This is a genomic window from Spirillospora sp. NPDC052269 (assembly GCF_040679435.1).
Lineage (GTDB): Bacteria > Actinomycetota > Actinomycetes > Streptosporangiales > Streptosporangiaceae > Spirillospora.
This window is the reverse complement of the sequence record NZ_JBFAUU010000008.1, coordinates 57,672-115,342: the sequence shown is the minus strand read 5'-3', so window position 1 is coordinate 115,342 and position 57,671 is coordinate 57,672. Positions and strand designations below refer to the sequence as shown.

The 57,671-nt window shown below is 72.4% G+C and carries 44 protein-coding genes and 1 pseudogene (2 of these 45 cut by a window edge); 17 read left to right on the top strand and 28 right to left on the bottom strand.

What is annotated here, in order from left to right:
* Positions 1-233, top strand: the end of a protein-coding gene (gene hemC / locus AB0L06_RS18770; RefSeq protein WP_500232285.1) for a hydroxymethylbilane synthase. Its footprint begins 676 nt before the window's first position; only the last 233 of its 909 coding nucleotides appear in the window; its start codon lies off the left edge, out of view; it ends in the stop codon at positions 231-233.
* Between the two features lie 128 nt (positions 234-361).
* Here the strand turns inward: hemC and AB0L06_RS18765 are convergent, their stop codons facing one another.
* The 3 genes from AB0L06_RS18765 to AB0L06_RS18755 all read right to left on the bottom strand — a co-directional run bounded on the left by AB0L06_RS18765 (position 362) and on the right by AB0L06_RS18755 (position 2,341).
* The gene (locus AB0L06_RS18765) at positions 362-964 is read right to left on the bottom strand and encodes a hypothetical protein (RefSeq protein WP_500232284.1); all 603 of its coding nucleotides are present in this window, start codon (positions 962-964) and stop codon (positions 362-364) included.
* Between the two features lie 111 nt (positions 965-1,075).
* Complete coding sequence (locus AB0L06_RS18760) at positions 1,076-1,750, bottom strand: hypothetical protein (protein ID WP_500232283.1); 675 nt, start codon at positions 1,748-1,750, stop codon at positions 1,076-1,078.
* Between the two features lie 69 nt (positions 1,751-1,819).
* The gene (locus AB0L06_RS18755) at positions 1,820-2,341 is read right to left on the bottom strand and encodes an RICIN domain-containing protein (protein ID WP_500232282.1); all 522 of its coding nucleotides are present in this window, start codon (positions 2,339-2,341) and stop codon (positions 1,820-1,822) included.
* A 210-nt stretch (positions 2,342-2,551) separates the two neighbouring features.
* Between AB0L06_RS18755 and AB0L06_RS18750 the strand changes: the two genes are divergently transcribed.
* Both AB0L06_RS18750 and AB0L06_RS18745 read left to right on the top strand, forming a co-directional pair.
* Positions 2,552-3,034 carry an SAM-dependent methyltransferase gene (locus AB0L06_RS18750; RefSeq protein ID WP_500232281.1) on the top strand — a complete coding sequence of 161 codons (483 nt, stop codon included), beginning with the start codon at positions 2,552-2,554 and terminating at the stop codon, positions 3,032-3,034.
* 39 nt (positions 3,035-3,073) lie between these two features.
* Positions 3,074-4,084: an aldo/keto reductase family protein gene (locus tag AB0L06_RS18745; RefSeq protein WP_500232280.1), complete on the top strand. Its 1,011-nt coding sequence runs from the start codon at positions 3,074-3,076 to the stop codon at positions 4,082-4,084.
* Positions 4,085-4,115: 31 nt separating this feature from the next.
* Here AB0L06_RS18745 and AB0L06_RS18740 read toward each other — a convergent pair whose 3' ends face one another.
* Positions 4,116-6,992: an AAA family ATPase gene (locus tag AB0L06_RS18740; RefSeq protein WP_500232279.1), complete on the bottom strand. Its 2,877-nt coding sequence runs from the start codon at positions 6,990-6,992 to the stop codon at positions 4,116-4,118.
* A 293-nt stretch (positions 6,993-7,285) separates the two neighbouring features.
* On the opposite strand from AB0L06_RS18740, the gene AB0L06_RS18735 reads away from it, so the two are divergent.
* The 4 genes from AB0L06_RS18735 to AB0L06_RS18720 are packed head-to-tail and all read left to right on the top strand — an operon-like array spanning position 7,286 to position 10,814.
* Positions 7,286-7,684: a WhiB family transcriptional regulator gene (locus tag AB0L06_RS18735; protein WP_500232278.1), complete on the top strand. Its 399-nt coding sequence runs from the start codon at positions 7,286-7,288 to the stop codon at positions 7,682-7,684.
* 38 nt (positions 7,685-7,722) lie between these two features.
* The gene (locus AB0L06_RS18730) at positions 7,723-9,084 is read left to right on the top strand and encodes a dihydrolipoyl dehydrogenase family protein (RefSeq protein WP_500232277.1); all 1,362 of its coding nucleotides are present in this window, start codon (positions 7,723-7,725) and stop codon (positions 9,082-9,084) included.
* Positions 9,085-9,129: 45 nt separating this feature from the next.
* Positions 9,130-10,092 (top strand): alpha/beta hydrolase, encoded by a 963-nt coding sequence (locus AB0L06_RS18725; RefSeq protein ID WP_500232276.1) that lies wholly within the window; start codon positions 9,130-9,132, stop codon positions 10,090-10,092.
* On the top strand, positions 10,092-10,814 hold the full coding sequence (locus tag AB0L06_RS18720) for an alpha/beta fold hydrolase (protein WP_500232275.1): 723 nt from the start codon (positions 10,092-10,094) through the stop codon (positions 10,812-10,814). The genes AB0L06_RS18725 and AB0L06_RS18720 overlap by 1 nt, the downstream gene beginning before the upstream one ends.
* A 103-nt stretch (positions 10,815-10,917) precedes the next feature.
* Here AB0L06_RS18720 and AB0L06_RS18715 read toward each other — a convergent pair whose 3' ends face one another.
* Together AB0L06_RS18715 and AB0L06_RS18710 are read right to left on the bottom strand one after the other, a co-directional pair.
* On the bottom strand, positions 10,918-12,624 hold the full coding sequence (locus AB0L06_RS18715; protein ID WP_500232274.1) for a hypothetical protein: 1,707 nt from the start codon (positions 12,622-12,624) through the stop codon (positions 10,918-10,920).
* Positions 12,621-13,370: a response regulator transcription factor gene (locus AB0L06_RS18710; RefSeq protein WP_500232273.1), complete on the bottom strand. Its 750-nt coding sequence runs from the start codon at positions 13,368-13,370 to the stop codon at positions 12,621-12,623. Before AB0L06_RS18710 ends, AB0L06_RS18715 begins: the two co-directional genes overlap by 4 nt.
* A 94-nt stretch (positions 13,371-13,464) precedes the next feature.
* Here AB0L06_RS18710 and AB0L06_RS18705 point away from each other — a divergent pair, with 94 nt between their 5' ends.
* On the top strand, positions 13,465-15,000 hold the full coding sequence (locus tag AB0L06_RS18705) for a serine/threonine-protein kinase (RefSeq protein ID WP_500232272.1): 1,536 nt from the start codon (positions 13,465-13,467) through the stop codon (positions 14,998-15,000).
* A gap of 355 nt (positions 15,001-15,355) precedes the next feature.
* On the top strand, positions 15,356-15,808 hold the full coding sequence (locus AB0L06_RS18700; protein WP_500232271.1) for a VOC family protein: 453 nt from the start codon (positions 15,356-15,358) through the stop codon (positions 15,806-15,808).
* A 165-nt stretch (positions 15,809-15,973) separates the two neighbouring features.
* On the opposite strand, the gene AB0L06_RS18695 is transcribed toward AB0L06_RS18700, so the two are convergent.
* Complete coding sequence (locus AB0L06_RS18695; RefSeq protein WP_500232270.1) at positions 15,974-16,120, bottom strand: universal stress protein; 147 nt, start codon at positions 16,118-16,120, stop codon at positions 15,974-15,976.
* Positions 16,121-16,198, bottom strand: a pseudogene (locus AB0L06_RS18690) (hypothetical protein); the annotation flags it as partial. It lies immediately after the preceding gene.
* A 243-nt stretch (positions 16,199-16,441) separates the two neighbouring features.
* Between AB0L06_RS18690 and AB0L06_RS18685 the strand changes: the two are divergent.
* On the top strand, positions 16,442-17,731 hold the full coding sequence (locus AB0L06_RS18685; RefSeq protein WP_500232269.1) for an acyltransferase family protein: 1,290 nt from the start codon (positions 16,442-16,444) through the stop codon (positions 17,729-17,731).
* A gap of 63 nt (positions 17,732-17,794) precedes the next feature.
* Here the strand turns inward: AB0L06_RS18685 and AB0L06_RS18680 are convergent, their stop codons facing one another.
* The 4 genes from AB0L06_RS18680 to AB0L06_RS18665 form a co-directional block, all read right to left on the bottom strand.
* A complete protein-coding gene (locus tag AB0L06_RS18680) occupies positions 17,795-18,535 on the bottom strand; it encodes a PIG-L deacetylase family protein (RefSeq protein ID WP_500232268.1) in 741 nt (246 codons plus the stop codon).
* Entirely contained in the window at positions 18,532-20,067 is a 1,536-nt protein-coding gene (locus AB0L06_RS18675; RefSeq protein ID WP_500232267.1) for an MFS transporter, read from the bottom strand. Before AB0L06_RS18675 ends, AB0L06_RS18680 begins: the two co-directional genes overlap by 4 nt.
* Before the next feature lie 138 nt (positions 20,068-20,205).
* Positions 20,206-20,679 (bottom strand): carboxymuconolactone decarboxylase family protein, encoded by a 474-nt coding sequence (locus tag AB0L06_RS18670; RefSeq protein ID WP_500232266.1) that lies wholly within the window; start codon positions 20,677-20,679, stop codon positions 20,206-20,208.
* A 185-nt stretch (positions 20,680-20,864) separates the two neighbouring features.
* On the bottom strand, positions 20,865-21,278 hold the full coding sequence (locus tag AB0L06_RS18665; protein ID WP_500232265.1) for a cupin domain-containing protein: 414 nt from the start codon (positions 21,276-21,278) through the stop codon (positions 20,865-20,867).
* A gap of 247 nt (positions 21,279-21,525) precedes the next feature.
* Here AB0L06_RS18665 and AB0L06_RS18660 point away from each other — a divergent pair, with 247 nt between their 5' ends.
* Together AB0L06_RS18660 and AB0L06_RS18655 are read left to right on the top strand one after the other, a co-directional pair.
* Positions 21,526-22,752 carry a low temperature requirement protein A gene (locus AB0L06_RS18660; RefSeq protein ID WP_500232264.1) on the top strand — a complete coding sequence of 409 codons (1,227 nt, stop codon included), beginning with the start codon at positions 21,526-21,528 and terminating at the stop codon, positions 22,750-22,752.
* 59 nt (positions 22,753-22,811) lie between these two features.
* The gene (locus AB0L06_RS18655; protein ID WP_500232263.1) at positions 22,812-23,264 is read left to right on the top strand and encodes a VOC family protein; all 453 of its coding nucleotides are present in this window, start codon (positions 22,812-22,814) and stop codon (positions 23,262-23,264) included.
* A gap of 60 nt (positions 23,265-23,324) precedes the next feature.
* Here AB0L06_RS18655 and AB0L06_RS18650 read toward each other — a convergent pair whose 3' ends face one another.
* The 9 genes from AB0L06_RS18650 to AB0L06_RS18610 all read right to left on the bottom strand — a co-directional run bounded on the left by AB0L06_RS18650 (position 23,325) and on the right by AB0L06_RS18610 (position 43,245).
* Positions 23,325-23,921: a hypothetical protein gene (locus tag AB0L06_RS18650; RefSeq protein ID WP_500232262.1), complete on the bottom strand. Its 597-nt coding sequence runs from the start codon at positions 23,919-23,921 to the stop codon at positions 23,325-23,327.
* Positions 23,918-24,238 carry a hypothetical protein gene (locus tag AB0L06_RS18645; RefSeq protein ID WP_500232261.1) on the bottom strand — a complete coding sequence of 107 codons (321 nt, stop codon included), beginning with the start codon at positions 24,236-24,238 and terminating at the stop codon, positions 23,918-23,920. Before AB0L06_RS18645 ends, AB0L06_RS18650 begins: the two co-directional genes overlap by 4 nt.
* Positions 24,228-29,066 (bottom strand): HD domain-containing protein, encoded by a 4,839-nt coding sequence (locus tag AB0L06_RS18640; protein ID WP_500232260.1) that lies wholly within the window; start codon positions 29,064-29,066, stop codon positions 24,228-24,230. Before AB0L06_RS18640 ends, AB0L06_RS18645 begins: the two co-directional genes overlap by 11 nt.
* 331 nt (positions 29,067-29,397) lie before the next feature.
* Positions 29,398-30,072 (bottom strand): sigma-70 family RNA polymerase sigma factor, encoded by a 675-nt coding sequence (locus AB0L06_RS18635; protein ID WP_500232259.1) that lies wholly within the window; start codon positions 30,070-30,072, stop codon positions 29,398-29,400.
* Between the two features lie 214 nt (positions 30,073-30,286).
* Entirely contained in the window at positions 30,287-32,197 is a 1,911-nt protein-coding gene (locus AB0L06_RS18630) for a LuxR C-terminal-related transcriptional regulator (RefSeq protein WP_500232258.1), read from the bottom strand.
* 208 nt (positions 32,198-32,405) lie between these two features.
* On the bottom strand, positions 32,406-35,210 hold the full coding sequence (locus AB0L06_RS18625) for a helix-turn-helix transcriptional regulator (RefSeq protein ID WP_500232257.1): 2,805 nt from the start codon (positions 35,208-35,210) through the stop codon (positions 32,406-32,408).
* 268 nt (positions 35,211-35,478) lie between these two features.
* Complete coding sequence (locus AB0L06_RS18620; protein ID WP_500232256.1) at positions 35,479-38,241, bottom strand: helix-turn-helix transcriptional regulator; 2,763 nt, start codon at positions 38,239-38,241, stop codon at positions 35,479-35,481.
* Between the two features lie 137 nt (positions 38,242-38,378).
* Complete coding sequence (locus tag AB0L06_RS18615; protein ID WP_500232255.1) at positions 38,379-41,168, bottom strand: AAA family ATPase; 2,790 nt, start codon at positions 41,166-41,168, stop codon at positions 38,379-38,381.
* An 85-nt stretch (positions 41,169-41,253) separates the two neighbouring features.
* Positions 41,254-43,245: a LuxR C-terminal-related transcriptional regulator gene (locus AB0L06_RS18610; protein ID WP_500232254.1), complete on the bottom strand. Its 1,992-nt coding sequence runs from the start codon at positions 43,243-43,245 to the stop codon at positions 41,254-41,256.
* Positions 43,246-43,754: 509 nt separating this feature from the next.
* Here AB0L06_RS18610 and AB0L06_RS18605 point away from each other — a divergent pair.
* Both AB0L06_RS18605 and AB0L06_RS18600 read left to right on the top strand, forming a co-directional pair.
* On the top strand, positions 43,755-45,485 hold the full coding sequence (locus tag AB0L06_RS18605) for an L-aspartate oxidase (protein WP_500232253.1): 1,731 nt from the start codon (positions 43,755-43,757) through the stop codon (positions 45,483-45,485).
* Positions 45,486-45,498: 13 nt separating this feature from the next.
* Positions 45,499-45,924 (top strand): STAS domain-containing protein, encoded by a 426-nt coding sequence (locus tag AB0L06_RS18600; RefSeq protein WP_500232252.1) that lies wholly within the window; start codon positions 45,499-45,501, stop codon positions 45,922-45,924.
* 58 nt (positions 45,925-45,982) lie between these two features.
* On the opposite strand, the gene AB0L06_RS18595 is transcribed toward AB0L06_RS18600, so the two are convergent.
* Both AB0L06_RS18595 and AB0L06_RS18590 read right to left on the bottom strand, forming a co-directional pair.
* Entirely contained in the window at positions 45,983-46,723 is a 741-nt protein-coding gene (locus AB0L06_RS18595; RefSeq protein ID WP_500232251.1) for a hypothetical protein, read from the bottom strand.
* A gap of 148 nt (positions 46,724-46,871) precedes the next feature.
* Positions 46,872-48,476 (bottom strand): S53 family peptidase, encoded by a 1,605-nt coding sequence (locus tag AB0L06_RS18590; RefSeq protein ID WP_500232250.1) that lies wholly within the window; start codon positions 48,474-48,476, stop codon positions 46,872-46,874.
* Between the two features lie 314 nt (positions 48,477-48,790).
* Here AB0L06_RS18590 and AB0L06_RS18585 point away from each other — a divergent pair, with 314 nt between their 5' ends.
* Positions 48,791-51,136: a heavy metal translocating P-type ATPase gene (locus AB0L06_RS18585; RefSeq protein WP_500232249.1), complete on the top strand. Its 2,346-nt coding sequence runs from the start codon at positions 48,791-48,793 to the stop codon at positions 51,134-51,136.
* Between the two features lie 19 nt (positions 51,137-51,155).
* Here the strand turns inward: AB0L06_RS18585 and AB0L06_RS18580 are convergent, their stop codons facing one another.
* The 4 genes from AB0L06_RS18580 to AB0L06_RS18565 form a co-directional block, all read right to left on the bottom strand.
* Positions 51,156-52,016: a universal stress protein gene (locus AB0L06_RS18580; RefSeq protein WP_500232248.1), complete on the bottom strand. Its 861-nt coding sequence runs from the start codon at positions 52,014-52,016 to the stop codon at positions 51,156-51,158.
* 127 nt (positions 52,017-52,143) lie between these two features.
* Positions 52,144-53,202 (bottom strand): Acg family FMN-binding oxidoreductase, encoded by a 1,059-nt coding sequence (locus tag AB0L06_RS18575; RefSeq protein ID WP_500232247.1) that lies wholly within the window; start codon positions 53,200-53,202, stop codon positions 52,144-52,146.
* Between the two features lie 220 nt (positions 53,203-53,422).
* Positions 53,423-54,349, bottom strand: a complete 927-nt coding sequence (locus tag AB0L06_RS18570) for a hypothetical protein (protein WP_500232246.1) — start codon at positions 54,347-54,349, stop codon at positions 53,423-53,425.
* Between the two features lie 212 nt (positions 54,350-54,561).
* Entirely contained in the window at positions 54,562-55,368 is an 807-nt protein-coding gene (locus AB0L06_RS18565; RefSeq protein ID WP_500232245.1) for an SDR family NAD(P)-dependent oxidoreductase, read from the bottom strand.
* A 62-nt stretch (positions 55,369-55,430) separates the two neighbouring features.
* On the opposite strand from AB0L06_RS18565, the gene AB0L06_RS18560 reads away from it, so the two are divergent.
* Positions 55,431-56,213, top strand: a complete 783-nt coding sequence (locus AB0L06_RS18560) for a helix-turn-helix domain-containing protein (protein ID WP_500232244.1) — start codon at positions 55,431-55,433, stop codon at positions 56,211-56,213.
* Positions 56,214-56,330: 117 nt separating this feature from the next.
* Here the strand turns inward: AB0L06_RS18560 and AB0L06_RS18555 are convergent, their stop codons facing one another.
* The gene (locus tag AB0L06_RS18555; protein WP_500232243.1) at positions 56,331-57,449 is read right to left on the bottom strand and encodes a hypothetical protein; all 1,119 of its coding nucleotides are present in this window, start codon (positions 57,447-57,449) and stop codon (positions 56,331-56,333) included.
* Between the two features lie 146 nt (positions 57,450-57,595).
* Here AB0L06_RS18555 and AB0L06_RS18550 point away from each other — a divergent pair, with 146 nt between their 5' ends.
* Positions 57,596-57,671, top strand: partial view of a serine/threonine-protein kinase gene (locus AB0L06_RS18550; protein ID WP_500232242.1) — the start only. Its footprint extends 1,598 nt past the window's final position; the window shows 76 of its 1,674 coding nt (coding positions 1-76); it begins with the start codon at positions 57,596-57,598; its stop codon lies beyond the right edge, outside the window.

Sequence of the window (57,671 nt, the reverse complement as noted above, 5' to 3'; positions counted from 1 at the left end):
CCGAGCGGACGTTGCTGTCGGTGTTGCGCGGCCACTGCCACACGCCCATCGCCGGGCACGCCCGCTTGTCCGGGGACGACCTGGAGCTGCGGGCCGCCGTGTTCTCCCCCGACGGCCGCCGCGTGATCTCCGCGTCCCAGGTCGCTCCCGCCTCCCAGGCGGAGCAGCTCGGCGAGGCGGTGGGCCGGGAGCTACTCGCCGAGGGCGCGCGGGAGCTCATCGCCGAGGCGTGACCCGGGGCCGGGTCGCGGGGTTCAGCGGCGGCGGAGGCCCTCGGCCCTCAGATCCCGACATAGGCCTCCTGTTGGCAAGGTGGGCGATGCCTCGTCCACCTTGCCAACAAGGGTCGGCGGCTCCCCCGCTACCGGACGAGGTCGCCCGCGGTCGTCCAGTCCGCGGCCATGGCGTGCTGTGCGGCGGAGAGGGTGACCCGGCCGGCGCAGACGGCCTTGAAGAGCTTGAGCTCGACGGCGTCCTTGGGGTTGGGCGAGGCGCCCAGCTCGGGCCACAGGTTCAGCGGGTCCCGCGGCGCGCCGCCGAGGCTGAGCGGGATGAAGTGGTCCTCCTCGTAGGACGACGGGCTGGTGTCGCTGTAGCCGTACTCGCGGATCTGCTGTTTCTTCAGCGCGTCGGTGTACGACGCGGGTGGACGGATCCTCTTGGTGTAGCCCGCGACGCAGATCGTCCGGTGGATGTTGGCCTGCGTGACGTCCGGGTTGAGCGCGCCGGGCGTGCAGCTCGCGTCGGGCCTGGTCGTGGCGGGGTCGGAGCTGGACGCGTGGCAGGACCCGAGCGACAGGCCCCGCGTCCCCGCCCGGACGGGATCGGCCGCGGCAGGTTCGGTCCGGGCGGGACCGGCCGCGGCGGGTTCGGCCCGGGCGGGACCGGTCCCGGACGCGGCGGTCAGGAGGGTCGCGGCGCCGAGCGCGGCGGCCAGGACCCTGGTGGTGTGGTCGTGAAGCACGTCGGCTCCCCGGTGATCGAGCCGCCGACCTTCCCGCGACGACTGAAACGATCAGGAGCCTCCCCGCGGGCGGGTCACCGGAAGCTGTGCGACACGTGAAGACGCGCCAGGTCAGAAGTCGGCGAGGTGCCCGCTGTGGGTCGTTCCCCAGCGCATTCCACCCGACAGCGGCTCCAGGTAGCGGGCCGAGGTGACCTTCACGGTGAAGGGCGCGTACGGGCGCTCCTCGAAAGGCCGGCCGAGCACCTCGTCGATCTCCTCGTCGTCCAGCCGCTCGATGGAACGACCGTCCGGGACGTTGACCGGCCGTCCGAGTCGGTAGGAGGCGATCATGGCGTCGGTGCGCCGACGGAACTCCCTCGTCTTCGGCTTGAGCATCACATAGTGCCGGCCGTCGTCGATTCCCTGCCCGCCGTACGGGTCGAGTTCGTCCTTGTAGACGTCGGACGCCTTGACCCGGGGTTCCTGCGGTTCCCTGCTTCCCTCCTTGAGGAGATGGCCGCCCGCGTCGACCCAGACCCTCTTGCCGAAGAAGAGCTCATCGAGGGTTCTCATCTCGGCGGCGGCCGATGCCTCCGAGGCGAGGCGGACCCCTTCGTCTCGATCGAAGGGAGCCTCTTCGAACGACAATCCCTCCCGCATCAACCACCAGGCTTCCATCATCAGCTGGACAGGGAATTCCCTCTGCTTCGGGAAAGACCACGCGTCCGGGTTGTACAGATGCACGCGTCCGGTCAGGGTCCGGTCGTCGCATTCGTCGAAGGAAACGGTGTACAGATCGGTCATGCGGCCAGACCATAGTGATCAAGTCCGACAGCCGCCGAGGTCCTGCCGGTCGGCCACGGCGGGCGCCGGTCAGCGGCCGACCACGAATCGCTGGTTGTAGTCCCAGGTGCAGGAGTACTGGATGATGCGCGCGCCGGCGTACGCGGACTTCCTGTTCACGTCCATGCACTTGTAGCCGCCGAACGTGCGGATCACTTTCCGTCCGGCGCCGGTCGGTATCAGCCGGAACCGCTGGTTGGGCTCGCCCGTGCAGGTGTACTGGACGATGCGCGCGCCGTTGAACGGAGACGCCCTCCTGACGTCCATGCACTTGTTGGCGAAGGTGCGGATCTCCCATTGCCCGCCCCCGACCGGGATGATGTGGAACCGCTGGTTGTACTCCCAGGTGCAGCGGTACTGGACGATGTGGACGTCGTTGTCCGCCGACTTCCCCTCCACGTCCATGCACATGTCGGCGAACGTGCGGATGACCCCGCTGATCGGGTGCTCGCCATCGGCGTGCGCGGCGGGAGATCCGAGCGTGGCCGGGGCGGCCGCGAGGACGGCGGCGGCCGGCAGGCCGGTCGCGAACCAGGCGATCGGACGTTTCATACCCACTCCCTCATGTTGAGATCGTCGCAGCAATCCTCCCCAAACAGGCACTCTTTGTAACTTATTCGCTACACACAGCCACCTTCGACAGCCCTTGCCAGGGCGGACGACCGGGCTCCCGGCGAGTGCGGGGCGGCGGGAGCCCGAGCGGTATCTTCGGGGCGGCCGCGCCGCGGCCCCGTGTTCAGCCCCCGAGCGAAAGGCGCCGACATGCCCGAGAACGACACTCCGGACGCCGTGGTCTCGGTGCCCGTCGGCCGGGTGGCCGGCGGCCGCGCGGAGGTCCGCGACGACGACTGGGGCGGCGAGACCGCGATCGTCCGCCTGGACGCCGGGCGGTACGGCCCGGAGGCCGTGGCGGGCCTGGACGCCTTCTCCCATCTGGAGGTCGTCTACCACTTCGACCGCGTCCCGGCCGACACGATCCGGACCGGTGCGCGGCACCCGCGCGGCAACGCCGACTGGCCGCTGGTCGGCATCTTCGCGCAGCGCGGCAAGAACCGCCCCAACCGGCTCGGCGTCTCCCGCTGCCGCCTCGTCAAGGTGGACGGCCTCGACCTGCACGTCCAGGGCCTGGACGCCGTCGACGGAACACCCGTCCTCGACATCAAGCCGTACATGGCCGAGTTCGGCCCCCAGGGCGAGACCTCGCAGCCGGACTGGGCCACCGAGCTCATGCGCGACCACTACTGACGGTCCGCCGGAGCGGCCCTTCGGACTATCGTGACGATCATGGAATTTCGACGGGTCGGGACCAGCGGGCTCCGCGTCAGCGAGATCGTCTTCGGCAACTGGCTCACCATGGACGGGCAGATCGACCAGGACGCGCAGGTCGCCTGTATCCGCGCCGCGCTGGACGCCGGGATCACCACCTTCGACACGGCCGACGTCTACTCGGGCGGGCTCGCCGAGGAGGTCCTCGGACGCGCCCTGCGCGAGGTGCGGCGGTCGTCGGTGGAGATCGCCACGAAGGTCTGCCTGCCGGTCGGGGAGGGCGCGAACGACCGCGGCCTGTCCCGCAAGCACGTCCTGGAGAGCTGCCACGCGTCCCTGCGGCGGCTCGGCACCGACTACGTCGACCTCTACCAGGCGCACCGCTTCGACGCGGAGACCCCGCTCGAGGAGACCATGCGGGCGTTCGCCGACCTGGTGCGCCAGGGCAAGGTCCTCTACGTGGGCGTGTCGGAGTGGACGGCCGAGCAGATCGCCCGGGGGCACGCCCTCGCGGCCGAGCTGGGCGTCCCGCTCATCTCCAACCAGCCGCAGTACTCGATGCTCTGGCGCGTCATCGAGGCCGAGGTCGTCCCGGCGTCGGAGCGGGCCGGGATGGGCCAGCTCGTCTTCTCCCCCGTCGCCCAGGGCGTCCTGACCGGCAAGTACGCGCCGGGCGGCCGGGCTCCCGAGGGGTCGCGGGCGACCGACGACCGCGGTTCCCGCTTCGTCGGCCGGTACATGTCGGACGCCGTCCTCGAGCGGGTCGCCCTTCTGCGGCCCCTCGCGGACGAGGCGGGCCTGACGATGGCGCAGCTCGCGGTCGCCTGGACGCTCCAGAACCCGAACGTGGCGGGCGCCGTCATGGGCGCGTCCCGTCCCGAGCAGGTCGCCGAGAACGCCGCCGCCGCGGGCGTCCGCCTCCCGGACGACCTGCTGAAGCGCATCGACGAAACGCTCGGCGACCTCGTCGAGCGCGACCCCGCCAAGACCGCCGACCCCTTCAACGTCATGCCCGCCTGGCGCCGCTGACCCGCCTCCGGCACGCCGCCACCGTCGCGTCTCACGCGTCGACGGTGGCGGCGGAGCGCTGGAGCTGCCGCCGGGAGGTGACGCCGAGCTTGACGAAGATCTTCCGCAGGTGCCATTCGACGGTGCGGGGGCTGATGTACAGCCGGTTCCCGATCTCGGCGTTGGTCAGTCCCTGCCGGACGAGCCGGACGATCTGGTGCTCCTGGGCGGTGAGCTCGCCGGTGGGTCCGATGGGGCGCCTGCGGAGGTCCTCCCCGGTGGCCAGCAGCTCGCGGGCGGCGCGCGAGGCGAAGGCGGTCATCCCCATGGCGGTGAACGCCTCGTGGGCGATCCGCAGCTGTTCCCGGGCGGGACCGCGGCGGCGGTGGCGACGCAGCCATTCGCCGTAGAGGAGGTGGGCGCGGGCGAGTTCGCCTCGGACGCGCGTCCGTCCGAGTCGTTCGACCGCTTCGCGGTAGTGCTGCTCGGCGAGCGCGTCCGTGCTGGTCAGGGCGAGGGAGCGGGCGTGGACGCCCAGAGCCCAGTCGGTGCCCGCCGCCTGGGCCAGGTCGCCGAAGCGGCGGACCGCGGCGGTGGCCTCGCGAGGCGCGCCGCTGCGGACGGCGGCCTCGACGAACTCGGGCAGCGACCACGTGTCGACGGCCGTGTCGCTCTGGGCGGCCGGCATGGCCGCGAACACGTCCTGGTACCGGCCGAGCCCGTTCCCGAGGACGGCCTGAGCCCACCGGGTCAGGGTCGCGCCGACACCGTCGTGTGAGCTCGCCGGAACGGACCTGGCCGGCTTCGCCGCGTCGGCTTCGCGGCCCTGCCACGCGGCCAGCATCAGCGCTCCGTGGGACGGCCACGGGGTCTTCATAGCCTCGGACACCGTCTCGATCCGCGCGGCCAGCGCGGCCGCCTCCGCGAGTTCGCCCGCGAAGACCTTCACGACGACGCGCGAGGTCAGCGCGATGGGGAGGTCGACGCCCCGGCCGGTGTCCAGGGCGAGGCGGAGGTGCCGGAAGGCGAGGTCGTCCCAGGTCTCGTAGTCGCCGAGGGTCGCGGCGGTCAGGCCCGCCAGCCAGGCCCAGCGAAGGGCGCCCTCGTCCGTGGCGTCGGTGTCGCGGAAGGCTCGCACGGCGGCCTTCAGGTCCTCGGCTCCCACATGGAGCCCTTCGGCGAGGCTCAGTGCCATCGCGTCCAGAAGCCGGTCGGACGGACGCGGCGAACCGGGTGCGGACGGGGCCGAGAGCGCCGCTTCGGCGGCCTCGGGCCTGCCTCCGCCGGAGAGCATCGCCGCGCCCATCGCCTCCAGGTAGGTGTCGCGAGCGAGTGGCACGTCGTGCGGCTCGAGGCGGCGGGCGGCGTCGAGCAGCAGCGGGACGGCGTCGGCGTCACGTCTGGTGGTGAAGGCGATCCGCGCGCGGAGCTGTTCGATCCGGCCGTGGCGGCTCCGGTCGACCGGGCCCGCCTCGGCGATGGACAGCAGCCGGAGCGCGGCGCGGGCTCCTCCGGCCTGGTGGGCGGCGTGCGCGGCGGTCAGCGCGCGGTCCCGGCGCCGGACGGGGTCGGGGGTCAGCTCGACGGCCCGGTTCAGGAAGGCCGCCACCGCCGCCGCGCCTCCGCGGGCCCGGGCTCGTCCGGCGCGGCGTTCGAGCTCTGCCGCGATGTCCTCGGCGGGGTCGGAGGCGGCCTGCGCCGCGTGCCAGGCCCGGCGGTCGGGGTCGGTCTCGGCGTCGGTGACCTCGGCCAGGACGGCGTGGGCCCGGCGCCGCTCGTCCGGGGACGCCGTCCAGTAGGCGGCCGAGCGGACCAGCGGGTGCCGGAACCGCAGTCGTTCGCCGATGTGGAGCAGTCCGGCGGACACGGCCGGGGTCGCCGCCTCGATGCCGATGCCGAGCCGGTCGGCCGCGCGCCACAGCAGCACCGGGTCCCCGGCGGGTTCGGCGGCGGCCACGACCAGCAGCTGCCGCGTCGGAGGCGCGAGGCGGGCCACCCGCCGGCGGTGGATGTCCTGGATCGGGCCACTGGACGCGCGTGCCCCGGGCGGGCCGAATCCCCCGGCGAACTCGGCCGAGGACGCCTCGGCGGACATCTCCCGCAGCGCGAGGGGGTTGCCTCGCGTCTCGTCGACGATCCGCGCGAGCACCTGGTCGTCCCAGGGGCCCGGCACGGCGGCGCGCAGCAGCGCCCGCGCGTCCGGGTCGGGCAGCCCGGTGACGGCCATCTCGGGCAGTCCGGTCAGCGCCGCCGCCGGATCGGACCCCGCCGGATCGGATCCCGCCGATTCGGGCGACGCGTCCGCGGACGCCTCCGGTGACGGATCGGGCACGCGGGTCGCGAAGACGATCGCCACGGGCTCGGGCAGCAGCCGGCGGGCGGTGAACGTCAGCACCCGCAGCGACGCCTCGTCCAGCCACTGGGCGTCGTCCACGACCCACAGCAGGGGACGGTTCCGCGACGCCTCCGACACCAGCCCGAGGACGGCCAGGCCGAGCAGGAAGCAGTCCGGCGCGGGCCCGGCCCGCAGGCCGAACGCGGTCTGCAACGCCTCGCGCTGCGGCGCGGGGATGCGGGGAAGGTGGTCGGTCATCGGGTGGCACAGCTGGTGCAGTCCGGCGAACGCCAGCTTCGACTCCGACTGGACGCCCACGACGCGCGAAACGCCGAAACCGCGGGCGCGGCCGACCAGGTGGTTCAGCAGCGCCGTCTTGCCCGAGCCGGGTTCGCCGCGCAGCACCAGCGTGCGGCTTTCACCGCCGCGAACCGCTCTGAGCAGCCCGTCCAGGCGTTCGCGTTCGTCCTGTCGTCCGTGCAGCATCCGGCGGGGGTCGCCGGCCTCACCGTCTTCCTTCCGTGACTCCGCCGTGAACGGCGTGCGGGCGGCGGCCGGATCGTCCGCCGCCGCCTGTCGTCCCAGGTTCTCCATGAGGCCGTACCTCCGCGATCGTCCATCAAGAGCAATCCCGTTCGAACGGGGGCGTACGACCTCTTCGACCGGACAGCTCCCAGGCCCGTGACAACTCCCCCGGGACCGAGCTCAGGCTCACACCCACGTCACCGGCGTCGCGGACCTCCGGCGACGACGGCCAGGGACCGCCCCCGTGGCCGACCCGGGTCCGCCCAGGCCCGGTTCCGTCAAGAGTTGTCGTTGCCGGGCCCAAAGGCCGAGCAGCGACGGGAGACCACAGTGACCACCCACGATCGACCGCGGCCGCGGACATGAGGGAGACCGAGCCGCACTGGACCGACCAGCCGCACTGGACCGACCAGCCGCACTGGACCGACGAGGCGCACTGGGCCGACGAGGCGGCGTGCCGCTCTCTCGACCCCGAACTGTTCTTCCCGGTGGGCGGCGAGGCCGCCTACGCGGAACGGATCGGCCCGGTCCGCATGATCTGCGCCTCCTGTCCCGTCGCCCGCGCCTGCCTGGAATGGGCCCTGACCGTGGGCGAGCCGCACGGCATCTGGGGCGGTACCACTCCGGAGGAGCGCCGCCTCATGCGGGCGGCGCGGAAGACCGCCGCCTCGTCCGGGGCGGCCCGTCCGATGGGCCGCTCGTCCGGTCGCCCGTCCGGGGCCTCGTCCCGGCGGGCGGCCGAGACGCCCGACGCCGCATGACCGTCCGTCCGCAGGGACGAGAAGAGAAGAGGAGACCCGTGAGGGATCAGGTGGACGTGGTGGTGGTCGGGCTCGGACCCGGCGGCGAGTACGCCGCCGGCGAGCTGGCCGCGGCGGGACTGGACGTGGTCGGGGTCGAGGCCGGGCTCGTCGGGGGCGAATGCCCGTACTGGGGCTGCGTCCCCAGCAAGACGATGATCCGCGCCGGGAACGCGCTCGCCGAGGCGGGCCGCGTCCCCGTCCTGGCCGGTGAGGCGAAGGTGGTCCCGGACTGGACGCCGGTCGCCGACCGCGTCCGGGACGAGGCCACCGGCGACTGGGACGACCGGGCCGCCGCCGACCGGCTGACGGCGAAGGGCGTCCGGCTGTTCCGTGGGACGGGGCGGCTGACGGGCCCGCGCCAGGTGGAGGTGGGCGGCCGGACGTTCCGGGCGCGGCGCGGCGTCGTCCTGGCGACCGGGTCGAGTCCGCGCGTCCCGCCGGTGCCGGGCCTGGCGGCGACGCCGTACTGGACCAACCGGGACGCCATCGAGACCCGGGACGTCCCCGGCTCGATGGCCGTGCTCGGCGGCGGCGCGATCGGCGTGGAACTCGCCCAGGTGTTCGCCCGCTTCGGATGCGCGGTGACCGTCCTCGAGGGCCAGGACCATCTGCTCGCGCAGGAGGAGCCGCAGGCCGGGGAGCTGGCGGCCAAGGCGCTGCGGGCCGACGGCGTCACCGTGCGCAGCGGCACCCGGGCCCGGCGGATCGACCACGACGGCACGTCCTTCGAGGTCCGCCTCCAGGGCGTCCCGGAGCCGGTCCGGGCCGAGCGGCTGCTGGTCGCGACCGGCAGGCGGTCGGACCTGGCGGCCCTGGGCGTGGACGCCGCGGGACTCGATCCCGAGGCGCCGTCCGTCCCCACCGACGGGCAGATGCGTGCGGGCGACGGCCTGTGGGCGGTCGGCGACGTCACCGGGGCGGGCGCGTTCACGCACGTCGCGATGTACCAGGCGCGGATCGCCGTCCGGGACGTCCTCGGCAGGCCCGGACCGGACGCCGACTACCGGGCGCTCCCCCGCGTCACCTTCACCGACCCCGAGATCGCGGCCGTCGGGATGACCGAGGCGCAGGCCCGCGCCCGGGGGCTGCGGGTGCGCACCGCGCTCGTGCCGATCGCCGCGTCCACGCGCGGCCGGATCCACGGCCCCGGCAACGGGGGCTTCATCAAGCTCGTCGAGGACGCGGGCCGGGGCGTCCTGGTCGGCGCGACCTCGGCGGGGCCGATGGGCGGCGAGGTGCTGTACGGGCTGAACGTCGCCGTGCACACCGAGACGCCCGTCGAACGGCTCCGCCACATGATCTACACCTACCCGACGTTCCACCGGGCGGTGGAGGCCGCGCTGGACGCCCTCCGCTGACCACACGACACACACCGCACGACACACAAAGAGAAGGAAGAGCCGATGCACAAGCACGTTCTCGAGGCGGCGGCGCAGGAATTCGCCGACGCCACGTCGAAGCCGCCGTTCGTGTACGAGCTGGGCGTGGAGGGGGCCCGCAGGCTCCTGGACGGCGTCCAGTCCAACCCCGTGCCGATGCCCGAGATCGAGGAGAAGTGGATCACCGTCCCGGCCGAGGCCGGCGACGTCCGGGTCCGCGTCGTCCGGCCGGCCGGGACGGCGGAGCAGGTCCTGCCCGTCGTGCTGTACGTGCACGGCGGCGGCTGGGTCCTCGGAGGCGTCCAGACGCACGACCGGCTCGTCCGCGAGCTGGCGGTCGGCGCGCACGCCGCCGTCGCGTTCGTCGACTACACCCGCTCCCCCGAGGCCCGCTACCCGGTGGCGATCGAGCAGGCGTACGCCGCCGCCAAGTTCATCAAGGCCAACGGCGCGAAGGGCAACCTGGACGCGTCCCGGATGGCGGTCGCGGGCGACTCGGTCGGCGGGAACATGGCGGCCGCGCTCACCCTCATGGCCAAGCAGCGCGGTGACGTGTCGTTCGTGCACCAGTCGCTGTACTACCCCGTGACCGACGCGGCGCAGGACACCGACAGCTACCGCGAGTTCGCCGAGGGCCCGCACCTGCGGGCCCAGTCGATGGCCTGGTTCTGGGACGCCTACACCACCGACCCGAAGGAGCGCGCCGAGATCACCGCCTCGCCGCTGCGCGCCACCCTCGACGACCTGAGGGGGCTGCCGCCCGCGCTGCTGATCGTGGACGAGAACGACGTCCTGCGCGACGAGGGCGAGGCGTACGGCCGCCGCCTCACCCAGGCCGGGGTGCCGACCACCAGTGTCCGCTTCAACGGGACGATCCACGACTTCATGATGCTCAACCCCGTCCGCGAGACCCGCGCGTCCCGCGCCGCGACCGCCCTCGCGATCGCCGCCCTGAAGATCGCCCTGCAGCCCCGAAAGGACATCTGATGACCCACGAGAACCCCGTCGTCGTCCTGGTCCACGGAGCGTTCGCCGAGTCGGCGAGCTGGAACCGCGTCATCCGGCGCCTGAACGACCACGGCACCACCGCCGTCGCCGTGGCGAACCCGCTCCGCAACCTGACCGGGGACGCCGCCTACCTGCGCGACGTCATCAGCGGCATCGGCCGGCCGGTCGTGCTCGTCGGGCACTCCTACGCGGGCATGGTCATCACCCAGGCGTCGGCGGGGAACCCGGCCGTCCGGTCGCTGGTGTACGTCGCGGCGTTCGCCCCCGAGCCCGGGGAGAGCGCGTTCCAGCTGTCCGGCCGGTTCGAGGGCAGCACCCTGGCGGACGCCCTGGTCGCCTACCCGGTCGCGTCCGGCGGCAACGAGTTCCGGATCGCCGACGAGAAGTTCCACCGCCAGTTCTGCGCGGACCTGGACGACGACGAGGCCGCGCTGATGGCCGCGACGCAGCGTCCGGTGACCGAGCGGGCCCTGACGGACGGGCTCGGCGTGAGCGAACCGGGCTGGCGCGCCAAGCCGTCCTGGTGGGTGTTCGGCGCGGAGGACCGGAACATCCCGGCCGAGGCGGTGCGGTTCATGGCGAAGCGCGCGTCCTCGCTCGGCACGCGCGAGGTCGCCGGGGCGTCCCACGCGGTCGCCGCGTCCCGTCCGGACGCCGTCGTCTCCACCATCCTCGACGCCGTCGCCCACCACCGGGACTGACCGTCCAGGAGAACCGTCCGCCCGGCGGCGACGAAGCCGCTGGGCGGACTCGGTGGGGCGGAGCCGGAGGCCTCAGGTGGGGCGGAGCCGGAGGCCTCACTCGTCAACGATCATCGTCCGGCGTCGAGACACGGCCGAGGCGGGCGCGTATCCGGGTGAGGCGTTCGGCCGCGTGGGCGGCGATCACGGGATCGATGGCGTCGGCATGGTCGCGGAGTCGCGTCTCGGCCTCGGTGAGGTCCTGGTCGACCAGGCGGAACACGTCGGAGCAGCCCTGGGCGTGGCTGTGCTCGATGGCGAACCGGTGCCGGGCGGCGAGGGTGCGGGCCAGTTCGCTGTTGTCCTGGTCGAGCATGGCGCGGACCTCGGTGGCGCCGATGAGGAACGCCGCGGGCCAGACCAGCGTGGCCAGGTCGTGGGGGTGGAGTGGCGCTGGCATCAGCGCCAGCCCGGTGGTGACGATGGCCGCCATCGCGGCACCTGCCGCCCAGCGGGACCAGCGCCGCAGGTCGGGCCAGTAGAAGACCGCGAGCGGGCCGAGGAACAGCATGCAGTGCAGGAACGGCGTCCGGGTCAGTCCTCCGGTCGTCAGGTTGGTCATCAGGAGGGTGGAGACGACGGCGTCCGCGGCCCCGAACACCAGGGCGCCGCAGACCACGCGGCCGTGCGCGGCGGCGCCGTCCTCGGTGACCGTCACGTACGCCCAGCGGGCCGTCAACAGGCCGAACGCGGCGAGTGCGAGCGTCACGGGCAAGGGCAGGGCCTCGAAGGAGGGGAGCGCGTGCCCGAGACTGCCCAGCGCGCCGAGCGCGATGATGAGCGGACCGACGTCGTACGGGCCGGTCATCGGGTCGGCGGCGGCGGGAAGCCGCACCAGGCGGTTGCCGATGGTGAGCCGCTGCTCCTGGCTCCAGGGAGCGCGGCGGCGGACGGTCACGGGCACCCGTCCGCGCAGCCGCATCTCCGCGAGGACCTGCCCGAGAAGGCGGACCTGGCCCCGCGCGAGCAGCAGCGTCGCGTCCTCCCCCGCGATGTGGAGGTCCACGTCCTTGGCGAGATCCGGGCTGGTGGCGTTGTGCAGGGTCTGCCAGTTGAGCAGGGCGGTGCCGAGGAACTCCGCATGGTCGCCCACGCTGTCGGCCAGTTCCCGCCGCCATGCGGCCAGCGGCGACCTCGGCACCGGACCGGTCCCCGCCAGCAGCGGCCACACGCCGGTCGCCGCGTCCACGACGGTGTCCCGGCCGAACGCCACGCTGCTCTGCCCGGCCAGCCGCGCCCGGCTGGCGGCAGCCTCCCGTTCGGCGTCGGCCACGCGCAGCCGCTGCCGCACCTGCCTGGCCACGTAGCGGCGGATCACCATGCCGCCCAGCAGACCTGCCGCAGGCCAAAGGAACGGCGCGATCGCGGGCCCCTCGCCCACCCACGTCAGTGCGGCCGTGGCGCTCGCCCCGACCAGCGCCACCACGAGCAGCGCGCGTCTGCCGTCGCGCAACGCGGTCTCGAACGCCAGCGGGCTGGCCAGCAGCGACGGGGCGTCGGCCGATCCGCCGACCAGGACGCACCACAAGGCCACATCCGCGCAGTCCAAGGGCAGCCGCACGGCCAGGGGCATCCTGCGGCGGCCGAGGACGTAGGCGAGCAGCAGGTCGTACAGGCCGAAGAGCAGGACCGCGGTGAGGGCCTGGACGAGCGAGAGCCGGCCGCCGGCGAACGCGATCGCGCCCGCCATGGCCCGGCTGGCGATCCGGAGGTTCACGAAGAACCGGACGGTGGCGATCTCCACGGCCGCCCAGGAGGTACGGATCGTCACGGCCGTTGCTTGACCCGCGTGGCCCAGGTGAGGAACCGCTCGATCTGCCGCCGCGACGGAAGGTCCTGTTCGCGATCCGGTGGCAGCCCGTCGGTGTTGACGGTGGCGAGGCGCGCGACCTGGCTGAACTCGGCCCTGATCCGGTCCCAGACCCGTGCGCGCCGGTTCTCCCGGCTCGTCAACCGCTGGGGCAGGTTCTCCGCCAGCGCGTAGTTCACGGCCGCGTTCACGTGGGTGAGGCGCGAGATTCCCAGCCGCTCCTCGTCAGCCGTCCGCCCCTCGGGCTCGGGCAGGACGGCGCTGGGGCGCAGCACCGCCGCCAGCATGCTCCGTTCGTCCAGCAGTTCACGGCGGTCATAGAAGTGGTCGGCTTCGGCCTCACGCATCCGGCGCCGTACCGCCTCGTCATAGGCGTGCCCGGTCATCACCACCACGCAGGGACGGTCCCGTCCGCAGCGGCGGCGGATCTCCTCCACCACGGCCACGCCCGGAAAGTGATCGTCGGACCGCGAGTCGTCCGCGGCGTCGACCAAGGCGACATCGACCTGCAGCCAACGGTCCCCCAGAGCGAGCGCCGCGTCGTGGTCGACCACCGCGACGACCTCGATCCCCTCGCATTCGCCGAGAAAGGAGGCGATGCCTCGGCGGGCGAACGGATCGTCGTCAACCACGGCCACTCCGGCCATCGCCACCTCCAGCGTGATGATAGATCCGCCGTGCGCGATCCGGCCGCGCAAATCGCGCACCTTCCGGTGCTACGTTCCGATCGCCCGAGCTCTCAGGGATCGGGTGACGCCCCTTCGGCGGATCCCCTTGCGACGTGGAAGACGAAGGAGCCTGATGTCCAACCGGTTCGCGCCGCTGTCGGCCGACGACCCAGCGGCCGTCGCGGGCTATCCGTTGTTCGCCCGACTCGGCGCGGGCGGCATGGGACGGGTCTATCTGTCGATCTCCCCGGGCGGGCAGCCACTCGCGATCAAGGTCGTCCGGCGGGAGTACGCCGACGACGAGCAGTTCCGCAAGCGGTTCCAGCAAGAGGTGCAGGCCGCACAGCGTGTGCACAGCGCCTACACGGCGCCCTTGGTGGAAGCCGCGCCCGACGATCCGGTCCCCTGGCTGGCCACCGTCTACGTCCCAGGGCCCTCACTGCACACCGCGGTGGAGGAGGCGGGGCCGCTGCCGGAGAAGGCGGTCTGGAGGCTGGTCGCGGGGATCGCCGAGGCACTGGTCGGCATCCACGCCGCCGGTGTCGTCCACCGCGACCTGAAACCCTCCAACGTGCTGCTCGCGGCGGACCGGCCCCGCGTCATTGACTTCGGCATCGCACGGGCCGCCGACGCCACCTCGCTGACCCGCACCGGCATCCAGGTGGGCACACCGGCGTTCATGACGCCCGAGCAGATCAGGGCGGGCGCGGTCGGCCCGGCCACCGACGTCTTCGCACTGGGCCAGCTCGCGGTGTTCGCGGCGACCGGACGGTCGGCCTTCGGCGAAGGCACCACTGAGGCGCTGTTCTTCCGCATCCTCAACGAACCGCCGGACCTGGACGGGTGCCCGCCGGAGCTGGCCGAACTGGCCACCCGCTGCCTGGCCAAGGACCCGGCCGCACGCCCCACCCCCGAAGACATCGTCGCGCTGGCGCGGCCCCACACCGACGCCGCCGAAACGAGCCCCTGGCTACCGCCCGCGACGGCCGCACTGACCGCCGACTACGAACCGCCACACATGGACCCCGGCGCGCGACTCCAGACCCTGGTCCCACTACCTCGACGCCGTGCGCCGCTCGTCGCGGGGGCCGCCGCGGTCGTGGCGTTCTTCCTGCTCGCCGTCGTGGTCGCCTTCCAAACCGGCGCCGTAGGGAAGGCAGCACGGCAGGGGCCGACCTCCTCGCCGGGGCCCTACCAGCCGTCCAGCGCCGCCAGCGCCGCCGCACCCAGCCCGACACCGCTCGGCTACGCCGAAGAGTTCAGGAACGCCGCGTTCACGATGCCGGGCGGAGACTGCACAAGCTTCGTCCACATCACCGTGTCCTTCGACCGGAAAGGCCCGAGCGTAGGGGTCGGCGGCTGGATGCACAGCGATTTCAACTTCGACTGCTCCAGCTCCCGACCCGACCCACGAGTGACCTTCGGCGCCAACGACGGCAACGCCGCCCTCGCCGGCACCGCCACCGACGGCCCGGGCTGCATGGCCGCCGTGCGCAGCGCGCCGATCCAACCCCTGGTGCCGTTCGCGAACCTGCACAAGGGCATGCGGTTCTGTGCGCTCTACCCCGCCGACAACCACGTCGTCCTCCTCAAACTCACAAGCAAGAACGACTCCACCAACGCGCTCAGCTGGTCCGCCACCGCCTGGCACACACCCCCAGGCCCCTGACCGTTCTTCAAGGGGGTCAAGGGGCCATGGCTCCAAACCCTGCCGCCCCGGCCGGGACGTAGCGGGTCACAGGCCGGTTCTCCACCACGGAGAACCGGCCCCGTCCCCTGGATCCTCGCAACCACCCCCACCAGAGCCGACCGATCAGCCAGGAGGCCGGGCCCCAAAGCAGCCAGGTCATGACCACCATCCCAGGGCTCTTCGCCGCCTGGCGGCTGGGGACACGTTCGGCGGCGGAGGGCCTTAACCAGAACTTGACGGGTTCGGCGACTGCTCGATAGCGCCGGACGGGGCGTCTTGCGGCGGCGGGAATGGAGAATTCCTGTGACCTGCCCGCGACGAGGAGGGAATCCTGATGTCCGATCGAGGCGATCTTCCGGCGCCGAGCCAGGGGCTCGTGCTGACGCACTTCCTGGCCGTCCGGGACGTGGCCGTCTCCAGGGAGTTCTACGCGAACGTCCTCGGCGGCAAGGTGGTGCTCCCGGAGAACCCGGCCATCGTCCAGGTGGCCAACAGCTGGATCATCATGAACCCCGGCGGCGGCCCCACCCCGGACAAACCCGACGTCGTACTGAGGGCGCCCGAGCCCGGCGATCCGGTGTCGACGTTCCTCAACGTCCGGGTGGCCGACATCGCGGCGTTCTACGCCGCGGCCACCGCCCAGGGCGCGCAGTTCCTGACCGAGCCCCTGGACCGCAAGGCGGAGATCCGCTGCTACATGCGCGACCCGGACGGCTATCTCATCGAGGTCGGCCAGGCCACGGGCATGCTTCACGGTGTCTTCGCCGACCGTCCCGCGCCCGGCTAGTCGGCAGGTGAGATCTCCACCGCCTGCGCACCGGCCGGCGCGTGTTCCTCCACGGCCGCGCGAGGTCATGACCTCGAACGTTGTAGGGGGAGGCAGCGGCCGGAGCACCGCCGGTTGAGAACGGGCCCGTCTCCTCGCAGGCACCGGGCCGCGTCTCGGCACCGATCACCGGTGGGCTCGGCGAGAACGGACGACCGGACACTGCGCATGGTGGATCAGGCCGTGCGTCACCGAACCCAGGTGCCGGATCCCCGGGGTCAGGAGTCCCTGCGAGCCGAGGATCAGCAGCTCGGCCTCGTCGCGGACGATCACGACCGGGCCCGGGGCGTGCTCGACCAGGAAGCGTCCGGTCGAACCGAGCAGAAGACCGGCGAAACCGCCCCGTCCACGGTTCCCGACGACCGTTTCGAACCCCTTGGACGACTCCTAACGGAGCGCCTTCGTGACGACGATCGGATCGGTGCCGGCAGGCTTGCCGCCGGCAGCGTTGGAGGTCGTGACTTGGGGATCACGAGTAGTGGGCCGTGGTCGTCTTCCTCGGCCGGCGGGCGGACCGGAGCTGGCATGGAGGTGGGCCTCGTCGTGAATGGAGGCGGCCCCCTGGCCGTGGCCAGGGCGCCGCGGAACCGGTGCGTGGACCTGCTGCGCGTGTGTGCGATCGGCGCGGTGGTGCTGGGCCACTGGCTGCTGGTCGACATCACCTACCGGGCCGGGCACCTGTCGGGCCGCGACACCCTCCAGTACATCCGCTGGGCGCGCTGGGGGACCCTGGCGATGCAGGTCATGCCGGTGTTCTTCGTGGTCGGCGGGTATGCCAACGCAGTCTCCTGGACGGGACACCGCCGACGGGGAGAAGGCTGGACGGACTGGATGCGCGGCCGGATGCTGCGACTGCTGTGGCCCACCACGGTGTACGTCGCGGTGGGCGCGCTCGCCGTCACCGTGGCCCGGTCCGCCGGGGCGGAGAACGGCGAGTTGGCCCAGGCCGGCTGGCTCGTCGCCCTGCAGTTGTGGTTCCTGCCCGTCTACCTGCTGCTGATCGCGCTCACTCCGCTGATGCTGGCCGCGCACCGGCGCTGGGGGTTGGCGGTGCCCGCCATGATGGCCGTCGCAGCCGCGGGGGTGGACGCCGCGGTGCTCGGTCCCCGCGTGCCGCTGATCGGCTATGCGAACTACCTGCTGGTGTGGGGGGCGATGCATCAGTGGGGATTCGCGTGGCAGGACGGGACGCTCACACGTCCCCGGTGGCGCTGCGGGGCGTTGGCCGCCGTAGGAGTCTTGTGCCTCGCCGCACTGCTGACCTGGGGTCCTTTCCCGGTTGACATGATCGGGGTTGGAACGCGGGTGGGCAACACCTCCCCGCCGTCGATTGCCCTACTGGCGTTCGCCGCCGCCCAGACCGGGTTGCTGCTCACGCTCGAACCGGTCCTCGGGCGTCTGGTCGCCCGCCCATCTCGGTGGCGGCTGGTCTCCCGCCTCAACCGCACGGTCATGGTCGTCTACCTGTGGCACATGGTGCCGGTGGTCATCGTGGCCGTCGCGCTCTACCCCACCGGTGTCATGCCCCAGCCGGCCATCGGCTCGGCCGAGTGGCTGGTCTCGCGCCTGGCCTGGATCGCCCTCCTGGTGCTCGTGATGGTGCCGCTCACCGCCGTCGTGATGTGGGCCCACCGTCCGTTGCGCCTCCTGCCCGAAGGGCTGGGAACGGCGGGTCGGTGGTCACCGATCCTGGTGCTGTGCGGCCTCGCCGCCACAGTGCCCGCGCTCGCCAGGCTCGCCATCGGCGGCTTCGCCCCGGGCGGACACCTGCCCGGACCCGTGCTGGTGGTCTATGCCTGCGGCCTCCTCGCGGTCTTCTGGTCCGGCCGTCCGCCGTCCCAGGACCGGTCACCGGCATCGCCACCACCCCGAACCGCCGGATGACCCCCTCCTCACCCCGCCAGAGGGCCCGCCGCCTGGCGCGGTGAGCGTTTGGGGGCTATGGGGTCACCGGTTGAACAGTTCGAAGGCGACGGCGGGTTCTCCGTTGAATCGTGGGCTCTGCGCGGCGGTGTCGTCCCCCAGGAAGCGGCGTACGTATGCCTCGGGGTCCTCGTCGGTCAGGGCTTCGATGTACGTGCGATGCTCCAGTAGCGACTGGACGGCCTGCTCGAACCCTGGGCCCGCGGGAACCGCGTGGGTGGGGTTCGGGGAGTTGGCGACGGCGACCCAGCGGACGCCGGGCCATGGACGCAGGCCTCGTTCCGACAGTTCCGGGAAGATCCAGCGGTTGCCCGCGTCCGCGGCCGCGTCGAGGACGGCGCGACCCACGGCCACGTGGTCCGGGGTGTTCCAGGTTCCCGGACCCCAGGTGGTGTGATGGTTGAGAGTGATCACCAGTTCGGGCCGGTGGCGGCGGATGGCGGCGGCGATGTCGCGACGCAGGGCGACGCCGTACTCGATCACGCCGTCCTGGTGGTCGAAGAACTCCACGGAGGTCACACCGACGGCTGCGGCGCTCGCGCGCTGCTCACGCTCCCGCAGGGGTGCGGCCTCGGCCGGTGCCATGGAGTCGATGCCGGCTTCGCCCCTCGTGGCGAGGACGTAGGCGATCTCACGGCCGTCCTGGACCCATGACGCGACGGCGGCCGAGCATCCGTACTCAAGGTCGTCAGGATGGGCAACCACGGCGAGAGCACTCCGCCAATCGGTCGGCATGGGCTGCAGCGGAGGAAGCGATTCGGTCACCGGGTCTCCCTTGATGGTTTGTTCCCGTGGTGGTGCGTGAGGCGCGGCGCGAGAGGCGGCTCCATCGACCAGCCGTGGACTCGCCCATGAGCCGGGTGCGGCTGCGGTGCCGTTCCATGCAGGGTCACGAAGACCACCGCCGCGCCGACCCCGCTGACGGCTGCGCAGAACAGCATCGCCCGGACGAACGATGCCTCCAGCGCGGCGCCCGAGCGATAGGCGTCCGGCGCCATCCCGATGAGCAGCGGCAGCGCCGCGACCGCGACCAGGCCTGCCGCACGCGCCGCCGCGTTGTTCACGCCGCTTGCCAGGCCCGCGTTCGAGCTGTTCACGGACGTCAGGAGGGTAACAGTCAGTGGAGCCACCATGATGACCATCCCGGCCCCCAGGACGACCAGACCGGGGAGGACGTCCGGAACATAGGACGCACCGGCGTCGACCCGAAGCATCAGGAGCATGCCCGCCGAGCACAGGAGCGGGCCCACTGTGAGAGGAAGCCGCGGACCGAGTCGTTGGGCAAGGACACCGGCCTGGGACGAGAAGAACAGCATGAGGACGGTCGTCGGCAGCATCGCGGCGCCGGCTCCGAGCGCCGAGTACCCGACGACCGTCTGAAGCTGGAGCGAGGTCATGAAGAAGAACCCGCCCAGGCCCGCATAGACGCAGATGGTGATCAGGTTGACCGAGGTGAACCGGCGAGAGGCGAAGATGGTCAACGGCATCATCGGGTCAGGGCGCCGGCGCTCGACGAGCACGAACGCGACGCCTGCCGCCACTCCGCCGAGCGCGGCGACCGTGGCCACCGAGCCCGCGGTGCGCGCTTCGGTCAGCGCATAGGTCACCAGGGCGAGGGCGAGGGCGCCAAGGACGGCGCCTGTGACGTCGAAGCGTGGTCGCCGGCCAACCGTGACACCGTCCGAGGGCGCGGGCGCCCCGACCGATTCCGGTACGTGGCGAAGGGCGACAGGGACGCACACCAGGGCCAGCGGCACGTTCAGCACGAAGGTCCAGCGCCATCCCGGGCCGTCCACCAGCCAGCCTCCCAGGAAGGGTCCGGCCGCCGACGCGATGCCGCCGAAGCCCGACCACAGGCCGACGGCCCGGGCCCGGTCGTCCGGATGGAACGACGCCTCGATGATGGCCAGCGAGCCCGGGGTGAGGAGGGCTCCGCCGACGCCTTGCAGGGCGCGGGCGGCGATGAGCATGGCCGGGTCGGCGGCCACTCCGCACAGGAGGGACGCGACGGCGAACCACACGACCCCGAGGACGAAGATCCGGCGCCGTCCGAGGCGGTCGCCGAGGGCTCCGCCCAGCAGGATCAGGCCTGCCAGGGTCAGCATGTAGGCGTTGACGGTCCACTGGAGGACCGCCAGGTCCGCGTCGAGGTCCTCGCCTATGTGCGGCAGGGCGACGTTGGTGACCGTGGAGGCCAGGAGCACCATGCTCGAGCCCAGGACCGTGGTCAGCAGGATCCAGCGGCCGCGGGCTGTGGCGATGCGTGTGGTGGGGGGTTCGTTGGGGGAATCGTCCATGGTGAGCTTTCGGGACGTGGCGCACCGTCGGTACTTGATGGTGCCTTCGGTCGTCAGGGGTGGTCGGTGGCACGGTCCGTACGCGCTCCCCGGCTTCGGGAGAGGGAGCGCGTACGGACCGTGCGGGGGCGGTGCCGGTCAGCCGAACTGGCCGGGCTGGTAGCCCCCGGCGGGCTGCTGGTTGATGACGTTGATGCGGTTGTAGGCGTTGATGACGCCGAGCAGGGAGACCAGGGCGACGAGCTGGTCTTCGTCGAAGTACTTGGCGGCGTCCGCCCAGGCCTCGTCGGTGACTCCCCCGGCCGCGTCGGCGATGCGGGTGCCCTGCTCCGCCAGCTCCAGGGCGGCGCGCTCGGCGTCGGTGAACACCGTCGCCTCGCGCCAGGCCGCGACCAGGTTCAGGCGCTGGGCGCTCTCTCCAGCGGCCGCGGCGTCCTTGGTGTGCATGTCGGTGCAGAATCCGCAGCCGTTGATCTGGCTGGCGCGGATCTTCACCAGCTCCTGGACCACCGGCGGCAGTGAGGAGTCCGAGACTGCCTTGGTCGCCGAGTTGATGTGCTTCAGCACCTTTCCCGCGAGGGGGTGGCCGAAGTAGTTGAGGCGCGGTTCCACGTTGATCTCCTTGCCGGTGTTGCGGATACCCAGTTCTGACCGGGTTGGCGGGCGATCTGTGACAAGGAACGAAAGACGGCGCCCACGCCCCCGTTTCGCGCGGGTGGGCGTCGCGGGCGATGGTCTTAACGACCACCCGGCTCAACCTCTCTGTCAAGCGGAAGGGAGGCGGGGAGCGCCGGCGGTCATCCTTGCCGGGTGACCCGCAGGTGTCGCCGTTCAGCCAGTTCCTCCGCGCTGACCACGGTCAGAACCGGGGTGCCGGGCGGCGCGAACATGGTCACGACCAGCTGCGACTGCGCGTCCGGAAGGTTGTTGGCGCCCTGGATGTGGATCACGTCGCCGCCGGGCTCGAACAGGGCGTCACCGGCCTTGAGCACCCGGGGCGGCTCCCCCTCCAACTCGAAGAGGATCTCACCCTCGGTCACATAGCCGAAGACCGGCCCGGGGTGCCGGTGCGGCGGCGCGCCGGCGTCACCCGGCGGCAGGGTGACGCGGATGGTCCTGGCCTCGGCGCCGGCCGGGATCCGGGCGGCCGCCTCCGGCAGGGACGCGACCAACTCGACGCCTGGGGGCAGCTGTGCATGCTCAACGCTCATGTTTCCTCCAAACAGGGACTGTCTGCAGTAAGGACAGGCAGGCCTCCCCGCTTGTGACAGCCTGCGCGAGCGATCCCGGCCAGGGCCGCGCCGGGCGCCCACACCGCGCCCCTCACCCACCGCCGAGGTTCGGGCCTCCGGTGTCACAGGTGGGACCGCTGCCCGGTCATCTGAGCTGGACGGACCGTGAAGCGATGGGAGCGAGACAGTGCCGCCAGCAAACGCCAGGGGCCGGATCCGGGTCCGGATGGCCGCACGGCCGGTCGACGAGCCGCATCGCGTCTCCAGCCCGCTGGAGTTGCTGTTCGACCTGACCTTCGTGGTCGCCGTCGCGGCCGTCACCGCCCAGTTCGCGCACAGCATCGCCGACGGACACGCCCTGGCCGGGCTCGTTCCGTTCCTGCAGGTGTTCTTCGCGGTGTGGTGGGCGTGGATGAACTTCACCTGGTTCGCAACGTGGTATGACACCGACGACGTCCTCTACCGGCTGCTGACCATGGTGCAGATGGCCGGTGTCCTGGTCCTCGCCTCGGGCGTGCGGGCCGCGGCCGACGACTCCGACTACCGGGCCGTCGCGACCGGTTACCTCATCATGCGGACGGCCCTCGTCGCGCAGTGGCTCCGGGCCGGTGTCGAGGACCCGGCCGGCCGTCGTGCCGCGCTGCGGAACGCCCTCGGCATCGCCGTCGCGCAGGCGGGCTGGGTCGTCTGGCTCGTCCTGGCGGAGACAGGCGCCCTGCCCTCGTGGGCCCAGGTACCGTCCTTCGCCTGCCTGGCGGCCCTGGAACTCGCCGTGCCCAGGTGGGCGGAACGGAACAGCCCCGCCAACTGGCACCCGCATCACATCGCCGAGCGCTACGGCCTGTTCACGATCATCCTTTTCGGTGAAAGCGTCCTCGCCGCGTCCAACGGAGTCCACGGAGCGCTCGAGGAGACCACGACGGGCCGGCCTCCCATCATCATCGTCGCCGGTTCCGGTCTCATCCTGCTGTTCGCCCTCTGGTGGCTCTACTTCCTCGCCCCTGCCGGCGAAGGGCTGAACGACCGCCGCCACCTCTCCTATCTGTGGGGATACGGCCACTACGGAATCTTCGCGAGCCTCGCGGCACTCGGCGCCGGACTCGAGGTGGCGGTCGAGCAGACCGGACACGACCTCAAGGCGTCCTCCCTCGCGATCTGCTCCGCCGTGGCCGTCCCGACCGCGCTGTTCGTCGCGTTTCTCTGGATGGTCGACACCCCAATCCTGGCCGAGCCCGTCCTCCGTCCCGCCGTGGTCCTGTGCGGCGTCACGACCATCCTGCTTCTGCCTCTGGCGGCAGCGCGCATCGGAATCGTCGCGGTCATCGCGGCGATCACCGCCGTCTGCGTCCTGATGACCGCCGTCACCATCGCTCGAAGCGAGGACGGGCCCCGCGGCTCGCGACTCGGGCGGCGGGCCTGCCAAGGGCGGCATCCGGCGAGTACGTCCCTCTGAACGGCTGCACGCCGACAAGGGCCGACACACCCACCTCATCAACGAAAGGACGACGAACAATGCCATCTCACGGTGACCTCCCCGTACCTGGCCACGGTCTCCTCCTCACGCACTTCCTGACCGTGCGCGACGCCGCGGTCTCTACGCGCTTCTACGCCGACGTTTTCGGTGGAGAGGTCGTGATGGAGGGGAACCCGGCGATCGTGAAGGTCGCCAACAGCTGGATCATCATGAATCCCGGTGGCGGGCCCACCCCCGACAAGCCCGACGTCACCTTGACCGTGCCCGAGAACCTCGAGCGGGTGTCCAGCTTCCTGAACGTGCGCGTGGCGGACATGGCCGCCTTCTACGCGCACGCCGTCTCCAAGGGCGCCCGCTTCCTGACCGAACCCCTCGATCGCACGTCCGAACTGCGCTGCTACCTGCGCGACCCCGACGGCCACCTCATCGAGGTCGGCCAAACCACCGGCCTGCTCAACGGAATCCTGGCCGACCACCCCGCCGATTCCTGACCGGAGCGCTCGGGCACGCGTCCGGCTTGCCCGAGCGCTCCCGCACCAGAGGCTGGGCGCTCAGGACGGGCATTTGGGGACGGTCTGCATCGTCTTGATCGAGGCCAAGGGAACGATTCGCATGGTGTCGCCTAGGCGGAGGACCATTCTGCCATCGGCGGCGCTGATGTCTTTCCCGCAGTAGCGTGCGTTGTCGGTGTCAACGATGAGGACGACGCCGTCCGGCCTGCTGACCGGGGCCGTCCAGGTCAGCACGACCGCGACGGCAATCATGGAAACGGCGAGCAGAGTCAGCCGAAGGGCCCGCGCCATCGCGTGGCGAATGCGGACGACCTCGCCGTCGCTCCAGTCCTCCAGGTCCTCGCCGGTCATGAGGATCTCGTCGGACGGTGATCCGTGCGCTGCCGACAAGGCCTGCAGCGTCGCGGTGACGAGTGCCGCCAAGGCCAGGATCAGCAGGACGACCACGCACCAGCGGATCGGCGTCGCGAGGCCGGCGAACCCGTCGCGGCCCTTCACGACCAGCACGGCCCCGAACAGCGATGTGAGTCCGGCCAAGCCGGTGCGCCAACTCTCGGCCTGCTTCCGTGCCGTCTCAACGGCGCCGAATCGAAGCTGCTGGGCCTTCATGTCCCAGCGATACCGGTCGAGGCTCACGGAAGCATCACCTGCCAGAACGCCCCGCACCCCTTGTCGAAGTTCTCCGATGGACGCTCAGCGTGGACGCGACCGCAGTCGCAGGTGAGCGTGCGGGGGCCCGGGCTCGGTTTGGGCCGTTCGTTGCGTCGCCCCTTGGTGCCAGGGGGGCCGAACTTCCACTGTCTGACGACCCTCGCACCACACCCCGGGCACGTTCCGACGATGTCGTACCGGGTTCCGTCGGGTGTGGGGGTCACGGTGAAGCCGTCGCGCCGCAGCCCGTGGTCGATGAGGCGGTACTCGACCGGCCGGTGCTTCTCGACATCAGCGCTCATCGTCGTCTTCCAGGCTGTATCCGAACAGGGGCTGGTACTTGCGGAGCCGGGCCGTCACCCGATCCTCGGACTCCTCGAAGTCCTTCGCCGCAGCGGTGATGTGATGCCGTTCGACGACGCCGCCGACGACCGGCGCCTGGCCGTCGAGGTACTGGGTGATCACCAAGAGGTCCTGCCAGTGGACGAGTTCGTCGGGGCACGCCTCTGGTGAGTAGTCGAGCACCAGTCCGAGCGGCTGGATCCGGGCGAACCGCTGGTGGGCGTAGGCGAGTGTCCATCCGAACCGGCCCGCCGTCTGGACGAGGTGGAGTGCGTCGATCCGGTTGATCGGCTCGACCCTCCAGTAGTTCTCGACTCGACTGGTCATGGTGAGGTCATAGCGGTCGGGGAAGAAATCTCGGTAGTCCGCCATCACCGACGGGCCGACCTCAGGGACCGGGGCCCCGATGACGCGGTATTCATAGAGGCGCTCCAGGAACTCCTGAACCGAGAGATGCGAGTCCGCGCAGGATTTGAGGATCCGCCACGGATCGAGCCTCCATTCGATCGGTCTCAGGGAACTAATAATCTCGAAGAAGTTCCCGGCGAGCGCGAGCCGCTCCACATACCAGTCGATCTGAATATCGGAATTCCTCACCCCCAAAGGAAGTCGTGACAGGTCAGCCGTCTCCGGAAAAACTTCAACATACTCTTCGACCGTGGATTTCAGATCAGACTTAAGCGTCATGGACAGGGTCAGAATTTCCGGAACCGTGACAGGACGGCGCAGTGCGGCCAACCTGGCAAGTCTACGACACTCGTTCAGACGACGCCGATATACAGGCCGCCACTTGGGACCAATTTGCTCCATGATGAGGTCGATAACACCCCAAGGGCCCACGCGACGTTCGATATCACCAACAAGGCCCGAGTAGACGCGCTGCAATACCTCTCTCTCCACCTCCATGACCGGCGCCCCGTCAACCCCTGACAGGTCTGGGATATCTAGAAACCCAGCTGCGGCGATCCGGCTCAGCTCGCCAGCGAGTTCGTGCACATCCTTCTCAAGTTTAACGGCCAACGCGAAGAAGTCGGTCGAGGTCAGCACTCTGTCGCCCTTACCGAGAATCTCGAAGGCTCCAAGTTCGGATGGCGTCAGGTCATCGGGGTAGCGCTCTCGATTGACCACCTGGTACCCGAGGGGCGCGAAACGGTCGAACATCTCCAGGATCGTCGGCACTGGAAGATCGAGGATCGAACTGGCTCGGGCGACGTGCGCAGGAGTGACATCAGTGTCTATCCATGGCCCCCAGCCATTGATATCCCGGGAGAACAACTTAACCTCGACCTCCGTGAAGACGTGCTTCCGGAGACTCTCCAGATCGCGGTCCATGCGCGCGAGGCTGCCCGGCACTAGTTCCTCCATCCGGTACAGGAGTTCACCGAGAGGAATGTTGAGGTGCGCGGATGCCCGCGCTAGAGAACAGCCAAGGAAATGAGCTCCCGTATCACTTTTACTCCACGCCGCCAAAGCCCATCGCAGTGGTTCATCGTCCTCTTCGACAGCCCTTTCAGGGAGCGGAATTGAACGCAGACAGGACACGTCGAGTCCGGCGATAGCGAACCTCCGCAGCCGAAGCAATCTCGAAAGAGGAACCTCACCCTTCGGGCTTCTCAGCTCCAGTAGCTGGTCAATTGAAGGCCTGCCGAAGCGGATGCCCAATCCGTAATTCCTCCAATCGTAAATTCCCTCCACCAAGTGGGAGTCGCACGGCTCCAGCCCCGGGAAGCCATCAAGTGAACGCGGAACAGGAAGATTTCCCCCATCCCCGATAATGCCATTCTTGATCCATACTCCGATGCGCCATGAGCGCAGCCACAAATTTTCTTCTGTAAACCACCATATGTTCCGCTCGGCCACGATCCGATCGTCGATGGGGAGGCAGCCGACCGCTCGCAGCGATGCGACCTCGTTCCGCCCCCAGATTCCTCCGACCGGAGCCATCGCATCGTTCTCGACGATGTGGTCGAAGATCTGCTGTGCGATCCCAGGAGAGGACTCGGTGACTCTCCAGAGCCAAGAGAGGGAGAACTCCGGCCATTCGAGCAGCTCCGGGAGCGACGCCTCGATCTGCTGCTTGACCCAGTCCCTGTCCCACTCCTGGAGCTTGTTCCGGTCGACGGTGAACCGGGGGCGGTTCTCACCGCGGAGGTTGACCACCAAGCCGTACATCTCCTCATTGGTCCGGATGCCGTCGGCCGCGACCCCACCCTCACCGGAGACCCACCAGAGGTCGTCCCCGTGCTGGAGTGATTCGGCCGTTCCGCTCGGCGGACGCAGTCTCTCGGGTCGCCAGGTCTCTTCGCCGACCTCATCCTCGATCACATCGACATGGAACTCCGACAACCACAGCAACCGTCGGAGGGTGCGGAGCACCGAGACCTGGTCGTCGCCGGTCAGGTAGAGGCGGACGCGGGTGCCGCCCTCGGGTTCGCCGGGGACCTCGGTGATCTGGAACAGGCTGCCGCTGCTCGCGATCCGGATGCGGTACGCCTGCCCGCCGACCTGGTCGTCCTCGTCGACCGAGCGGGTGGTGATCTCGATCTCGTCAGCGATCATGAAGTAGCTGAAGACCCCGATGCCGAACTGGCTGTTGGGGATGAGGCGGAGAGAAGGATCCCGTTCCTGCCACCGGGTCTGTTCGTAGCGGAAGTCCTGGCGATAGACGAAACGCTCGCCCGCGTTCGCGAAGGTGTTCTTCAGGGCCTCGACGGTCATCCCGACGCCGTTGTCACAGCATTCGATGTAGTCACGTCCCGAGGGGTCCGTTCCCTGCCGGAAGGTGATGTGGCCGTCCCAATTGACGAGCTGGAGGCGACGCAATTCCCTATAGCGCCTGCGGGTACGGCGGTACCGGCAGGCGTCCAGGGCGTTCTGGTACAGCTCGCGGATCGCCAGGGACGGATCGCCGTAGAGCTGCTTGCCCATGAGAAGCTCGCGAACCTTCTCGTCGGAGAGCCGGAACGCCAGCAAGGGGGTCTTGTAAACCGGGCGGCCCTCATGGTTGACCGCCCGGAGGCCGTCGGAGGTCAGGCGCGCCGGCAGTGTCTCCAGGAGGTCGGAGGCCATGCCGCCGAGCGCGGGAAACTCGGAGCGCGCCCGTTCGGACCGGTTGGCGACATGCTCGAAGGCGTCATGTATCGCCGCGTGGTCGCAGGTCAAGGTGAGGTGCAATTCGCCAGCGGCGTCCTGTTCCCACACCAGGAGTTCGGCTGCGCGATGGAGGGCGCTGAGCTGGAGTTCGTCGGTGATGCCCAGGTGGTCGACGACGACCGTCGGCATCCGGCGGGGGTCGGCCGCCATGGTGCCCGCGACGGCGAGCAGGGTCACCAGGGCGCGAGTGCGGTCGGTGAAGTCCTCCCCCTTGATCCGGTCGCCGAGGCGCCGGTCGTCGGCGTCGGCTCCGACGCTGTGCATGAGGACACGGCAGACTCCGGCGAGTTCGCCGGTGGTGAGCCGACCGGTGCAACCGCTGGCGGAGAGCCGGGAGGCCAGCCGCACGGTCACATCGTGGGCGACGCTGCTCTCCCATAGCCGAGGACGGGCTCCGAGCCAGCGATGGACGAGCCACATCGCGAGCGCGTCCCTGGCGTCGTGGCGGCCGCGTTTCCCCAGGCCTTCGGCGCGACGGCACACGTGTTCGTGCATCGCGAAGGTGAGCTCGAGGTCGTCGCGCAGGCCCGTGGCGAACAGTCGCTCGAAGTTCGTCGGCTGTAGGCCGGCCGCGTCTCTGAGCCCCTCCGCCATGACGGCCTCGCGGAGGAACGGCACGGCGATGAGCATCCCGAGTTCCTGGGCCTTGAGTCGTGCGTCCGGGGCAAGGCACAGGTCGAGGGTGGAAAGCACCCGGGTCGGGTACGAATGGGCCGACCACGGGTCGGCCAGGCCCGCGTCCCTGAGTGCGCTTTCGGCCGCGAGCCAGTCCTTCACGCAGGCTTCGACGACTGTCAGAACAGCGTCGCGGGTTTTCTCCACGAGGGCTTCGTCGCAGTTCGCCCGCTCCCAAAGAGGAGTGAGCATGACGGCCCTGCGCCAGGCAGCGCTGATCTGATCGCCTTCGCAGATCCGCTTCGAACCGGCGTCGCGTTCGCTGGCCCAGGTCCGTTGCGGGGTCTGCTCCGGAGCATCGGTGTGCGCCATGCGGCGGACCATCTGCTCCCGGGTCGCCTCGAAGACCTCGTCGAGGGTGCCTGCGGGGTTGCGGCGGGCGAGGACCTCGCTGAGGGTCTGGGTGAAGTAGCTACCCGACTCGTCGTAACCGCTGGTCTGGCCTGGTTGGCAACTCGTCAGCAGGGCGAAAGCCCCGTTCGGCGGGTGGTAGAGCCGTCCGCCATGCAGACCGGGCAGAACCCGACCGGACGGATCGTCGCGACAGGCGTCCACGATGAGGACGATCAGACCGGCCCGGCATTTCTCGACGGCCTTCGGCACCAGCGGAACGAGACTGTCGGGGTCGGGGAGGGTGTCGTCGTCCAGGTCGGCGTAGACGTCGCCCGGGACCAGGTAGGACTGGCCATCGATGACGATGCCGTGGCCCGAGTAGTAGATCAGCAGGACGCTGTCCTCCGGAGCCTCCAGGCAGGCCCGGCGCAGAGCCTGCTGGATCGCCCCCCGTCTGGGCTGTTCGCCGCCGTCCTCGCTCGGGGCACAGCGCTCGATGGAGTAGTCCGACTCACGGAGCGCTTCCGACATCCGCTTGATGTCGGCCTTTACGGTCCCACTCAAAGGGTTGAACAGGTCGCCATCATATTCGGAGACACCGATAAGGAGGGCATGACGTTCACTCACGAGCAGCACCTATCGCAAGTAGTCAAAATCGCCGAGGAGTAACCATATCCTCCTTGGATCGCCCTCCAGAGGCGTTTGGTTCGAAGCTGTGGAACATCCCCTCCCGCGGCGTCCGACAGTCACAGAATCGAACTCTCCACTCAATTGCACTGTCCGCCGGTTTCGGTGCTGCGATGGCCGAGGCCAACGACCTTCGCGTCGCAGCATGAGCCCATGCATGTCGCGGTACGAGACCGTCGCCGCTGCGAGCGCCGCGAGGGCGGACAAAGGCTGCTGTCGTGGTGGCGATTCGGCGGGGCGAGTGCGCGCTCGGTTGTGGGGCGGGGTTTGGTCAGCGTCCGGCGAGTTGGGGTTCGCGCCGGCTGGGACGGGGGGCGTCGGCGGGGTCGGTGGTGGTGGCGAAGAGGGCTTCCAGGGCGGTCACGTCGCCTTCGCGGGCCGCGCCGCGGAACGCCGAAAGGAGGAGGCGGTGCTCGCCGGTGTCGATCGTCCTGCGCCGGGAGCCGTTCAGGTGTTTGCGGGCCCGGCTGACCAGCTGGCGGACGTTGGCCGGGCTGAGCTGGATGATCTCGGCGATCTCCTCGTAGGGGTACACGAACGCCTCGCGGAGGATGTACGCGGCGCGCTGCGCCGGGGTGAGCCGTTCGAGGAGCAGCAGCAGGGCGTGTTCGAGGGCGTCGCCGCGCTCGGCTCCGGCGGCGGGGTCGGCGCCGGTGTCGACGGGCTCGGGCAGCCAGGGCTCCATCGCGGACTCGCGACGGACCCGGGCGGACTGCGCGGCGTTGATGGACAGCCGCGTGGTGATCAGGGTGAGGAACGCGGCGGGGTTGGCGATGGCCGCGCGTTCGGCGCCCTGCCAGCGCAGCCAGGTGTCCTGGACGAGGTCCTCGGCCTCAACCCTGCTGGCGAGCATCCGGTAGGCGATGCCGAAGAGGCGCGGACGCGTTTCGAGGAAGACGGCGGTGGCCTTGTCGAGAGAGTTCAGCTGGTCTTGTACTGCGTTCATGCTCACGGGCGCCTTCACAATGCGGGTGGTGTCGGAATTCCCTCGGGCGGATCTCCCCCCACATCACGGTCTCGCATTGGCTCGTGAACGACATGACACGAACACATGAGATCAATGAAGGGTGATCCGCACCTATGCCGGGGCACTATAAAAGGGCAAGTCGGGACGCCGGATCCACTGTTGAAAGTGGATCCGGTTTCGCTCTGACGCTCTTTTAGTCGCGAACTTCGCGGCGTTCCATATATGCGCGGGCGAGTTCCACGCGGGAGTTCACGCCGAGCTTGCTGTAGATGTGCATGACGTGTGTGCCGATCGTCGCGGGGGAGAGAAAGAGCTGTTCGGCGGCCCGGCGGTTGGTCGCCCCCTCGGCCACGAGTGACGCGACTCTTCGTTCGGCGGGGGTCAGCGCACCCCAGCCCTGTGTTGTTCGCGGTCGCCTGGTTCGTCGTCGCCGCCCGGCGCCGCCCAGCCTGCGCCGGACTCTTTCCGCCTCTTTTCGGGCGCCGGTTCTCACGTAGATGCTCTCGGCGTGGGCGAGGTGTTCGGCGGCTCTGTCACGACCGGTTTCCATGAACCGTTTTCCAGCGTCTTCCCGGGCGGAGGCGAGGGCGAGAGGGAATTCGATTCCCTCGAGGATTTCGACGGCCCGGAGGATCGGCTGGACGTCGTCGTCGAGCAGGCCGCGGGCGTGTGCGGCGACGGCTTCGAAGAGCGGGGTGCCGGGGTTGAGGACGGCCCTGCGTTCGGCCTCGGCCACCACGGCGGCGGCCTGGTCGGTCCGGCCGCCGCGCAGGGCCAGCCGGACGAGGGCGGGGTCGTCCGCCGGGTCGGCGGGCCATGCGGGCACGGTCCGCGGCCCGCAGGCCATGGCCTCGGCGAACCGGGGGCTGATGGGGTGCTGGGTGCCGGTCGACGCGTCGACGCGTCCGAGGACGGAGAGCGCGTCAAGGGCGGCCACGCCGTCCGCGCCGGATTCGCCGGTCAGCGCCAACGCGGCCTCGGCCTCCGCGCGCGCCTCGGCGAGCCGTCCGGCGGCGAGGAGCAGCCGGGAGCGGGCGGCGAGCCACAGGGCCAGCCCAGGGGCGTGGCCCGGACGGCGCGCTGCGGCGACGCCGTCGGCGGATTCCCGCAGTGCCTCGTCCAGCCGCCCGGTCATGCCGTGCAGCAGCGCCCGGCAGACGGCCGGGAAGTGGCGCGTGGACGAGTCCGGTGCGATGGCGACGGCTTCGGTGGCGAGACGTTCGGCTCCGGTGAAGTCCAGGCGGAAGGCTCGGATGAGGGAGCCGGCCGTCCGGGCCAACGCCAGAGCGGCCTGGTCCTCGGCCTGCACGGCGGCCTGCGTGGACGGCGCCAGCAGCCGTTCGGCGGCCGGAACGTCGCCCGTCAGCAACGCGGCGAGGCAGTGCAGGGCCATCAGCCGCGCGCGCAGCCCGTCAGGAATGCCGTCCAAGCCGGAACCGGCCCGGCTGTGCCGCAGCATCTCGTCGTACGGGCCCTGCATCGCCGCCATCGCCGCGCCCAGCCGGACCCGTGCCTCGACGGCTGCGGGCAGCGCGCCGTCCAGGACGGTTCCGGCCAGCCGCCGGGCCTCTTCGCCACGTCCGACGCGGGTGAGCAGCGGAAGGGCGTCCGCCACGGCCTCGGCGCGTTCCACCGAGCCGGGCGGGGCGAGGTCGACGGCCCTCCTGGCGAGGGGCAGGGCGGCGTCCGGTGAGGCCGGGGCGAGCTCGGTCAAGGCCCTGCGCAGCAGCACGGCGGCATCGCCATCGCCCGGTTCGGCGGTTTCGGCCAAGGCCAGGGCGACGTGGGCGACGGGCGTGCCCTGCGCCAGGCTCAGCTCGGCGGCCCGCTTGCGCAGTGTCCGCCGCAGCGTCGCGGGCACCGTCCCGCCGATCTCCTCGCGGACGACCGCGTTCCGGAACACGAGTGGATCGCCGACGACGACCACACCGGCCTCGATCGCTTCCTGCAGCGCCGCGACCACATCGGTGACGGGACGCCCGCTGAGGTCTGCGAGCCGTCCGGCCTCCAGCTCGTCGCCGAGCACCGACGCCGGCCGGAGCACCTCCCGGGTCCGCGGCGACAGCTCCCCAAGGTGCTCCAGCACCCACTCCTCGACCGCCATTCCCCCTCCGTCCGTTCCGGGCCGGACGCCTGTGACCGGCCCGAACTCACTGTGGCCGGGGTCGTGCCGCGGTCGCATCAGGGGATGCCCGGGTGCGGTCCCTAGGGACACCCGGGCGTCCCCAGTGGGCGTCCCCAGGGAGCGTCCCCAGCGGACGGCGTCGGCGAGGAAACCCGGGGCCCGGGACGGCGGCCCGGCGCCGGACGGCTCAGAGGAGCTGTTCCAGCTGGTTGCGCGAGGTGACACCGAGTTTCGCGAAGACCTTCCGCAGGTGGTACTCGACCGTGCGGGGGCTGACGTACAGGCGGGTGGCGATCTCCTTGTTGGTCAGCCCGGCGCGGGCCAGCCGGGCGATCTGCGCCTCCTGTGGCGTGAGGTCCTCGACGGCCTCCGCGGTCCGCCTGCGGACGGTCTCGCCGGTGGCCTGGAGCTCACGCGCAGCCCGGTCCGCGAACGCCGTCATGCCCATCCGGCCGAACGACGCGAACGCGGTCCGGAGGTGCTCCCGGGCCTGCGCGCGGCGGCGTTCGCGGCGGAGCCACTCGCCGTAGAGCAGGTGGGCGCGCGCGAGGTCCACCCCCATGCGGGTGCGGCCGAGCCGGTCGATCGCCTCCCGGTAGAGGCGGTCGGCCTCCTCGCCCTCGGACAGCAGTGCCCGGCAGCGGGCCTCCAGGCCGAGGCCCCAGTCCGCGCCGCCCGCGCGGGTCGAGTCGGTGAGCCGTTCCAGGGTCCGGGCGGCCAGCTCCGTCCGGCCGGTGCGGGCGGCGGCCTCGATGATCTCGAGGGGCGCCCAGTGGACGCCGCAGCCGTTCGGCGCGTGCGGGTCCACCCCGGCCAGGAGGGCGGCGTCGAGGGCCTCCTCGTACCGGCCGAGCCCGTTGTACAGGACGGACCGGACCCAGTGGCCGATCTCGACCGTCCGGCCCTCGCCGCGGACGGCCGCCTCCTTCTCGACGACCGCCGCGAGCCGCTCGGTCTCCGCCTCGTCGCCCCGCCACGCCGCGAGGCCGAGGTCCCCGCCCGTCCGGACCAGGGCGCCGGACGTCGTCCAGACGTCGGCGGCGACCGCGTTCGCCTTCGCCTCCTCGTTCAGCGTCGCGGCCTCCGCGAGATCGCCCTCGAACAGGCGCAGCATCGTCATCATGCTGAGGACCAGGGGCAGCAGCGCGAACGCGCCCGCGTCGCGGATGAGGTGGACGTAGCGCTCGGTCAGCTCGCGGCAGGCCCGCTCGTCCCACAGCGCCATCGTGCAGAGGTTGACGAGCCAGGTCCAGCGGAGCCGTTCCGCCGGGACGGTCCGCTCCCCCATGACGACCTCCACGGCGCGGCGCAGCGCCGGTTCGGCGGTCAGGGTGTCCCGCGTGTACATGAGGGAGAGGGCGTCCAGGACGAGGTCGGGGGTGCGGGGCGTCCCGAGCGGAGGCGGGGCCTTCCGTCCGGCGGCGGCGACCTCGGTGACGTCGTCCCATTCGGGCAGGACGCTGATCGCCACGAGCAGCGCCTGCAGGTAGGTGTCGCGGGCGAGTTCGGCGTCGAGCGGCTCGAGCCGCGCCGCGGCCTTCAGCAGAATGGCCGGGGCGGAGGTGCCGCGGTTGGAGGTCAGGGCGATCTCGGCGCGCAGGGAGTCGGATCTGGCGCGGCGCAGCTCGTCCGGCGGCCCGGCCTCGGCCGCCGCGAGCAGGGCCAGCGCGGACTCCGGCGCTCCCGCCAGGTGCCGGGCGCGGGCGGCGCCGAGGGCGCGCTCCGCCCGCAGCAGGCCGTCGGGGGTGAGCCGGGCGGCGCGTTCCAGGAAGGCCGCGGCGGCCGCCACGCCGCCGCGGGCCTGGGCGCGGTCCGCCGAGCGGACGAGTTCGGCGGCGATGGCCTCGTCGGGCCGGGCGGCGCCCTGGGCGCGGTGCCAGGCCCGCCGGTCCGGCTCGCCGCCCGGGTCGGTGGCGTCCGCCAGCGCCCGGTGGATCCGCCGCCGCTCCCCCAGGGCGGCCGCGTTGTACACCGCGGAGCGGACGAGCGGGTGCCGGAACCGCACCCGCTCACCGAAGTCGATCAGGTCACCGGCCCCGTGGGCCGCCGCGGCGTCGACGCCGAGGGCACGGGCGGCGCGGCGCAGCAGGGCCGGATCGCCCAGCGGGTCGGCGGCGGCGAGCAGCAGCATCGTCCGGGCGGCGGCGGGCAGCTCGTTCAGCCTTCGCTGGAAGCCGGCCTCGAGGCGGAGGGCCAGCGACCGTCCGGACCCGGCCGCGGGCGCGAACCCGCCGGAGGCGGCGGCGCGGGGCAGTTCGAGCAGGGCGAGCGGGTTCCCGCGCGACTCGGACAGGATCCGGTCGCGCACCTCCGCGTCCAGCGGCCCCGGGACGGCCCGGGCGAGGAGCGTCCGCGCGTCGGCGTCCCGGAGCCCGTGCACCTCCATCACGGGCAGGCCGGGCAGGACGTCCACCGCGTCGGCGGCACCGGCCTCGTCCGCTTCGTCCGCTTCACGGACGGCGAAGACGCAGGCCACGCCGTCGGCTACCAGGCGGCGGGCCACGAAGGCGAGGATCTGCGCCGAGGCGCGGTCGAGCCACTGGGCGTCGTCGACCACGCACACGAGCGGGCGCTCCTCGGCCGCGTGGGCCATGAGGTGGAGGACGGCGAGGCCGATGAGGAACGGGTCGGGAGGGGCGCCGGCGCGCGTCCCGAACGCCGTGCCGAGCGCGTCGCGCTGGGGCGCGGGCAGGTCGCCGAGCCGGTCCAGCAGCGGCACGCACAGCTGGTGGAGGGCCGCGAACGGCAGTTCCATCTCCGACTGGACGCCGGCGGCGGTGACAATGCGGCATCCGGTGGAGTGCGCGACCAGGTGCTCCAGCAGCGCCGACTTGCCGACACCCGCCTCTCCGCGCAGCACCAGGGCCCGGCTCCGCCCGTCCCGGACGTCCGCGACCAGCCCGTCGAGCGTCCGGCACTCGGCCGCCCGGCCCACCAGCGCCGTCATCCCCACCAGCGCCGTCATCCCCACCGCGCCTTCCGCATCACTCATCACCGGCGACTCCGGAACAGATCCATGTCCAACGCAATACCTCACCCGGACGGCCCGCTCGACAGGGCGAACGGCAGTGGACCAGGTCAGCCCCTCACGAAGGAACCGGAAATCATGTGTTCGCGCGATGAGCCCCGGCGCCCGGCACGGAACCCTCGGAACGTCCGAGGGAAACGCGGGAGCGAACGGCGGCGCGGAGGGGCGCGGACTGGTGAACGGCACAGGTGAGCGGCCCGGGATCGGGCATCCCGACGCCGCCTGGCGCCGTCTACTCCAGTTCGGCGAGCGCGGCCTTCAGCTCTGCCCGGCCCTTGATGCCGAGCTTGGTGAAGACCTTGCCCAGGTGGTACTCGGCGGTGCGGGCGCTGATGAACAGCCGCGCGCCGATGTCCCGGTTCGTGAATCCTTCGCGGGCGAGACGCGCGACGTTGACCTCCTGATCAGTGAGCCGCGCCGCCGATCCGCGCTTGCGCGCGCCGGTGGCCTCGCCGATCTCGCCCAGTTCCCGCGCGGCACGTCCGGCGAAGCTGTTCAGGCCGCAGGACCGGAGCACCTCGTGGGCGACGCGGAGGTGCTCGGCCGCCTCGGCGCGCCGTCCCCGGCGGCGCAGCTCCTCGCCGTACAGCAGGCGGCACCGCCCCACCATGATCGTGATCCGCTCGCGTTCGAACCGCGTGATCGCCTCGCGGTACAGCTCCTCGGCCTCGGCGCCGTCCCGGACCTGGGCCTTCGCCATCGCCAGGACGGCCAGCGCCCAGTTCGTCCCGACCGGCCGGGTCACTTCCGCGAGCTGCTCGAACGCCTGCTCGGCCAGGTCCTTCTCGCCGGTGTGCGAGGCCGCCTCGACGAGTTCGAGGAGCGCGCGCATCGCGTGGTTCAGCTCGCGGGTGTACGGCAGCTCGCGGCGCGCGCACGCGACGGCCTCGGCGAAGCGTCCGAGGCCGTTGTAGAGGATGGCCTCGCCGAAGTTGATCGCGCTCAGCCCGTAGCCCTCGCCGCGCGCCTGCGCGTCCGGGCGGATCCGCGCGGCCCAGCGCTCCGCCGTCTCGGCCTGCCCCCGGTACGCGGCGAGGAACATCCGCCCGTACTGCGGGAGCGGGTTGCCGGTGACGTCCTTGATGGCGTCGATCTCGTCGCAGGACGCCTCGGCCGCGTCCAGCTCGCCGTCGACGGTCTGGGCGACCATCAGCAGGCTCAGCGCGATCGGCAGGACGGTCACGACGCCGCCCGCGCGGGCGAGCTCGACCTGCCGGTCGGCGAGCGCGCGCAGCCCGCGGGCGTCCCAGAGGTCCTGCGCGGCGCGGGAGGCGAACCACATCCAGTGCAGCTCGCGGGCGTCGGGGGTCTGGTCGAGGAAGGCGCGCTGCGCCCTGCGCAGGGTGTCGAGCGCGGCCTCCTGCCCCTTGGCGGCCAGCAGCGCCTGCCCACGCAGGATCAGGTCACGTGCACGGTCGGAGCCCCGCGCGCTGTCCTCGGTGCCGTCGGTCGCGGCCAGGATCGCGTTCGCGACGGTGGTCAGCTGCTCGGCGTCGCCGAGGCGTCCGCCGTAGATCGCGGCGGCCAGCGCCTCGATGTAGGTGTCGCGGGCGAGGACCGGATCGAGCCCTTCGAGGCCCTGCGCCGCGGCCAGCAGGGCCGGTGCTCCGCTGCTGTCGCGCCGCAGCGCGTACTCGGCGCGGGCGCGCAGCCGCGTGACCAGTGCCTTCTGCAACGGTGTGAGGTGATGGCCGGCGGTGGCGTCGAGCAGCCGCAGGGCCGCCGGGGGCGCGCCCGCGTCGTGTTTGGCCTCGGCGGCGGCGATCAGCCTGCGGACGCGGCAGGCGGACGCGGGCGTCAGTTCCGCCGCCCGTTCCAGGAAGGCGCCCGCGGCGGCCGCGCCGCCACGGGTCCGTGCGCGCTCGGCGGACCGTTCCAGGGCGGCGGCGACCTCCTCGTCCGGACGCAGCGTCGCGTTCGCCCGATGCCACGCCCAGCGGTCCGGGTCCTGATCGACGCCGGTGGCGTCGGCCAGCGCGGCATGGACGCGACGCCGGTCGTCCGGCGAAGCCGCCCGGTAGACCGCCGACCGGACGAGCGGATGCCGGAAACCGACACGCGTGCCGACAGTGAGCGCGTCAGCGTCCTCGGCGGCGTCGAAATCCTCCGCGCCCAGACCCAACGCGGCACTCGCCCGCCACAGCAGCGCGGCGTCACCGGTCGGCTCCGCCGCCGCGAGCAGCAGGAGAAGGCGCGTCGACTCGGGCAGCGACTCCAGCTGCGCGACCAGGCTCTGCTCGATGCGATTCTCCAGGGGCATCGAGCCGGTGAGAGAGAACCCTCCCGCGATCTCGGCCGGACTCAGCGCCCGAGGCAGCTCCCGCAGGGCCAGCGGATTGCCCCGCGACTCCGCGATCAGCTGGTCCCGGACCCGCCGGTCGAGCCCGCCGGGGGCCGACAGGCGCAGCAGTTCGAGCGCGTCATCCCGGCCCAGACCCTCGACGACCAGCCGGGGCAGCCCGGCGAACACCTCGCCGACCGTCCGCATGCCCAGGACGATCGCGATCCCCTCGGCATCCAAGCGCCTGGCCGCGAACGCCACGGCCCGCGCGGACGCCTCGTCCAGCCACTGCGCGTCATCGACCACGCACAGCAGCGCCCGGCCGTCCGCGGCCTCCGTGAGCAGGCCCAGCACCGCGAGCCCGACCAGGAACAGGCTCGGCGCCGGGGCCTCGCGCAGGCCGAACGCGGCCTCGATCGCCTCCCGCTGCGGTGCGGGCAGGCTCTCGGCCGAACCCATCATGTGGCCGCAGAGCTGCTGGAGGCCCGCGTACGCCAGCTCCATCTCGGACTCGGACGCCACGATGCGCTCGATCCGGAGGCCCGCCCCGGCGCGCGACCGCGCCACCATCCGGTCCAGGAGGGCGGTCTTGCCGATGCCGGCCGCGCCGGAGAGGACCAGCGCGCCGCTCCGGCCCTCCCGGGCCCGGTCGACCAGCGCGTGCAGTTCGGCCGACTCGGCGTGTCGTCCGCGAAGAGGCACGGTCTCGGCCACGGTGTCACCTTCGCAGAAGCAGTCCTCGCATAATGCCTGGTGAGTGGAACTCTAGCCGGAGATGCCGGCGGAACAGGAGGGATGACCTCGCGGTCTTCGCCCTGGGCGGGAGGGAGCGGCCGTGGTCCGGCGGCCGCCTAGTCGAGCTCGGCGAGCGCGGCCTTCAGCTCGGCCCGGCCCTTGATGCCGAGCTTGGTGAAGACCTTGCCCAGGTGGTACTCGGCGGTGCGGGCGCTGACGAACAGCCGCGCGCCGATGTCCCGGTTCGTGAGGCCCTGGCCGGCGAGGCGCGCCACGTTCAGCTCCTGGTCGGTGAGCCGCGCCGCCGGGGCCTGCGTGCGGGCGCGCGGACGCTCGCCGACGGCGCTCAGCCCGCGGGCGGCACGGTCGGCGAAGCCGGTCAGGCCCATCGTCGTCATGAGCTCGTGCGCCGCGCGGAGCTGCACGCGGGCTTCGGCGTTCCGGCGGCGCCGCCGCAGCGCCTCGCCGTAGAGCAGGCGGGAGCGCCCGACCATGATCAGGATGTGCTCCTCCTCGAAGCGCTCGATCGCCTTCCGGTACAGCGCGTCGAGGTCGGCGTCGTCGTCCCCGTCCCGCACCTGGGCCTCGGCCAGCGCGAGCATGGCCAGCGCCCATGGCGTCCCGACCGGGCGGGTGACGCTCGCGAACTGCTCGTACGCCTGCTCGGCCAGGTCCCTCTCACCGGCGCCCGTGGCCGCCTCGACGACCTCCAGCAGCGTGCGCATCGCGTGGTTCAACTCGTGGGTGTAGGGCATCTCGCCGCGGGCGGACTCGAGCGCCTCGGCGTGGCGTCCGAGGCTGTTGTAGCAGACCGCCTCGGAGAAGTTGGCCGCGCTCAGCCCGTAGCCCTCGCCGCGCGCCCGGGTGTCGGCCCGGATCCGCCGCGCCAGGCGTTCGGTCTCCTCGGCCTGCCCGCGGAAGGCGGCGAGGAACATCCGCCCGTAGACGGGCAGGGGGTTGCCGGTGACCTCCTTGATGGCGTCGATCTCGTCGCAGGACGCCTCGGCGCCGGCCAGGTCCCCGGCGGTCATCTGCCCGGTGACCAGCAGGCTCAGCGCGATCGGCAGGACGGTCACGACGCCGTCGGCGCGGGCGAGGTCGACCTGCCTGCGGGCGAGCGCGCGAAGCGCGCCGATGTCCCACAGGTCCTGCGCGGCGCGGGAGGCGAACCACACCCAGTGCAGTTCGAGGGAGTCGGGGGCCTGCTCCAGGAAGGCGCGCTGCGCCCTGCGCAGGGTGTCGAGCGCCGCCTCCTGTCCCTTGACGGCCAGCAGCGCCTGCCCGCGCAGGATCAGGTCGCGGGCGCGGTCTGACTCCTCGGCGCCGTCGGTCGCGTCCAAGATCGCGTTGGCGACGGCCGCGACCTGCTCGGCGTCTCCCAGCCGTCCGCCGAACAGCGACGCGGCCAGTGCCTCGATGTAGGCGTCGCGGGCCAGCACCGGGTCGAGTCCTTCGAGGCCCTGGGCCGCGGCGAGCAGGAGCCGCACGCTGTCGTTGTCCCGGCGCAGCGCGTAGCCGGAGCGGGCGCGCAACCGGGTGACGAGCGCCTCCTGCAGCGGCGTGAGCGGGAGATCGCGGGTGATGTCGAGCAGGCGCAGGGCGATGGAGGGGGCGCCCGCGTCGTGTTTGGCCTCGGCGGCGGCGATCAGCCGCTCCGCTCGCCGGACGGGCGCGGGCGTCAGCTCGGCCGCCCGTTCCAGGAACGCTCCCGCGGCCGCGGCTCCCCCGCGCCGCCGGGCGCGCTCGGCGGAGCGTTCCAGGGCGGCGGCGACCTCCTCGTCCGGACGGAGTGTCGCGTTCGCCCGGTGCCACGCCCGGCGGTCCGGGTCGTGGTCGACGCCGGTGGCGTCGGCCAGCGCGGCATGGACGCGGCGCCGATCGTCCGCGGAGGCGGCCCGGTAGACCGCCGACCGAACGAGCGGATGCCGGAAACCGACACGCGTGCCGACGGTGAGCGCGTCGGCGTCCTCGGCGGCGTCGAAGTCCTCCGGGCCCAGCCCCAGGGCGGCGCTCGCCCGCCACACCAGTCCGGGGTCGCCGGTCGGTTCCGCGGCGGCCAGCAGCAGGAGAAGGCGCGCGGACTCGGGCAGCGACTCCAGCTGCGCGACCAGGCTCTGCTCGATACGGCTTTCCAGAGGCATCGAGCCGGTGAGGGCGAATCCCCCGGCGATCTCGGCGGGGCTCAGCGCCCGGGGCAGTTCCCGCAGGGCCAGGGGGTTGCCGCGCGACTCCGCGATCAGCTGGTCGCGGACGCGCTGGTCCAGGCGTCCGGGGGCCGAGAGGCGCAGCAGTTCGAGGGCGTCCTGGTTTCCGAGCCCTTCCACGGCCAGCCGGGGCAGCCCGGCGAACACCTCGCCGACCGTCCGCATGCCCAGGACGATCGCGATCCCCTCGGCGTCCAGGCGCCGAGCGGCGAACGCCACCGCCCGCGCGGACGCCTCGTCCAGCCACTGCGCGTCATCGACCACGCACAGCAGCGCCCGGTCGCCCGCGGCCTCCGTGAGCAGGCCCAGCAGCGCCAGCCCGACCAGGAACGGACTCGGCGCCGAAGCCTCCCGCAGGCCGAACGCCGCCTCGATCGCCTCCCGCTGCGGCGCCGGGAGGCTGCCGGTCGAATCCATCAGCGGCCAGCAAAGCTGTTGGAGCCCGGCGTACGCCAACTCCATCTCGGACTCGGACGCGACGATCTGCTCGACCCGCACGTCCGCCCCGGCCTGCGCCCCCGCCCCCGCCCCCGCCTGGGCCTGCGCCTGCGCGACCATGCGGTCCAGCAGGACGGTCTTCCCGATCCCGGCCTCGCCGGAGACGATCAGGACGCCGCTCCGGCCCTCGCGGGCGCGATCGACCAGCGCGTCCAGCTCCGCCAGTTCCCGCGTTCGTCCGCGAAGGGGTGCGCCGTCGATCAAGATGTCCCCTTATTCGGATCTGCCCGTCATGCCCGATGCTCGTGTCAGCGGAACACTAGCGGCAGATCCGAGGGGAACGACCTGGTCACCGGGCTTCGCGGGCGAGGAGGAGTCGTGCCAGGTCCACGCGGGAGTTGATGTCCCATTTTGTGAAGATGCTCCGCACGTGGGTGTTGATCGTGTGGCGGGACACGAACAGCTGCTCGGCGATCTGCCGGTTGGTCGCCCCCTGTGCGACCAGCCGGGCCACCTTGAGCTCCGCCGCCGTCAGACCCCAGCGACCGTCCTCCGAGGCCTCCCCGGACCGGCTCGTCCGGCGGACGCCGAGCAGGCGCAGCCGCCTCCGCACGCGGGCCGCGTCCCGCGCCGCGCCCGCCTCCTCGTACAGGTCGAGGGCGGTGTCCAGGACGTCGCGGGCGGCGGGGTCACCGGACGCGCCGAGCACACGGCCCGCGCCCTCGGCGGCCGAGGCCCGCAGCAGGGGGCGTTCGGTGTCCTCAAAGAGCTTGGCGGCATGGAGGAGCAGGTCGGGGTCGTCCTCGACGATTCCGCGCGCGTGGGCGGCGACGCCTCGCAGGACGGCGCATCCGGGGTCGAGACCGGCGGCGCGGGCCGCCGCGGCGGTCGCGAGGCCGGGGAGCCCGGCGCGCTCGGCGAGGCGCACGAGGACGACGAGGTCGGCGGGATCGGGCAGGGCTCCCGGCATGACGTCCAGGCCGTCCGGCCAGGCGAGCTTGATCATCTCGGCGGCGCGGGCGGTGTCGCCCAGGGCGTCGGACGCCAGGGCGGCGAGCCACGCCCCGGTGCGCCGCACCACGGGTGTCCCGGTGCGCGTCATCCTCATGCCGTCCGCCAGGCTGCGGGTGATCCCGTCCCGCTCCCCCATGTGGACGGCCACCCTGCCGAGCGCGAACCGCGCCGTCACATCGGCGAAGTCGCCCGTCCCGAGGACACCAGCTGAGGTCAGAACGGCGTCGGCCTCGGCGCGTGCGGCGGCGAGCCGTCCCGTGTCGAGCAGGATCCGCGCCCGAGTCATCGACCACGCGAGGGCCGTGACCGCGTGCCCGGTCTCCCGAGCCGTCCGGACGCCCTCGTCAGCCTCCTGAAGCGCCACGCCGAGCCGCCCGGACGCGGCGAGGACGAACGCCCGCCCGCACACCTCCGGCCCCCACGGACGCCGGGACACCCCCAGGTCGGCCGCACGCGCGTCGGCCCGTTCGTGCAGGTCGAAGGCATGCTCGAGATTCAGCCGGGAGAGCTCGACCATCGCCAGCGCGGTGAGCGCGGCCGCCCCGGCCTCGGCGTCCGGGCCGTTCGCAGGCCGGCCGGCGGCGACGGCCTCGGCGGTCTCCCCCGCCTGCGCAAGGTGGAGCGCCTGAGCCGCCGTGAGGCGATCACGCGACACCTCGGACAGATCGGCCAGGGACAGTCCGATCCGGCTCTGCCGAACGGCCTCGGCAAAGGACCTGTGGCCCACGAGACGAGCCACCCGCGCCCGCAGCCCCGCCTCGACTCCGGGCGCGAGTGACCCCTTGAGCGTGGTGTCGGCCAGGCCCTTGGCCTCGGCATACTCGCCCGTCCGGCCCAGGGACTCCACGATCTCGCCGACGATCTCGGCGGTGTGCGGCCCGGGTGGACCCGCGACCCTCAACGCCGCGCGGCTCCACGCCAGCGCCTCCGAGGGCGCCGTGTCGGCCCGGCCTTCCGCCGCCTCACGCAGCAACCCCACGGCCCGGTGGTCACCGGGCAGCGCGGTCTCGGCGAGGTCGGCGGCCACGTCCCTCGCGCTCGCGCCCTGAGCCAGGCGGACGTCCACCATCCGGCGCCGCAGGCTGCGCCGCACCGCCACGGGCAGGCTCTCGGAGAACGCCTGCCGGACGGGGTCGTGGCGGAAGTCCACCAGGCCGTCCGCCACGACCAAGATCCCGGCGTCGACCGCCTCGTCGACCAGCGCTCCGACGCCGTCCGGCCCGATCCCGGTGAGACCGTCCAGCTCCTGCGTGGTGAAGGGCCGTCCGAGCACCGAGGCGACCTGCAGGCCCAGCCGTGTGGCCGGCGACAGGGGTTTCGTCGGCACCCCCGTTCCAGCCGCGCGCCCCCGCGCTCTCCACTCCACGCGCGTCTCCTCGACTTTCATCGCCCCTCCCCGGTGTGCGGCGAACGCCTGTCGCCGACACACCCCACCGTCGCCGGAACCGGGCCCCGGTCGCATCAGGGATGAGCCCAGCCCGGGGCCCTAGGGAACCGCCACGGGGCTCCGTCCAGGGGGTGAGCCAGGGGCGCATCCTGGTCCCCCGGGGCGCCGGGTCCGGCGAAAGTGGTCGACATCGGCCGAGACACCGATCGAAGGACCGACGGCGCACGCCTGGGGGGCGTTCCCGCGAGCCGGTCGTCGAACCGAATCGACGACCGGCTCGACGACCGGCACGCGGGAACCGGAGGCGCCGGGTCCGAGGGGGAGACCGTCTCGGCCGACCGCGTGCCCTCGCCGCGAGGGGGCGGCGAGGGCACGCGACCACCTCCCCTGACGAACCAGCGGACGGGGAGGCCGGAGTTGAGCGTCCTGTGACACGAGGAGAGCAGAGCATGAACGGTTCCGAGCGGCGGCTGGCGACGCCGGTCCTGGTGATCGGCACCGGCGGGGCCGGGCTGCGGGCGGCGATCGAGCTCGCCGAGCGGGGCGTGGGGGTGGTGGCGGTCGGCAAGCGTCCGAGGGCCGACGCCCACACGACGCTCGCCGCCGGGGGCGTCAACGCGGCCCTGGGGACGATGGACCCGCGGGACTCGTGGCGGCAGCACGCCGCCGACACCCTCCAGGAGAGCTACCTGCTGGCCGACCCGCGGACGGTCCGGATCGTGACCGAGAACGCCGCGCGCGGCATCGAGGACCTCGTCCGGTACGGGATGCCGTTCGCGCGCGAGGCGGACGGCCGGATCTCCCAGCGGTTCTTCGGCGCCCACACGTGGCGGCGCACCGCGTTCAGCGGCGACTACACCGGCCTGGAGATCCAGCGGGCCCTGGTTCGGCGGGCGGACGAGCTGGACGTCCCGATCCTGGACACCGTCTACATCACCCGGCTGCTGGTGCGCGACAACGTGGTGTTCGGCGCGTACGGGTTCGACCTGGTGGACGGCGAGCGCTACGTCATCCACGCGGACGCGGTGATCCTCGCGACCGGCGGGCACACCCGGATCTGGCGGCGCACCTCGTCCCGCCGGGACGAGAACACGGGCGACTCGTTCCGGCTGGCGGTCCTCGCCGGGGCGCGGATCCGCGACCCCGAGCTGGTGCAGTTCCATCCGTCGGGCCTGCTGGCGCCGGAGGACGCCACGGGGACGCTGGTGTCGGAGGCGGCGCGCGGCGAGGGCGGGGTCCTGCTGAACGGCCTGGGCGAGCGGTTCATGGAGCGCTACGACCCCGAGCGGATGGAGCTGTCCACCCGCGACCGGGTGGCGCTGGCGTCCTTCACCGAGATCAGGCAGGGGCGCGGCACCCCGAACGGCGGGGTGTGGCTGGACGTGTCGCACCTCCCCCGCGAGACGATCATGGAGCGGCTGCCGCGCGTCCACCAGACGCTGCTGGAGCTGCAGATGCTCGACATCACCAGGGAGCCGATGGAGGTCGCCCCGACCGCGCACTACTCGATGGGCGGGGTGTGGGTGCGGCCCGAGGACCACGGCACCGACGTCGAGGGGCTGTACGCGATCGGCGAGGCCGCCAGCGGGCTGCACGGCGCGAACCGGCTGGGCGGCAACTCCCTCATCGAGCTGCTGGTGTACGGCCGCATCGTGGGCGGGGAAGCCGCCGAACACTCGTCCGGGCTGCGGTACCAGCGACGGTCCGAGGACGCGCTCGACGCGGCCCGCCGCGAGGTGGACGGGCTCCTGGCCTGCGACGGCCCGGAGAACGTGCGGGCCCTGCAGCGCGCGGTCCGCGACATCATGACCGAGCACTGCGGCGTCGTCCGCGACGAGGCGGGCCTGCGCACCGGCCTGGCCGAGCTGGACGCCGTCGAGGCGCGGATCGGGGACATCGGCGTCCATCCCGACAACGCCGGTTTCCAGGACCTGGTGCACGCCTTCGACCTGAAGTCCACCGTCCTGGCCGCCCGCGCGACCCTGGACGCGGCGCTGGAGCGGCGCGAGACGCGCGGCTGCCACAACCGCTCGGACCATCCCGACCTCGACCCGTCGCTGCGGGTCAACATGGTGTGGTCCGGGCCCGGGCAGGTCACGCGCGAGCCGATACCGCCGGTTCCCGCGGAGATCGCCTCGCTCATGCGGGAGGTCTCGTCCGCCGGAAAGCTCGTGGAGTAGCGGTCCGGCGATCATGGTCCTTCAACAGAGGTCGCCGGTCACCGCGGTCACCACTCCAGGCTCCCCGCGCCAGGGCTCGGGGTTCGTGCTCGAGGGCGTGCGGGTGCGCAGTGCCCTGCTCCAGCTGGACGGCGTGTTCGAGCCGCCCTGCCTGGTGGTCCGCGGGGAGGTCGACGTGGCCACGATCTCCGCCTTCACGACGGCGCTGTGCAGCGTGCTCGAGCACGGCTCCGGCGACGTGTGGGTCGACGTCGAGCGGCTCGACTTCATCGACGTCGCCGGCCTGCGCGCGCTGGCCGCCGCGGCCTGCCATCTCGGGCTCCGGAACCGGCGGCTCGTCCTGCGGTCGGTGTCGCCGCATCTGGCGAAGCTGATGCGCGTGGCCGGCTGGAGCCGGATCTCCAGCCTCGTCCTGCTCGCCCGCGAAGAGCGGGAGTGAGGCCGAGGGCCCGCCCCGCCCCTGGTCAGAGCCGGGGCGGGGCGCGCGGGGCGCCGGTTCAGGGGCGGGTCAGGCGGACGTAGCCGTAGGGGTTGAAGGAGAGGTCGTCAGGGTCCTCGAAGTAGCAGTCGCCGGTGCGGAGGATCCAGCGGGGCCCGTCCTCGGTCAGGCGGAAGCCCTCGCCGTCCTCGATCTCCTTGGCACGCGGGTCCGTGAGCAGGTAGAGGGCGAGGGCGTCCAGGTGGATGCGGCGCTCGCGCACCGGCATGTCCTCGCCGACCTCGATCTCGACCTCGGGCGCGCCCAGCAGGTGCATGCCGCAGGTGCGGGACACCTCGCCGTCCCGGATCGGGCGTTTCACCCACGCGTCCAGGAGCGCGGCGGCCAGGGCCTCGTCGGTGGCGTCGGACGCGTCGTCCGCGATGCTCAGCCAGCGTTCGCGCCCGTGCGTGAGGCGGCTGCCCTCGTGCTTCACGGCCGTGGCGCCGGACCGCAGCAGCGCGGCCGTCGCCGCCAGAAGCCGCCGCGAGGTGTCGGCCGCGAGTTCCCGCATCATCGGCGCGGACAGCAGGTAGCCGACCGTGTCGTGGGACTCGACCGCCGCCCGGTCCGCGTCCTCGAAGGACACCGACGCGCCGCTGGCGGCGAACGCCGCGGGCATCCGGTCGTCGGGTTCGGCTGCGGAGTACTCGTGGTCGAGGACGAACCCGCCGTACTCGGCGGCGACGCGTTCGATCTCCGAGAGCTCCAGGCCGGTGGCCAGGACGCACAGGACGTGCTGCGGAAAGGCATCGCTCATCCGGGGAAGGTTAGTGATCTTCCCATCGGACCGCGGCATTTCGCGACATTCCGGTCACGCGACGGGTCCCGGGGACGATGCGGCCGAGCGCCGGGCGGGTGGGGCGTGCGGTGCGGTGGACGCCCCCGTCCCCTCTCCTCAGGGCCGGTCAGAACCGTCCGGAGACCGTGATCAGCATGCTGCCGAGGTCGACGGTGTGCCGTCCGGCGCCGAACTTGCCCGCGTCGACGGTCGTCGTGACGGTGCCGGAGTCACCGGCGGTGAGCGTGCCCGCGGAGCGGCCGTCGATCCTCATGCCGACCGGGTGGCCGGGCAGGAAGCCGGACGCGGTCAGCGTGACACTGTTCCCGCTCCGGGTGAACTTGATCGCCCGCTGCAGGACGCCCAGCTCACGGCCTGCCTGCCGGCGCGCGGCGCCGGTCTCGCCGCCTTGCCGGACCTGCCGGACGAGGCTGGGCACGAACGTGGAGGCGTCGAGCGTCCCCCAGCCGCTGGCGCGGTCGAAGCCAGGACCCGCGCTGAACCCGGGGACGACGTTGCCGTTCTTCGCGTGCAGTGTGTTGTCGCCCGAGACGACGTCCTCGATCCCGGCCTTGGCCCCGCCGCGTCCCAGCGCGTACAGCGCCGGGTTGATCGGCCCGACCGGGCCGCCGTTGAGCTGCGCGGCCAGGGCGAGCACCCCGGCGAGCGTCGGCGCGGACTGCGAGGTGCCGTTCTGCCCGTCCATCGTCAGGTCGGGCACCCAGCGCATCGGGCTCCCCGTGGCGGACGCGACGGCGTCCTGGTACGGGGGCCGCTTGTAGATCTTGGAGAAGCCCGCTCCCTCGGTGTAGCCCTTGACGTTCCAGACCGGGTCGGGTCCGGCCTTCGCCCCGGTCTTGTCGAGGTGGGGCACCGAGCCGCCGACGGCGGTGACCCAGGGCGAGTCGTCCCAGGTGGCCGAGTCGGGCGTGGACGAGGTGTTCCCGCACTGCGCGGCCGCGACCGGGAGGTTCTGGACGACGCCGCAGTCGCCGGTGGAGCCCAGCAGCGGGACGCCGGAGGCGGCCGCGGCGAGCGCGCCCGGATCCTGCGCCCGGATCTCCGGGGCGCCGTGGCCGTAGCTGCTCTCACCGTTGCCGTCGCTGACCGACATGACGTCCGCGAGGTGGTGGCGGCCGATGTACCCGGCCGCCTTCATGATCTCGGGCATGGCGACCTGGCTGGCGTCGTCGTCGCTCATCTCGGTGTCGGCGGGCGTCGCCGAGATGACGATCTTGGCGTACGGCGCCATGAGGTGGGCGGAGAGGACGTCCAGCTCCAGCTCGCCCGCCCAGGCGTCGCAGGAGCCGTAGCTGCCGAGCTTCACCATGCCGGGCGGGCACTGCGCGGGAAGTTTCCCCGCCGGGTAGATGGTCTTGATCTGGGGGTCCGGCAGGCCGTACCGCTGGTCGAAGGTGTGGACGACCTTCGCGACGTTCTTGTCCTCCCATCCCTCGAGGACGGCGATGGTGGTGCCGGTGCCGTCGATGCCGCGCTTCCACAGCTGATCGACGCGGTAGTCGAAGACGTCCTGCGGGCCGGGCGCGTCCGCGGCGAACTTGGCGTAGTTCGTCCGCATGTTCGCCACGGCCGCCATCAGCACCCTCGTCCGCTCCGGGATCGCCGGGGCGGCGGCGCGGGCGGGCCCGGCGTGGGCGGGCGCGGCGCCGATCAGCGACGCGCACAGGAAGGCCGCCGCCGAGGCGGCGACCGGGAGACGTGCTCTGTTCATGCTCCTCCTTTGGAGCCCGGTGGGTCGCGACGGGTGAACCGATCACCCGACCGACCCATGCTGCGCGGCCCCTCCGTCGCTGACAAGGCGCCTCACTCCCCGTCCCCGCGGTCGTCCGATTCCGGACATCCGGGGCGGCGGGCCGTCCGCTCCGGCGGGCCGTCCCGCCCTGCGAGGACCGGCCGAACCTCCCTGGCCAGGGAGAACGCGCCGTCGGCCCGCACGCTCAGGGGTGCGCCCGCCCGCATCCAGGTGATCACTGTAGGCGATGATGAGGTCACGGAGAAGTACCGGCGGCCGGAAGGGGACTGGCCATGGAGGCACCGAAACGGACCGTTCTCCGCAGGTTGTGGGACCTGCGGTACGAGACGTCGCTGGTCCTGACGCTGGGCGGGCTCGTCGCGGGCGGCGTGGCCTGGTGGGCGGGCGCGCGGGGCGTCGCGGACGTCCTCTGGGCGATCGTGACGGCGGCGGTGCTCGTCCCGTCGGTGTGGTGGGTCGTGGAGGGGCTGCGGCGGCGCAGCCTCGGCAGCGACGTGATCGCCCTGCTGGCCCTGGCCGGGACGCTGGCGACCCGCGAGTTCCTGGCGGGCGCGGTGATCGGCGTGATGCTCACCGGCGGGCAGGCGCTGGAGCGCCGCGCCGGGCGGCGGGCGCAGCGGGACCTCGGGGCGCTGCTCTCGCTGGCGCCGCGCGTCGCGCACCGCGAGGAGGCCGGGGTCGTCACGACCGTCGACGTCGCCGAGGTGCGTCCCGGCGACCGGCTGCAGGTCCGGGCGGGCGAGGTGGTCCCGGTGGACGGGCGGGTCGAGGCGGGTCCGGCGATCCTGGACGAGTCGACGCTCACCGGGGAGCCCCTGCCGGTCGAGCGCCACACGGGCGAGGAGGCCCGGGGCGGCACCGTCAACGCCGGGGGGCCGTTCCCGCTGCGGGCCACCACGGACGCCTCGAACAGCACCTACTCCGGGGTCGTCCGGCTGGCGCGGGAGGCCGCGGCCGGGTCCGCGCCGTTCATCCGGCTCGCCGACCGGTACGCCGGGCTGTTCCTGCCGGTGACGCTCGTCCTGGCCGGGGTGGCGTGGGCGGCGGCGCGCGATCCGGTCCGGGCGGTCGCGGTGCTGGTCGTCGCCACGCCGTGCCCGCTGATCCTCGCCGCGCCGATCGCCTACGTCTCCGGGCTGTCGCGCTGCGCCCGGCGCGGCGTGGTCGTGAAGGGCGGCGGCGCGCTGGAGCGGCTGGCCCGGGCGCGCGTCCTGCTGTTCGACAAGACCGGCACCGTCACCACCGGACGGCCCGAGCTGTTCGACGTCGTGACCCGCGACGGGGTCGACCCCGGGGAGGTCCTGGCCGCCGCCGCGTCCCTGGACCAGGTGTCGCCGCACGTGCTGGCCACCGCGATCGTGCGGGGCGCCCGCGACCGCGACCTGCCGCTGACCCTGCCCGCCGAGGTCGCCGAGGAGGCCGGGCAGGGCGTGCGCGGCCTGGTCGGCGGACGGCCCGTCGCGGTAGGCAAGGCCTCCTGGGCGGGCTCGGGCCCCGGCGACGACGAGTGGCTCGACCGCGTCCGGTCCCGGGCGGCGGCGCGCGGCGCCATCACCGTGTTCGTCGGCCTCGACGGCCGCCTGGCCGGGACGCTGCTGCTGCGCGACCGGATCCGTCCCGACGCGGCGCGCACGTTCCAGATGCTCCGGCACACCGGGATCGACCGGACCGTGATGGTGACCGGCGACCGGGAGGCCGTGGCGCGCCCGATCGCGGACCTGGTCGGGGCGGACGAGGTCCACGCCGACCAGTCCCCGGCCGGGAAGGTCGCCGTCGTCCGCGCCGAGAGCGAGCACGCCGCGACCGTGATGGCCGGGGACGGCGTCAACGACGCCCCGGCGCTGGCGTCGGCCGGGGTGGGCGTCGCGCTCGGGGCGCGGGGCGCGACCGCGTCGTCCGAGGCGGCCGACGTGGTGATCACCGTCGACCGGTTCGAGCGGCTCGCCGAGAGCCTCGCCATCGCCCGCCGGACCCAGCGGATCGCCCGGGAGAGCGTCGTGGGCGGGATGGGCCTGTCGCTGGCGGCGATGGTCGTCGCCGCGTTCGGGCTGCTCACGCCCGCGATCGGCGCCGTCGTCCAGGAGGTCATCGACCTGGCGGCCATCTTCGCCGCGCTGCGCGCCCTCGGCCCCGGGCGCGACCGCTGGCCCCGGCTGCACGGCGACGACGCCGAGCTCGTCCGGGACCTGGACCAGGAGCACCGCGAGCTGTGGCCGCGCATCGAGGGGCTGCCCGCTCTGGCGGACGCCCTGACCGGCCCCGACGCCGCCGCCCGCGAGTCCGCGGACGCCGAGCTCACCTCGTTCCTCCACGACCTGGCCGAGCACGAGCGCCGGGACGAGACGCTGCTCTATCCGGCCGTGGCGTCCGCGCTCGGCGGGTCCGACCCTACGGGCGCGATGAGCCGCGCGCACGCCGAGATCGCCGAGCAGTCCCGGCGCATCGACCTGCTACGGGACGAGCTGAGGGACGACCCCGGCCGCGCGGACGCGCGCTCGGAGCTGCGCCGGGCGATCGGTGACCTGGCCGCCGTCCTGCGCCTGCACTTCACGCAGGAGGAGGAGCACTACTTCGTCCTCGCCGACACCCCGTCCCACTCGGAGGGCCACCCGGGCTGACCGTCCGGCCCGCACCGCCTCAGAGTTCGGCGGCGGGCGGGACGACCACGACCGCGCACGGCGCCTGCGTCAGCATGGCGCTGGTCGTGGCGCCGACGTGGAGACGGTCGATGCCGCCCGCGCCGCGCCGGCCCACCACGAGCAGGTCGGCGGTCTCCGCCGCCTCGAACAGCGCCTCGCGCGGCGGCGTCATCGTCAGGGCCGTCTGGACGTCCACCTGCGGGTACCGGGTGGACCAGGACGCCACCGCCTGCTCCAGCTCGGCGCCGCGCACATGGCGCAGCCGCTCCCGGTCGGCGAACAGGGACAGCTCGCCGGCCGGGGCGGCGCTCGGCTCCCAGCAGCCGTACACCACGCGCAGCGTGCACCCGCGCACCGCCGCCTCCTCGAACGCGAACGCCAGCGCCGCGTCCGACCCGGACGAGCCGTCGAAGCCCGCCACGACGCGCCGGTGCTCGCCGCCGCCACCGGGACGGACCACCACGACGGGACGCTCGGCGCGGGCGGGCAGCCGCATCGAGGTCGATCCGAGCCCCATCTCGGACGGGTCGTGCGCCCCGACCACGATCATCTCGGCCTCGCCGGACAGGTGGATCAGCGCCGCGTCCGCCGGGCCGTCCGCGAGGTGGCCCTTCACGGTGACCGTCGGGGCGAAGTCCTTGACGCGGATGATGCCCTGGTCGAGCAGGTGCTGCCCCATGCGCCGGACGATCGCCGCGCCGTCGACGTCGACGTAGCTGATCGGGTAGGGCCAGCGCCACGCGTGGCAGACGCTCAACGGCAGTCTCCGCAGCTTCGCCTCGGCCGCGGCCCAGCGCAGGGCGCGTTCCCCGCCGGGCGTGGCGTCGTAGCCGACGAGAATGGAGGAACCCCAGCTCATCATGCGTCCTTCCGGTTCGTTCCTCCCATCGCACGCCGCTCACCTCAGAGTCGCATGCGGGGGCGAGGGGCCGTCGACCAGGGACCTCCGACGGCGCCGCACCGCCGCCCCGGCCGCCCCCGGGCCCTCACCAGGCGGACGACGGCTCGGCTCTCGTGACCGCCTCCACCGGCCGCCGGACGGACGTCATCCGCTCCCCGGCCGGGACACCGAGCCGCATCAGCATCTGGGGGTGGGCCCCGTCGCAGAACCGCTGGCCGATGAAGGCCCGCAGTTCCGGGATCTCCAGGGCCTGGGTGTGGAAGGCCGCCGCAAGGCCGGCGTCCACCCCGGCGCGCAGCAGCACCCGTTGCAGGGCCTGGCCCGCGCGCAGCCATTCGAGATGCGTGTCGTCCTCGGTCACCAGCAGCGCGACCAGGCCGGTGGACAGTTCACCCGGAGGCTTGTGCCCACCGCCGCCCTTGCCCTCGCTTTCGCCTTCGCCGCCGGGTTCACCGACGCCCCATCCCTGCCCGCGGGCGAAGTCCCGGGCGGGGAAATGCGGTTCGGTGGGGACGTCCTCGCGCCGGTAGGCGTCGTCCAGCATGCCCTCCCGGCGAGTGCTGCCCGGCCGGGGCGCCCATCCGGCGACCTCCTGCCGGTACTTGCCGGTGGCGCGTTCCATGTGGTCGGCGGCCTGGGTCAGCCCGGCCAGCGCGCCCTGGACGTGCTCCTCGGTCGCCACGAGCAGCCGGGCGCCCTCGGCTTCCGCCTCGCGCCCCAGCGCCTCCAGCACCGAGCCGGCGATGGGATCGTCGCGGAACGCCCCGCGGTGGGTCCGCCGCCGGAAGATCTCCTCGTACATCCGCTCCCGGTCGGGGTCACCGGCGGCCGCCTCCCCGGCGCCGGGACCGATCCGCACGCTCGCCAGCAGGTACGGCCGGTCCGGGTCGGGCAGCAGGCGCGCGTCCGGTTCGCCTCCCAGGTGCCGGATCGCCAGGACGAGCGTGTACAGCGCGGCCCCGCAGCTCAGCAGCATCTCCCTCCCGGCGGGATCGGCGACCTCGATCTGCCGGTCGGGGTCGGCGCGCACCGCGATCCGGTCGTCCTCGACGCCGAACTTCCACGGCTGGGTGTTGTACACCGACGGCGCCCACACCGCGGCCTCGATCGCCCGCTCGGCAACACTCCCGCCCGTGGACTCCATGACCGGCTCCCCTCCCCCGCACACCAGACCGATTCCTCCGCGTCCGGTCCCTTACAGGCCATCTCGCACCGATTCTTCCGCCCCGTCCCCCATGACACCCCCAACCCCCGACCATGCGATCACCAGAAGATCGCCGCTCCTCCGCGATCCCCCGGCGCCGACCAGCGCACCCCGGCCCCCGCGCAGACCGGAACGCCGTCGGTCGCACCATCCGGCGCTGTCAGGCGGGGTCTCGGTCGCCGTAGTAGCCCCATTCGAGTCGCCTTCTCATAACGTCGGTGCCTGTCGCTCGAATGTGGGCGATCAGCGAGGCGCTCAACGGTTCGGGCAGATGTTCGGCGTGGGTGGCCCTCCACTCGGCGCAGCCGAACAGGTCGGTCGCTCCGTCGAGCTGGGCGGGGGTGACGGTCTGGACGGCGAGCGCGGCGAAGACGAGGTCGTCCGGTTCCGCCAGCAGCATCTCCCGCACCGTCGTGTCATACCAGAGGCTCCCCTCGGCACCGGTCCTGCGGGCAGTGACCCCCGCCCAGGCCAGAAGCGCCCCGACGCGTTCGACGCCGTCGGAATAGTGGCTGTGCAGGAGCGCGGCGAGATGGTCTTCGGCCGCTTGGAGACCTTCCGACCAATCGCCCGTCGCCGGGCGCTGCGCCACGGCTTCGGCGGCCCCGGACAGCCCAGGCGGCGCGGCCTGGATCCAGCGCTCCCGGCGCTGCTCGGCTTGGGCCTGCCGCACAGCCTGCTCCGCCCGGAGCTCCTGCAATCCGGTCAGACCGCGTCCGGCCAGCCAGGCGGCGAGCGCCGGGCCGTCCCGCAGTTCGGCATCGCAGGACCCGACACCACGCAAGCCGTCCCGGTGATGCACCGTCCAGGTGGCGATCCGGTCGCCCCGGACGTCGTGGACCACGATCGTCGGCCACCCTGAGCACCGGCACGTGTCGCCGGTCCCGCCGTCCACGATCGCCAGCAGCCGCGCCAACTCGGCGATGTCGTCTCCCCGCACCACCGTCCGTGCCCTCGCGGCGGAATCGGGCCCGTCCGGCGATCTCTCAGCGATCACCACGCGCGCCGCGCGCTGCAGGACCTCCTGGACCTTCGCCGTTGTCGGCTCCACCACGGGCCCGTCCAACCACCACATATCGTCCGTCATGGCCGCGAGGCTAACCGGCCACCCGTGAGCCGAAACCTCGAATACGCGTGCACAGCTTGCCAAGCCGAAGCGGACGGACGATCAGCGCCAACGACGGTCCCCGACTCCGCGCACCTGCTTCGTCGCAAGCGGCCCGGCAGGCCCGCACCCGGTACGAGGGCCTGGCCGCGCCGCTGGACCTGGCGGGCCGGCCCCTCCACGCGATCCGCGGCTCACGCCTTGGTGGCCAGCGGTCTCCACGCGTGCCAGGTGTCAAGCCGCTGCCGGTAGGCGGCTTCGACGATGGGATAGGGGTAGTCGCCGAGGAAGAGCCGCAGGGGTGGATCGTCGGTGTCGGCCAGCTCGAGGATGACCTCGGCGGTGGCCTGCGGATCCGCCGGCGTGCGGGCGGCGGCGCCCGCCCTGCGCGCCTCGCGGATCGGTTCGTAGGCGGCGAGCGGCTCGGTGCGCACCGCGGACGCGCCGGACCAGTCGGTGCCGTACGGCCCGGGCTCCACGATCGTGACGTGGACGCCGAGCGGTCCGACCTCCTGGGCGAGCGCCTCACTCATCCCTTCCAACGCCCATTTGGAGGCGTTGTACAACCCGAGGGTGGGAAAGGCGGCGAGCCCGCCGAGGCTGGACACCTGCATGATGTGCCCGCCGCCTTGGGCGCGCAGGATCGGCAGGGCGGCCTGCGTCACCCACAGCGGTCCGAGCAGGTTGGTGTCGAGCTGGGCGCGGGCCTGTTCCTCGGTGGTCTCCTCGACCATCCCGAACAGGCCGTAGCCCGCGTTGTTCACGACCACGTCGAGGCGGCCGAAGGCGTCGGCGGCCCGGCGCACGGCGGCCGTGGCGGCCACCCGGTCGGTGACGTCGAGGCGGAGCGGCAGGACGCCGTCCCCGTACGCCTCGACCAGGGGGCGCAGGGATTCGGGGTCGCGCGCGGTGGCGGCGACACGGTCGCCGCGGGCGAGGGCGGCGGCGGCCCAGATGTGGCCGAAGCCGCGGGACGCGCCGGTGATGAACCAGGTCTTCATGCCTTCAGCCTGCGCGGGTCTCCGACGCGCAGCCAGCACCCCCGCAGGGTTACCCTGCGAACATGGCGACCGGCAACGTCCTGGGAGAGTTCCTGAAGGCCCGGCGGGGACGGGTCCCGGCCACGCGCGCGGACCTGCCCGCCCCCGGCCGGCGCCGGGTTCCGGGGCTGCGCCGGGACGAGCTGGCCCGGTTGGCCGGCATCAGCGAGCCTTACCTGACCCGGCTGGAACAGGGCGTCGACCGGCACCCGTCCCCGCAGGTGCTGCGGGCGCTCGCACGGGCGCTGGAGCTGGACGCCGACACCTCGGCGTACCTGTTCTCCCTCGCCGCCGATCCCGTACGTTCCGCGGAGACCGAGGTCACCGCGGAGGTCCACCAGCTGCTCGACACATGGGCGGGCAGCCCCGCGTACGTCCGCAACCGGCGGTTCGACGTCCTGGCCGCGAACAAATGGGCACGCGCGCTCGCCCCGATGTACGAACCCGGACACAACCTGGCCAGGGACGTGTTCCTCACGCCCCAGGCCCGCCGGCTGTTCCCGGACTGGCCGCGGATCGCCGCGCGGACCGCCGCCGCCCTGCGCGCCGAGGCCGACCCGCGCGATCCCCGGACCGCGTCGCTCATCGCCGAGCTGGACGCGGACCAGGACTTCCGCCGCCTGTGGGCACGACACGACGCCCGTCCCGCCCGCGACGAGCTCAAACGGTTCGTCCACCCGGTCGCCGGGGACCTCGCCCTCCGCCGCCAGGCGCTCACCGTCGGCGGCGCCGAGCACCAAGTGATCATCATCTACCAGGCGGCGCCGGGAAGCCCCTCCGAAGCCGCCCTCGCCCGACTGCTCTGACACGCACATGAGGGCGGGGACGGCGACGTCACCGCCAGGACACGAGCGGCTCGGCTTCTCACCGCCGGTCGCGGGGGCGGGCGTCCCTGGATCCGCCCTGCTTGACGGCGGTCGCTGCTACTTCGGCGGTTGGTAGCTCAGAACCACGCCGTGTCCGGCTTGGTATCCGGTGGCGAACAGCCGGGTGGTTCCGGGGAGGCGGGCGAGGGATCTGAGTTCGGCGACCGGCTTGATCCTGCCGCGGGTCCACGAGCCGGTGGCCGATCGGTGGACGAGGGCCGAGTCCTCACCGTTGACGTCGGTGGAGCCCAGGAACCACAGGCCTCCCTTGCCATCGGCGACGGGGGCCACGCCCTCGCCCCAGCGGCCCACCTTGGACCAGAGCTGTTCGGTATGCCAGCGCCCCTTGGGGTCGAGGCGGAGCAGGACCGAGTCGAGGATGGGCCTGCTGGTGCCGTCCACCGAATCGGTGATCCAGACGCCCTGCGCGTTGGCGGTGATGCCCGTCAGGCCGTGCTGCTCCCGTGGCCTCGGAAGCCTGGGCAGGGGGACGGTGCGCCAGGTCTTGCCGTTGTAGTGCGCCAGGGCCGGATGTTGGGAGAAGGCCCCCGCTCCGGCGAAGCCGATCGCCCAGATGTCGCGGGGCGAACGCGCGCTGGCCTGAAGGACTTCGATGGGCAGCGTGGCCTTGCTCCAGCCGCGGGAGGTGTGATGCCAGGCCACGCTGGAGCTACCGGGACCGGGACCCGGACCGGGACTGCCGGTGAAGGTCCAGACGTCGCGGGGCCCGGCGGCCTCGATGTCGGTGACGAAGGCGGACTTGGGCAGGCGCTTGGCGACGCTCCACCTGCCGCCGTTCCAGCGCATCACCAGTGCCGGTGACGCGGGGCTGCCGCCGGTGCCCGCCCAGACGTCGCCCGCGGAGGCGACGGCCGCACCGTTGACCGTGCCGCCCTTCGGCGCCGGAAAGGCGACGCGCTGCCATCGGCCTCGCTCCCACCGGAACGCGGTGGGGGTCACGGTGCTGTCGGCGACGGTGGTCCCGCCGAAGGCCCAGGCGCTGTCTCGGTCCACGCCCGCCAGCCGACCGAAGAACCGCATGGACGGTGAGTTCAGTACCGATCGCCACTGGGTGGCGCCGGTTGCCGTTGCTGGAGCGGCCGCCGCCGGCCCGGCCGCTGCGACCACCAGGGCAACGGCCGTGGCCGCGCCCCAGAGCGTCTGCTGTCGTGTCATCACAAACGTTGATTCTGGGGTCGAAGCGCCGGGAGATCATGGGTGCAGGTACTCAGGTTCGGGTGAGTACCTGCGGTCCGACAGCCGGACGTGCCCGGATCCGGGTGCGGCGCAACCTGGAGGGGGTGTGCGGCGTCCATAGGGACGTGGAGTGGCGTATCGATGGGTTCGAGGAGATCCGGGAGCTGGGGCGTGGCGGGCAGGTCCGGGTGGTGTTGGCCA

Bases quoted from the DNA above. Each gene is read 5' to 3' on its own strand.
- AB0L06_RS18760 (WP_500232283.1), bottom strand. From the start codon at position 1,750: ATGACCGATCTGTACACCGTTTCCTTCGACGAATGCGACGACCGGACC.
- AB0L06_RS18755 (WP_500232282.1), bottom strand. From the start codon at position 2,341: ATGAAACGTCCGATCGCCTGGTTCGCGACCGGCCTGCCGGCCGCCGCC.
- AB0L06_RS18750 (WP_500232281.1), top strand. From the start codon at position 2,552: ATGCCCGAGAACGACACTCCGGACGCCGTGGTCTCGGTGCCCGTCGGC.
- AB0L06_RS18745 (WP_500232280.1), top strand. From the start codon at position 3,074: ATGGAATTTCGACGGGTCGGGACCAGCGGGCTCCGCGTCAGCGAGATC.
- AB0L06_RS18740 (WP_500232279.1), bottom strand. From the start codon at position 6,992: ATGGAGAACCTGGGACGACAGGCGGCGGCGGACGATCCGGCCGCCGCC.
- AB0L06_RS18735 (WP_500232278.1), top strand. From the start codon at position 7,286: ATGAGGGAGACCGAGCCGCACTGGACCGACCAGCCGCACTGGACCGAC.
- AB0L06_RS18725 (WP_500232276.1), top strand. From the start codon at position 9,130: ATGCACAAGCACGTTCTCGAGGCGGCGGCGCAGGAATTCGCCGACGCC.
- AB0L06_RS18720 (WP_500232275.1), top strand. From the start codon at position 10,092: ATGACCCACGAGAACCCCGTCGTCGTCCTGGTCCACGGAGCGTTCGCC.
- AB0L06_RS18705 (WP_500232272.1), top strand. From the start codon at position 13,465: ATGTCCAACCGGTTCGCGCCGCTGTCGGCCGACGACCCAGCGGCCGTC.
- AB0L06_RS18700 (WP_500232271.1), top strand. From the start codon at position 15,356: ATGTCCGATCGAGGCGATCTTCCGGCGCCGAGCCAGGGGCTCGTGCTG.
- AB0L06_RS18675 (WP_500232267.1), bottom strand. From the start codon at position 20,067: ATGGACGATTCCCCCAACGAACCCCCCACCACACGCATCGCCACAGCC.
- AB0L06_RS18665 (WP_500232265.1), bottom strand. From the start codon at position 21,278: ATGAGCGTTGAGCATGCACAGCTGCCCCCAGGCGTCGAGTTGGTCGCG.
- AB0L06_RS18660 (WP_500232264.1), top strand. From the start codon at position 21,526: ATGGCCGCACGGCCGGTCGACGAGCCGCATCGCGTCTCCAGCCCGCTG.
- AB0L06_RS18655 (WP_500232263.1), top strand. From the start codon at position 22,812: ATGCCATCTCACGGTGACCTCCCCGTACCTGGCCACGGTCTCCTCCTC.
- AB0L06_RS18645 (WP_500232261.1), bottom strand. From the start codon at position 24,238: ATGAGCGCTGATGTCGAGAAGCACCGGCCGGTCGAGTACCGCCTCATC.
- AB0L06_RS18635 (WP_500232259.1), bottom strand. From the start codon at position 30,072: ATGAACGCAGTACAAGACCAGCTGAACTCTCTCGACAAGGCCACCGCC.
- AB0L06_RS18630 (WP_500232258.1), bottom strand. From the start codon at position 32,197: ATGGCGGTCGAGGAGTGGGTGCTGGAGCACCTTGGGGAGCTGTCGCCG.
- AB0L06_RS18625 (WP_500232257.1), bottom strand. From the start codon at position 35,210: ATGAGTGATGCGGAAGGCGCGGTGGGGATGACGGCGCTGGTGGGGATG.
- AB0L06_RS18605 (WP_500232253.1), top strand. From the start codon at position 43,755: ATGAACGGTTCCGAGCGGCGGCTGGCGACGCCGGTCCTGGTGATCGGC.
- AB0L06_RS18600 (WP_500232252.1), top strand. From the start codon at position 45,499: ATGGTCCTTCAACAGAGGTCGCCGGTCACCGCGGTCACCACTCCAGGC.
- AB0L06_RS18595 (WP_500232251.1), bottom strand. From the start codon at position 46,723: ATGAGCGATGCCTTTCCGCAGCACGTCCTGTGCGTCCTGGCCACCGGC.
- AB0L06_RS18590 (WP_500232250.1), bottom strand. From the start codon at position 48,476: ATGAACAGAGCACGTCTCCCGGTCGCCGCCTCGGCGGCGGCCTTCCTG.
- AB0L06_RS18585 (WP_500232249.1), top strand. From the start codon at position 48,791: ATGGAGGCACCGAAACGGACCGTTCTCCGCAGGTTGTGGGACCTGCGG.
- AB0L06_RS18580 (WP_500232248.1), bottom strand. From the start codon at position 52,016: ATGAGCTGGGGTTCCTCCATTCTCGTCGGCTACGACGCCACGCCCGGC.
- AB0L06_RS18575 (WP_500232247.1), bottom strand. From the start codon at position 53,202: ATGGAGTCCACGGGCGGGAGTGTTGCCGAGCGGGCGATCGAGGCCGCG.
- AB0L06_RS18570 (WP_500232246.1), bottom strand. From the start codon at position 54,349: ATGACGGACGATATGTGGTGGTTGGACGGGCCCGTGGTGGAGCCGACA.
- AB0L06_RS18565 (WP_500232245.1), bottom strand. From the start codon at position 55,368: ATGAAGACCTGGTTCATCACCGGCGCGTCCCGCGGCTTCGGCCACATC.
- AB0L06_RS18560 (WP_500232244.1), top strand. From the start codon at position 55,431: ATGGCGACCGGCAACGTCCTGGGAGAGTTCCTGAAGGCCCGGCGGGGA.
- AB0L06_RS18555 (WP_500232243.1), bottom strand. From the start codon at position 57,449: ATGACACGACAGCAGACGCTCTGGGGCGCGGCCACGGCCGTTGCCCTG.